General features: G+C 33.1%; 69 protein-coding genes, 2 tRNA genes and 2 pseudogenes (2 of these 73 only partly in view). 58 read left to right on the forward strand and 15 right to left on the reverse strand.

Going from position 1 to position 54,412, the window contains the following annotated elements:
• From infC to A0083_RS00295, 5 genes are all read left to right on the forward strand, one after another.
• A protein-coding gene (infC, locus tag A0083_RS00275) for a translation initiation factor IF-3 (protein ID WP_043019265.1) crosses the window boundary here: on the forward strand, positions 1-459 show its 3' portion. Its footprint begins 63 nt before the window's first position; only the last 459 of its 522 coding nucleotides appear in the window; its start codon lies off the left edge, out of view; its stop codon occupies positions 457-459.
• A 34-nt stretch (positions 460-493) separates the two neighbouring features.
• On the forward strand, positions 494-1,588 hold the full coding sequence (locus tag A0083_RS00280; RefSeq protein ID WP_197553305.1) for a DNA adenine methylase: 1,095 nt from the start codon (positions 494-496) through the stop codon (positions 1,586-1,588).
• 76 nt (positions 1,589-1,664) lie between these two features.
• A complete protein-coding gene (rpmI, locus tag A0083_RS00285) occupies positions 1,665-1,856 on the forward strand; it encodes a 50S ribosomal protein L35 (RefSeq protein ID WP_039617094.1) in 192 nt (63 codons plus the stop codon).
• Positions 1,857-1,953: 97 nt separating this feature from the next.
• Positions 1,954-2,307 carry a 50S ribosomal protein L20 gene (gene rplT / locus A0083_RS00290; RefSeq protein WP_039617097.1) on the forward strand — a complete coding sequence of 118 codons (354 nt, stop codon included), beginning with the start codon at positions 1,954-1,956 and terminating at the stop codon, positions 2,305-2,307.
• The gene (locus A0083_RS00295) at positions 2,285-3,193 is read left to right on the forward strand and encodes a DNA ligase (protein WP_197553307.1); all 909 of its coding nucleotides are present in this window, start codon (positions 2,285-2,287) and stop codon (positions 3,191-3,193) included. Before rplT ends, A0083_RS00295 begins: the two co-directional genes overlap by 23 nt.
• Positions 3,194-3,207: 14 nt before the next feature.
• Here A0083_RS00295 and A0083_RS00300 read toward each other — a convergent pair whose 3' ends face one another.
• Genes A0083_RS00300 through A0083_RS00310 form a run of 3 tightly spaced genes read right to left on the reverse strand, consistent with a single transcriptional unit; the run spans position 3,208 to position 5,592 of the window.
• Positions 3,208-4,017, reverse strand: coding sequence for a metal ABC transporter permease (locus tag A0083_RS00300; RefSeq protein ID WP_197553310.1), 810 nt, complete (start codon positions 4,015-4,017; stop codon positions 3,208-3,210).
• A complete protein-coding gene (locus A0083_RS00305) occupies positions 4,010-4,759 on the reverse strand; it encodes a metal ABC transporter ATP-binding protein (RefSeq protein WP_120760634.1) in 750 nt (249 codons plus the stop codon). The genes A0083_RS00300 and A0083_RS00305 overlap by 8 nt, the downstream gene beginning before the upstream one ends.
• Positions 4,756-5,592, reverse strand: coding sequence for a metal ABC transporter solute-binding protein, Zn/Mn family (locus A0083_RS00310; RefSeq protein ID WP_197553313.1), 837 nt, complete (start codon positions 5,590-5,592; stop codon positions 4,756-4,758). The genes A0083_RS00305 and A0083_RS00310 overlap by 4 nt, the downstream gene beginning before the upstream one ends.
• Before the next feature lie 60 nt (positions 5,593-5,652).
• On the opposite strand from A0083_RS00310, the gene A0083_RS00315 reads away from it, so the two are divergent.
• Positions 5,653-6,351 carry a class I SAM-dependent methyltransferase gene (locus tag A0083_RS00315; protein ID WP_197553316.1) on the forward strand — a complete coding sequence of 233 codons (699 nt, stop codon included), beginning with the start codon at positions 5,653-5,655 and terminating at the stop codon, positions 6,349-6,351.
• 9 nt (positions 6,352-6,360) lie between these two features.
• Here A0083_RS00315 and pyrC read toward each other — a convergent pair whose 3' ends face one another.
• Genes pyrC through A0083_RS00335 form a run of 4 tightly spaced genes read right to left on the reverse strand, consistent with a single transcriptional unit; the run spans position 6,361 to position 9,480 of the window.
• A complete protein-coding gene (gene pyrC, locus A0083_RS00320; RefSeq protein ID WP_197553319.1) occupies positions 6,361-7,353 on the reverse strand; it encodes a dihydroorotase in 993 nt (330 codons plus the stop codon).
• Positions 7,354-7,361: 8 nt separating this feature from the next.
• Positions 7,362-7,592 carry a helix-turn-helix domain-containing protein gene (locus A0083_RS00325; protein ID WP_197553322.1) on the reverse strand — a complete coding sequence of 77 codons (231 nt, stop codon included), beginning with the start codon at positions 7,590-7,592 and terminating at the stop codon, positions 7,362-7,364.
• Positions 7,577-7,948 (reverse strand): diacylglycerol kinase, encoded by a 372-nt coding sequence (locus A0083_RS00330; protein WP_120760629.1) that lies wholly within the window; start codon positions 7,946-7,948, stop codon positions 7,577-7,579. Before A0083_RS00330 ends, A0083_RS00325 begins: the two co-directional genes overlap by 16 nt.
• Complete coding sequence (locus tag A0083_RS00335) at positions 7,945-9,480, reverse strand: phosphoethanolamine transferase (protein WP_197553325.1); 1,536 nt, start codon at positions 9,478-9,480, stop codon at positions 7,945-7,947. Before A0083_RS00335 ends, A0083_RS00330 begins: the two co-directional genes overlap by 4 nt.
• A gap of 96 nt (positions 9,481-9,576) precedes the next feature.
• Between A0083_RS00335 and A0083_RS00340 the strand changes: the two genes are divergently transcribed.
• The 7 genes from A0083_RS00340 (at position 9,577) to A0083_RS00370 (ending at position 18,520) form a co-directional block, all read left to right on the forward strand.
• The gene (locus A0083_RS00340) at positions 9,577-10,335 is read left to right on the forward strand and encodes an exodeoxyribonuclease III (RefSeq protein ID WP_120760627.1); all 759 of its coding nucleotides are present in this window, start codon (positions 9,577-9,579) and stop codon (positions 10,333-10,335) included.
• A 92-nt stretch (positions 10,336-10,427) separates the two neighbouring features.
• Positions 10,428-10,502: transfer RNA gene (locus A0083_RS00345), tRNA-Glu, on the forward strand.
• 204 nt (positions 10,503-10,706) lie between these two features.
• On the forward strand, positions 10,707-11,321 hold the full coding sequence (locus tag A0083_RS00350; RefSeq protein WP_120760626.1) for a BspA family leucine-rich repeat surface protein: 615 nt from the start codon (positions 10,707-10,709) through the stop codon (positions 11,319-11,321).
• A gap of 131 nt (positions 11,322-11,452) precedes the next feature.
• Positions 11,453-13,729 (forward strand): anaerobic ribonucleoside triphosphate reductase, encoded by a 2,277-nt coding sequence (locus A0083_RS00355; RefSeq protein ID WP_197553328.1) that lies wholly within the window; start codon positions 11,453-11,455, stop codon positions 13,727-13,729.
• Positions 13,701-14,204, forward strand: a complete 504-nt coding sequence (nrdG, locus tag A0083_RS00360; RefSeq protein WP_232087561.1) for an anaerobic ribonucleoside-triphosphate reductase activating protein — start codon at positions 13,701-13,703, stop codon at positions 14,202-14,204. Before A0083_RS00355 ends, nrdG begins: the two co-directional genes overlap by 29 nt.
• A gap of 72 nt (positions 14,205-14,276) precedes the next feature.
• Positions 14,277-14,930 (forward strand): superoxide dismutase [Fe], encoded by a 654-nt coding sequence (gene sodB / locus A0083_RS00365; RefSeq protein WP_120760623.1) that lies wholly within the window; start codon positions 14,277-14,279, stop codon positions 14,928-14,930.
• A gap of 473 nt (positions 14,931-15,403) precedes the next feature.
• A complete protein-coding gene (locus A0083_RS00370; RefSeq protein ID WP_197553334.1) occupies positions 15,404-18,520 on the forward strand; it encodes an autotransporter outer membrane beta-barrel domain-containing protein in 3,117 nt (1,038 codons plus the stop codon).
• Between the two features lie 225 nt (positions 18,521-18,745).
• Here A0083_RS00370 and purM read toward each other — a convergent pair whose 3' ends face one another.
• On the reverse strand, positions 18,746-19,735 hold the full coding sequence (gene purM, locus A0083_RS00375; RefSeq protein ID WP_120760682.1) for a phosphoribosylformylglycinamidine cyclo-ligase: 990 nt from the start codon (positions 19,733-19,735) through the stop codon (positions 18,746-18,748).
• Between the two features lie 58 nt (positions 19,736-19,793).
• Between purM and coaE the strand changes: the two genes are divergently transcribed.
• From coaE to A0083_RS00390, 3 genes are read left to right on the forward strand one after another with little or no spacing between them, the layout of a single operon-like run.
• Positions 19,794-20,396, forward strand: coding sequence for a dephospho-CoA kinase (coaE, locus tag A0083_RS00380; protein WP_197553337.1), 603 nt, complete (start codon positions 19,794-19,796; stop codon positions 20,394-20,396).
• On the forward strand, positions 20,383-21,132 hold the full coding sequence (dapF, locus tag A0083_RS00385) for a diaminopimelate epimerase (protein WP_120760684.1): 750 nt from the start codon (positions 20,383-20,385) through the stop codon (positions 21,130-21,132). Before coaE ends, dapF begins: the two co-directional genes overlap by 14 nt.
• The gene (locus A0083_RS00390; protein ID WP_197553340.1) at positions 21,107-21,814 is read left to right on the forward strand and encodes a glucosaminidase domain-containing protein; all 708 of its coding nucleotides are present in this window, start codon (positions 21,107-21,109) and stop codon (positions 21,812-21,814) included. Before dapF ends, A0083_RS00390 begins: the two co-directional genes overlap by 26 nt.
• Here the strand turns inward: A0083_RS00390 and A0083_RS00395 are convergent.
• A complete protein-coding gene (locus A0083_RS00395; RefSeq protein ID WP_197553343.1) occupies positions 21,811-22,872 on the reverse strand; it encodes an ATP-binding protein in 1,062 nt (353 codons plus the stop codon). The genes A0083_RS00390 and A0083_RS00395 overlap by 4 nt on opposite strands.
• A gap of 18 nt (positions 22,873-22,890) precedes the next feature.
• Positions 22,891-22,966, reverse strand: a tRNA-Ala gene (locus A0083_RS00400).
• A gap of 225 nt (positions 22,967-23,191) precedes the next feature.
• Here A0083_RS00400 and rpsJ point away from each other — a divergent pair.
• From rpsJ to A0083_RS00530, 26 genes are all read left to right on the forward strand, one after another.
• Positions 23,192-23,503 (forward strand): 30S ribosomal protein S10, encoded by a 312-nt coding sequence (gene rpsJ / locus A0083_RS00405; RefSeq protein ID WP_012660810.1) that lies wholly within the window; start codon positions 23,192-23,194, stop codon positions 23,501-23,503.
• 9 nt (positions 23,504-23,512) lie between these two features.
• Positions 23,513-24,088 (forward strand): 50S ribosomal protein L3, encoded by a 576-nt coding sequence (gene rplC, locus A0083_RS00410; protein ID WP_039662361.1) that lies wholly within the window; start codon positions 23,513-23,515, stop codon positions 24,086-24,088.
• Positions 24,085-24,699 carry a 50S ribosomal protein L4 gene (rplD, locus tag A0083_RS00415; protein ID WP_039617137.1) on the forward strand — a complete coding sequence of 205 codons (615 nt, stop codon included), beginning with the start codon at positions 24,085-24,087 and terminating at the stop codon, positions 24,697-24,699. The genes rplC and rplD overlap by 4 nt, the downstream gene beginning before the upstream one ends.
• A gap of 1 nt (position 24,700) precedes the next feature.
• On the forward strand, positions 24,701-24,982 hold the full coding sequence (locus A0083_RS00420; protein WP_039617139.1) for a 50S ribosomal protein L23: 282 nt from the start codon (positions 24,701-24,703) through the stop codon (positions 24,980-24,982).
• 1 nt (position 24,983) lies between these two features.
• Entirely contained in the window at positions 24,984-25,814 is an 831-nt protein-coding gene (rplB, locus tag A0083_RS00425) for a 50S ribosomal protein L2 (RefSeq protein ID WP_039662363.1), read from the forward strand.
• A gap of 1 nt (position 25,815) precedes the next feature.
• A complete protein-coding gene (gene rpsS, locus A0083_RS00430; protein WP_039617142.1) occupies positions 25,816-26,097 on the forward strand; it encodes a 30S ribosomal protein S19 in 282 nt (93 codons plus the stop codon).
• A 9-nt stretch (positions 26,098-26,106) separates the two neighbouring features.
• Positions 26,107-26,481 (forward strand): 50S ribosomal protein L22, encoded by a 375-nt coding sequence (rplV, locus tag A0083_RS00435; protein WP_039617143.1) that lies wholly within the window; start codon positions 26,107-26,109, stop codon positions 26,479-26,481.
• A 1-nt stretch (position 26,482) separates the two neighbouring features.
• On the forward strand, positions 26,483-27,184 hold the full coding sequence (rpsC, locus tag A0083_RS00440) for a 30S ribosomal protein S3 (protein ID WP_039617145.1): 702 nt from the start codon (positions 26,483-26,485) through the stop codon (positions 27,182-27,184).
• Positions 27,185-27,186: 2 nt separating this feature from the next.
• The gene (rplP, locus tag A0083_RS00445; RefSeq protein ID WP_039648881.1) at positions 27,187-27,612 is read left to right on the forward strand and encodes a 50S ribosomal protein L16; all 426 of its coding nucleotides are present in this window, start codon (positions 27,187-27,189) and stop codon (positions 27,610-27,612) included.
• Complete coding sequence (gene rpmC / locus A0083_RS00450; protein ID WP_012660819.1) at positions 27,599-27,784, forward strand: 50S ribosomal protein L29; 186 nt, start codon at positions 27,599-27,601, stop codon at positions 27,782-27,784. Before rplP ends, rpmC begins: the two co-directional genes overlap by 14 nt.
• A 9-nt stretch (positions 27,785-27,793) precedes the next feature.
• Positions 27,794-28,045 carry a 30S ribosomal protein S17 gene (rpsQ, locus tag A0083_RS00455; protein ID WP_039617148.1) on the forward strand — a complete coding sequence of 84 codons (252 nt, stop codon included), beginning with the start codon at positions 27,794-27,796 and terminating at the stop codon, positions 28,043-28,045.
• On the forward strand, positions 28,045-28,413 hold the full coding sequence (rplN, locus tag A0083_RS00460) for a 50S ribosomal protein L14 (protein WP_012660821.1): 369 nt from the start codon (positions 28,045-28,047) through the stop codon (positions 28,411-28,413). The genes rpsQ and rplN overlap by 1 nt, the downstream gene beginning before the upstream one ends.
• Positions 28,413-28,640, forward strand: a complete 228-nt coding sequence (rplX, locus tag A0083_RS00465; RefSeq protein WP_012660822.1) for a 50S ribosomal protein L24 — start codon at positions 28,413-28,415, stop codon at positions 28,638-28,640. The genes rplN and rplX overlap by 1 nt, the downstream gene beginning before the upstream one ends.
• A gap of 1 nt (position 28,641) precedes the next feature.
• Positions 28,642-29,187 (forward strand): 50S ribosomal protein L5, encoded by a 546-nt coding sequence (rplE, locus tag A0083_RS00470; RefSeq protein ID WP_120760687.1) that lies wholly within the window; start codon positions 28,642-28,644, stop codon positions 29,185-29,187.
• A 1-nt stretch (position 29,188) separates the two neighbouring features.
• Positions 29,189-29,374 carry a type Z 30S ribosomal protein S14 gene (locus A0083_RS00475; protein ID WP_012660824.1) on the forward strand — a complete coding sequence of 62 codons (186 nt, stop codon included), beginning with the start codon at positions 29,189-29,191 and terminating at the stop codon, positions 29,372-29,374.
• Positions 29,375-29,386: 12 nt separating this feature from the next.
• Positions 29,387-29,782 carry a 30S ribosomal protein S8 gene (gene rpsH, locus A0083_RS00480; RefSeq protein WP_120760688.1) on the forward strand — a complete coding sequence of 132 codons (396 nt, stop codon included), beginning with the start codon at positions 29,387-29,389 and terminating at the stop codon, positions 29,780-29,782.
• 78 nt (positions 29,783-29,860) lie between these two features.
• Positions 29,861-30,397, forward strand: coding sequence for a 50S ribosomal protein L6 (rplF, locus tag A0083_RS00485; protein WP_039617154.1), 537 nt, complete (start codon positions 29,861-29,863; stop codon positions 30,395-30,397).
• A 9-nt stretch (positions 30,398-30,406) separates the two neighbouring features.
• Positions 30,407-30,763, forward strand: coding sequence for a 50S ribosomal protein L18 (gene rplR / locus A0083_RS00490; RefSeq protein WP_039640503.1), 357 nt, complete (start codon positions 30,407-30,409; stop codon positions 30,761-30,763).
• Between the two features lie 16 nt (positions 30,764-30,779).
• On the forward strand, positions 30,780-31,223 hold the full coding sequence (rpsE, locus tag A0083_RS00495) for a 30S ribosomal protein S5 (RefSeq protein ID WP_039617161.1): 444 nt from the start codon (positions 30,780-30,782) through the stop codon (positions 31,221-31,223).
• Between the two features lie 3 nt (positions 31,224-31,226).
• A complete protein-coding gene (gene rplO, locus A0083_RS00500) occupies positions 31,227-31,619 on the forward strand; it encodes a 50S ribosomal protein L15 (RefSeq protein WP_039662373.1) in 393 nt (130 codons plus the stop codon).
• A complete protein-coding gene (gene secY / locus A0083_RS00505) occupies positions 31,619-32,881 on the forward strand; it encodes a preprotein translocase subunit SecY (protein WP_039662375.1) in 1,263 nt (420 codons plus the stop codon). Before rplO ends, secY begins: the two co-directional genes overlap by 1 nt.
• 45 nt (positions 32,882-32,926) lie before the next feature.
• On the forward strand, positions 32,927-33,667 hold the full coding sequence (gene murI, locus A0083_RS00510) for a glutamate racemase (RefSeq protein WP_197553346.1): 741 nt from the start codon (positions 32,927-32,929) through the stop codon (positions 33,665-33,667).
• A 143-nt stretch (positions 33,668-33,810) separates the two neighbouring features.
• Positions 33,811-34,830, forward strand: a complete 1,020-nt coding sequence (locus A0083_RS00515) for a type II asparaginase (RefSeq protein WP_120760737.1) — start codon at positions 33,811-33,813, stop codon at positions 34,828-34,830.
• Positions 34,831-34,909: 79 nt separating this feature from the next.
• A complete protein-coding gene (locus A0083_RS00520; RefSeq protein ID WP_120760690.1) occupies positions 34,910-35,557 on the forward strand; it encodes a ferritin family protein in 648 nt (215 codons plus the stop codon).
• Between the two features lie 57 nt (positions 35,558-35,614).
• Entirely contained in the window at positions 35,615-36,088 is a 474-nt protein-coding gene (locus A0083_RS00525; protein ID WP_197553349.1) for a DNA-deoxyinosine glycosylase, read from the forward strand.
• A complete protein-coding gene (locus A0083_RS00530) occupies positions 36,088-36,639 on the forward strand; it encodes a ribonuclease HII (protein WP_120760692.1) in 552 nt (183 codons plus the stop codon). Before A0083_RS00525 ends, A0083_RS00530 begins: the two co-directional genes overlap by 1 nt.
• Here A0083_RS00530 and A0083_RS00535 read toward each other — a convergent pair.
• Positions 36,636-37,817, reverse strand: coding sequence for an MFS transporter (locus tag A0083_RS00535; protein ID WP_197553352.1), 1,182 nt, complete (start codon positions 37,815-37,817; stop codon positions 36,636-36,638). The two genes, A0083_RS00530 and A0083_RS00535, sit on opposite strands and share 4 nt — an antisense overlap.
• Positions 37,818-38,168: 351 nt before the next feature.
• Between A0083_RS00535 and A0083_RS00540 the strand changes: the two genes are divergently transcribed.
• The 3 genes from A0083_RS00540 to map all read left to right on the forward strand — a co-directional run bounded on the left by A0083_RS00540 (position 38,169) and on the right by map (position 41,678).
• Positions 38,169-39,452 (forward strand): aromatic amino acid transport family protein, encoded by a 1,284-nt coding sequence (locus A0083_RS00540; protein ID WP_442861598.1) that lies wholly within the window; start codon positions 38,169-38,171, stop codon positions 39,450-39,452.
• A gap of 11 nt (positions 39,453-39,463) precedes the next feature.
• The gene (locus A0083_RS00545; RefSeq protein WP_120760694.1) at positions 39,464-40,831 is read left to right on the forward strand and encodes an L-serine ammonia-lyase; all 1,368 of its coding nucleotides are present in this window, start codon (positions 39,464-39,466) and stop codon (positions 40,829-40,831) included.
• A gap of 91 nt (positions 40,832-40,922) precedes the next feature.
• Positions 40,923-41,678 carry a type I methionyl aminopeptidase gene (gene map, locus A0083_RS00550; RefSeq protein WP_120760695.1) on the forward strand — a complete coding sequence of 252 codons (756 nt, stop codon included), beginning with the start codon at positions 40,923-40,925 and terminating at the stop codon, positions 41,676-41,678.
• Between the two features lie 15 nt (positions 41,679-41,693).
• Here map and A0083_RS08260 read toward each other — a convergent pair.
• From A0083_RS08260 to A0083_RS00565, 4 genes and pseudogenes are all read right to left on the reverse strand, one after another.
• Positions 41,694-42,221: pseudogene (locus A0083_RS08260) on the reverse strand (methyl-accepting chemotaxis protein); the annotation flags it as partial.
• A 636-nt stretch (positions 42,222-42,857) separates the two neighbouring features.
• A pseudogene (locus tag A0083_RS08265) lies at positions 42,858-43,496 on the reverse strand (DAHL domain-containing protein); the annotation flags it as partial.
• Positions 43,480-44,400: a cytochrome-c peroxidase gene (locus A0083_RS00560; RefSeq protein ID WP_197553361.1), complete on the reverse strand. Its 921-nt coding sequence runs from the start codon at positions 44,398-44,400 to the stop codon at positions 43,480-43,482. The gene A0083_RS00560 and the pseudogene A0083_RS08265, both read right to left, overlap by 17 nt.
• Before the next feature lie 53 nt (positions 44,401-44,453).
• Positions 44,454-45,740 (reverse strand): MFS transporter, encoded by a 1,287-nt coding sequence (locus A0083_RS00565; protein ID WP_197553363.1) that lies wholly within the window; start codon positions 45,738-45,740, stop codon positions 44,454-44,456.
• A gap of 133 nt (positions 45,741-45,873) precedes the next feature.
• Between A0083_RS00565 and infA the strand changes: the two genes are divergently transcribed.
• From infA to hisF, 13 genes are all read left to right on the forward strand, one after another.
• Positions 45,874-46,092 carry a translation initiation factor IF-1 gene (gene infA, locus A0083_RS00570; protein ID WP_012660842.1) on the forward strand — a complete coding sequence of 73 codons (219 nt, stop codon included), beginning with the start codon at positions 45,874-45,876 and terminating at the stop codon, positions 46,090-46,092.
• 173 nt (positions 46,093-46,265) lie between these two features.
• Positions 46,266-46,379, forward strand: a complete 114-nt coding sequence (gene rpmJ, locus A0083_RS00575) for a 50S ribosomal protein L36 (protein WP_002781429.1) — start codon at positions 46,266-46,268, stop codon at positions 46,377-46,379.
• 3 nt (positions 46,380-46,382) lie between these two features.
• The gene (gene rpsM / locus A0083_RS00580; protein ID WP_012660843.1) at positions 46,383-46,748 is read left to right on the forward strand and encodes a 30S ribosomal protein S13; all 366 of its coding nucleotides are present in this window, start codon (positions 46,383-46,385) and stop codon (positions 46,746-46,748) included.
• 9 nt (positions 46,749-46,757) lie between these two features.
• The gene (rpsK, locus tag A0083_RS00585) at positions 46,758-47,150 is read left to right on the forward strand and encodes a 30S ribosomal protein S11 (RefSeq protein WP_039662396.1); all 393 of its coding nucleotides are present in this window, start codon (positions 46,758-46,760) and stop codon (positions 47,148-47,150) included.
• 30 nt (positions 47,151-47,180) lie between these two features.
• Positions 47,181-47,807, forward strand: coding sequence for a 30S ribosomal protein S4 (gene rpsD, locus A0083_RS00590; protein ID WP_039617184.1), 627 nt, complete (start codon positions 47,181-47,183; stop codon positions 47,805-47,807).
• A gap of 14 nt (positions 47,808-47,821) precedes the next feature.
• Positions 47,822-48,835, forward strand: coding sequence for a DNA-directed RNA polymerase subunit alpha (locus tag A0083_RS00595; RefSeq protein WP_197553365.1), 1,014 nt, complete (start codon positions 47,822-47,824; stop codon positions 48,833-48,835).
• A 3-nt stretch (positions 48,836-48,838) separates the two neighbouring features.
• On the forward strand, positions 48,839-49,192 hold the full coding sequence (gene rplQ, locus A0083_RS00600; protein ID WP_012660847.1) for a 50S ribosomal protein L17: 354 nt from the start codon (positions 48,839-48,841) through the stop codon (positions 49,190-49,192).
• 114 nt (positions 49,193-49,306) lie between these two features.
• Entirely contained in the window at positions 49,307-50,206 is a 900-nt protein-coding gene (hisG, locus tag A0083_RS00605) for an ATP phosphoribosyltransferase (protein WP_197553367.1), read from the forward strand.
• 9 nt (positions 50,207-50,215) lie between these two features.
• Positions 50,216-51,496 (forward strand): histidinol dehydrogenase, encoded by a 1,281-nt coding sequence (gene hisD, locus A0083_RS00610; RefSeq protein ID WP_120760701.1) that lies wholly within the window; start codon positions 50,216-50,218, stop codon positions 51,494-51,496.
• Positions 51,493-52,560, forward strand: coding sequence for a bifunctional histidinol-phosphatase/imidazoleglycerol-phosphate dehydratase HisB (gene hisB / locus A0083_RS00615; protein WP_197553369.1), 1,068 nt, complete (start codon positions 51,493-51,495; stop codon positions 52,558-52,560). The genes hisD and hisB overlap by 4 nt, the downstream gene beginning before the upstream one ends.
• Positions 52,557-53,138: an imidazole glycerol phosphate synthase subunit HisH gene (hisH, locus tag A0083_RS00620; protein WP_120760703.1), complete on the forward strand. Its 582-nt coding sequence runs from the start codon at positions 52,557-52,559 to the stop codon at positions 53,136-53,138. The genes hisB and hisH overlap by 4 nt, the downstream gene beginning before the upstream one ends.
• Before the next feature lie 6 nt (positions 53,139-53,144).
• Positions 53,145-53,879 carry a 1-(5-phosphoribosyl)-5-[(5-phosphoribosylamino)methylideneamino]imidazole-4-carboxamide isomerase gene (gene hisA / locus A0083_RS00625; protein WP_197553371.1) on the forward strand — a complete coding sequence of 245 codons (735 nt, stop codon included), beginning with the start codon at positions 53,145-53,147 and terminating at the stop codon, positions 53,877-53,879.
• On the forward strand, positions 53,861-54,412 hold the 5' portion of the coding sequence (hisF, locus tag A0083_RS00630; RefSeq protein ID WP_197553373.1) for an imidazole glycerol phosphate synthase subunit HisF. 216 nt of this gene lie beyond the right edge of the window; the window shows 552 of its 768 coding nt (coding positions 1-552); it begins with the start codon at positions 53,861-53,863; its stop codon lies beyond the right edge, outside the window. Before hisA ends, hisF begins: the two co-directional genes overlap by 19 nt.

Genomic DNA, 54,412 nt, shown 5'->3' on the forward strand with positions numbered 1-54,412 from the left:
GGTGATGATGGCAAGGTTTATGGCATTATTAGTAGTGATGAAGCGCTAGATATCGCAAATAGACTAGGGCTTGATTTGGTGATGATAGCTGCTGAAGCCAAGCCACCTGTATGTAAGATAATGGATTATGGAAAATTCCGTTATCAACAAGAAAAAAAGCAAAAAGAAGCAAAGAAAAAACAAAAAGTGATTGATATAAAAGAAATCAAGCTTTCTGTGAAAATCGCTCAAAACGATATCAACTATAAAGTGAAGCATGCAAGCGAGTTTTTAGAGCAAGGCAAGCATGTGAAATTTAGAGTGTTTTTAAAAGGTCGTGAGATGGGCTCTCCTGAAGCAGGGGTGGCCTTGCTTGAAAAAATTTGGCAAATGGTTGAAGATATAGCAGATAGAGACAAAGAACCTTTACTCGAAGGACGCTATGTAAATATGCTAGTAACTCCTAAAAAGAAAAAATAATCACAAGCCTAAAAAGGCTTGTGTCTTTAAACTTATGCTACAAGAAAATCCGCAATTTTTAAAAGAACAAATCATAACTTATCTTGGCAATAAAAGATCCTTGCTTGATTTTTTAAATCAAGGCTTTAAATTTGCACAAAATGAGCTAAAAAAAGACAAATTTAGCTTTTGTGATGTATTTAGTGGCTCTGGGGTAGTTTCGCGTTTTGTGAGGCCTTATGCGAGTTTTATCATGGCAAATGATCTGGAGGATTATTCTAAAATCATTAATGAGTGTTACTTAAGCAATCAAAACGCACAGTTTTTACAAGAATTACAAAAACATTATGCTTTTTTAACCTCTGATTTAAAGCTTGAAAAAGGCTTTATAAGCAAGCTTTATGCACCAAATGATGATGAGTATATTCAAAAAGATGAAAGAGTTTTTTATACGCTTAAAAATGCGATGTATTTAGATTCTATGCGACAAAAAATTTCAAAATTACCAAATAATATACAAAAATACTTCATTGCACCGCTTATCTATGAAGCCAGCGTACATGCAAATACAAGTGGGGTTTTTAAAGGTTTTTATAAAGATAAAAATGGAGTGGGAAAATTTGGAGGAAATGGAGCAAATGCGCTTAGTCGTATAAAAGGCGATATAGTTTTAAAAATGCCTATTTTTTCAAATTTTACTTGTGAGTATGAGGTTTTTCAAAAAGATGCAAATGTTTTAGCTAAGGAGCTTGATAGTTTTGATGTGGCGTATTTAGACCCGCCTTATAATCAACATCCTTATGGATCAAATTATTTTATGTTAAATTTAATCGCTAATTATAAAAAGCCAAAGGAAATTTCAAAGGTTTCTGGCATACCAAAAGACTGGAACCGCAGTGCTTTCAACAAAGAAAAAAAAGCCGAAGATGCTTTGTTTGATTTGATAGATGATTTGAAAGCTAAGATTGTATTGCTTTCTTATAATTGTGAAGGTTTTGTAAAAAAAGAAAATTTTACAAAAAGACTTCAAAGCATTGGAGAATGTTTTGTGCTTGAGCAAAAGTATAATGCCTTTAGAGCGAGCAGAAACCTCTCTAAGCGTTCTATGCATATACAAGAACAACTTTATGTGTTAAAAAAGAAGAACTAGAATTTAATTTTTCTAAAGCATAGTTGTAGTAAAATGATAGCTTTCTTTTATGAAAAAATTGATCCAAAGGATACACATGCCAAAAATGAAAAGCGTTAAAAGTGCTGTTAAACGCTTCAAAGTAGGTAAAAACAAAATCAAAAGAGGTGCTGCTTATAGAAGCCACATTTTGACTAAAAAACCTGCTAAAAGAATGCGTGATCTTCGCACTTCTAAGTATGTTCACTCAACCAATGTTAAAGCGGTTGAAAAAATGTTAGGAATTTAAGCTCACTTAAATTTAGTTTTTGACGAAAGTCATTCAAACTCCCCTTATTTAAAGGGCAAGATTCGTTTAACGAACGCCAATTTGTGAAAGGATAAATATGGCAAGAGTAAAAACAGGTGTTGTAAGACGCCGCAGACATAAAAAGGTTTTAAAACTTGCGCGTGGTTTTTATAGTGGTCGCCGCAAACACTTTAGAAAAGCTAAAGAACAATTAGAAAGAAGTTTGGTTTATGCGTATCGTGATAGACGCCGCAAAAAACGTGATTTCCGTCGTCTTTGGATAGTACGTATCAATGCAGCTTGCAGACTAAATGATATTAGTTATTCAAGATTTATAAATGGTCTTAAAAAAGCAGGCATTGAGCTTGATAGAAAAATCTTAGCTGATTTAGCGATGAATGATGCAGCTGCTTTTGCTAAAATAGCAGATGCTGCTAAAAAAGCACTTTAATCTTACTGCAAGGCTTTTTATAAGCCTTGTTTTTCTTTTTATTCCTTTTTTTAATTCTCTTTTTGCAAAAGATATTTTACTTTTTAAAGTCTATGATGAAAAAGCATTGAAAGATATAAATTTAAGTCATTATCTTATGAGTGAAAAACTCGATGGTGTAAGAGGGCTTTGGAGTGGTAAGTCTATGCAAACAAGGGCAGGAAATGCCATAAAACTCCCTTTGTTTTTCACAAAAAATTTTCCTAAATTCGAATTAGATGGAGAACTTTGGGTAAAAAGAGCTTCTTTTGAAGAAATTTCATCTTTAATACGCCAGGAAAATCCTGATGAAAAACTTTGGCAAAAAGTAAGTTATAATGTCTTTGATGTGCCAAATGCTTGTAAAGAATTTAAACTTGATCCTTGTACTTTAGAAGCAAGATTGGAAGTTTTAAACCAGTATTTGGTTAAAAATCCAAGCGATTTTATTAAGATTATTCCTCAAATTCCTATTAAAGACAAAAATCATTTAGAGCAATTTTATCAAGATGTTATTTTGCATAAAGGAGAAGGTATTATCATAAGAAAAAACGACATAAGCTATGAAAAGAAAAGATCAAACAATGCTTTTAAATTAAAGCCATTTGATGATTTAGAGTGTGTAGTAAAAGAGCATTTTAAAGCAAAGGCTAAATGGGAAGGTAAAATGGGTTCTTTGCTTTGTGAAGCCACTATCGAGGGTAAAAAAGTAGATTTTAAAATAGGTTCAGGTTTTAAAGAAAGCGATCGCTTAAATCCCCCGCCAATTGGCGCTATTATTACTTTTAAGTATAGCGGCTTAACCAAAAATGGTAAGCCAAAATTTGCAAGCTTTTTAAGAGTACATGAAAGTAGTACTTTGCGATAAGCCCGCAAAGTATGTTAAATTTTCTTTATAAAAACTCTAAAACAAAGGTAAAGCACAAAACCCACGCAAGCACTAGCTATAATACAAGCTCCACTTGCAAGATTATAATAAAAACTTACAAAAAGCCCTACCACGCAAAAACTTATGCTTAAAAACGTGGAGATGATCATCATTTGCCCAAGTTTTTTAGAAAAACTTTCAGCGATAAAAGCAGGTATACTAAGCAAGGCTATCACTAGTACAAGTCCTACTATCTTGATGCTGATTACGATGCAAAAAGCCATCATTGCGATCAAAAGATAATGAAAAACATCAGTTTTAACCCCTCTTAAGCTTGCAAATTCCTTATCAAAACTTAGAATTTCAAACTGACGATAAAAAAGCAAAACCAAAAACACAAAAATCACATCAATCGCAGCAAATAAAATAATATCTTGTGTAGGTACAGATAAAATACTACCAAACAAGTATCCCATCAAGTCGCCATTATACCCTGGGGTTAAGTCTATAAGTATGATCCCAACAGCCATACCAAAAGCCCATACAACACCGACTATATTGTCGCTTCTAAAAGGGTATTTTTGCACCAAAAACGCCACAAGCAAAGCTAAAAAAAGCGTAAACAAACTCGTGCTAACTAGCACAGGTAATCCAAAATAAAATGCTATGCCTATGCCACCAAAAGCCCCATGGGTAATACCACCTGCCATAGAACTTAGACGGTTGATCATGATCAAAGTCCCCATGATACCACAGGCAATGCTAGTTAAAAACGCTGCTAGAAAGGCATTTTGAATAAAAGAGCTAGACAAAAGCTCAAGCATGATTTTCTCCTTTACAACAACACTGCTCCAAGCTAAGCTCCACATCGCAAAAATGCGAATGATTTTGGCTTAGATGTGTTAGCAAGTGTGCTTTTTTTTCAGGAGTATTTTCGTGCAAAAATAATTCTTTGTTTAAATATGCGATTTTGTTTGCATAAGCTAAACTGACGTTTAAATCATGGCATATTACTATCACACCAACCCCGCTTTCGTGTAATTTTTTCAAAAGCTCAAAAATCTGCACCGAACCTTTAGTATCTATACTTGCAGTAGGTTCATCAAGGATTAAAAGCTTGCATTCACTTGCTAGTGCTCTTGCGATGTAAACTCTCTGTCTTTGGCCTCCGCTTAGTTCATTGATTTTTTTATCCCAAAAATTTCTCATACCTACTTTTTCTAGGGCTATTAAAGCTTGATCTTGGTCTTTTTTGGTATAAAAACCAAAGAATTTTTTATCCACCCTGCCCATCATAACTACTTCTAGTACGCGTACTGGAAAGTTTGGGTTGGCTAAAGTATTTTGCGGGACATAGCCTATATCTTTGAGGTTAAATCCATTAAATTTAATCTTTTTATGGCTATCAAGCAAGCCAAGTATCAGCTTTAAAAGTGTAGATTTGCCCCCGCCATTTGGTCCCACTATGGCCAAAAAATCCTTACTGTTATAGTTTAGGTTGATATTTTTTAAAACTATATCTTGATGATAAGTAAAATCAAGATTTTCAATTTGAATTTGTATCATTGTAACATGCTTGCTATATTTTTTGCATCGCTTAAAAGCGCATTGTTGTAATCGCTTGGCAAATGATCAAGCTCTATGATTTGTAGTCCATAGTTATTTGCCATGGCTTTAATGGTGTTATTATTAGCTCCTTTTGGCACGAAAATAGCTTTAATATGTTCTTTTTGTATGAGTTTTGCGAGTTTGGCTAAATCTTTTGGCTTAGGTTCTTTGCCTTCTATTTCGACAGGAATTTGATTTAAATGGTATCTTTTAGCAAAATACCCCCAAGATGGGTGGTATACTAAAAAATACTTGCCCTTACTGTGTTCAAAAAGTGCTTGAATTTGTAAATTTAACGTATCAAGTTCTTTTAAAAAGTCTTTTAAATTTTGCTCGTAAAATGCTTTATTTTCTGGGTATTGTTCTATAAGTGCTAAGGCAATGTTTTTAGCATGAGTTTTAACTAAAACCGGATCAAGCCAAGTGTGAGGGTCATCTCCATGGTGGTGGTGTCCATCGTGTGCATGCTCTTGTAAAGGCATAAGCTTAATGCTATTTTGTGTGGAGATGATTTGGGTGTTTTTGAGATTATCCTTAAGCTTTAAAATCCAAATTTTTTCAAATTCCAAATTTGCTGTGAAGTAAATATCGCTTTTTTCAAGTTTTAAAATACCACTTGGTTTAAATTCGAAAGTATGCTCATTTGCATTAGGAGGTATAACGATGTTTATATCCAAAGTATCTTTGGCAATTTGCTTTACAAAATAAGCCTGCGGAGCGATACTAACACTAACTAAATTTTTAGCATATAAGCTAAAAAATGAAATCAAACACAAAAACAATACACGCATAATTTTCCTTTCTAAAAACAAAAAAATATTATACTATATTAGAAAAAATAAGGAGTGAAGATGAATTTATGGAATAAAAAAGCAAAAAGTTACGCAAGATATAGTTCTAACTTAAACGAAATCCAAAAAACTACTTTGGCAAAACTTGGATCCTTGCAAGGTAAAAGTGTAGTAGATATAGGCTGTGGGAGCGGTGTTTGGACTTTGCATTTAGCACAAAAAGCAAAAGATGTTTTGGGTATAGATAGTTCTAGCGCTATGCTTGAAATTTTGCAAGAAGATGCAACAACTCATGCTATATCAAATGTAAAAACTTTAAATTTGGACTTTGAAAGCTTTTATAACAACCATAATATGAAATTTGACTTAGCTTTTTTGAGTATGTCACCTGCTTTGCAAAATGAAAAAGACTATCAAGCTTTTTTAAACTTAGCGCCTAAAAAAGTGTATTTAGGTTGGGCAAGTAGGCGTAAAAGTAGCTTTTTAGATCCTATATTTGAACATTTTAATACGCATTTTAAAGGTTTTTATGAAGAGGATTTGCAAGGTTTTTTAAATGCACAAAATATCCCTTATGAGGTTGAAATTTTTAATGAAACTAGAGTGGTAAAAAGAGATAAAGAAAGTGCGATAGAAAATGCTTTATGGCATTTGAGTATGAATGGTGTTAATGCAAACAAACAAGAACTAGAAAGCTTTGCAAAAGATGAGGTAGAAGAGATCATAGAAGCTAAGATAAAACTTTTGATTGTTGGTTAAATTTCAAGGTTATTGCACCTTGAAATTTAAAATTTTTCCTGCCATAAATGGCACCACATCACCGTATTTTTGTGGTACTTGCCATTCTTGTTTTTCTAGAGTGATAATTTTATCATTTTCAAATTTAAGATCATGGATTTTGCAGGCATTATCTGAAATAAATTTTTGCAAATTTACTTCATTTGAATGTTTTTCAAAAAGTTCAGCCAGCACAGGTAAAATCACCGGTGCGCTAAATACACCAGCCGCACAACCACAGCATTCTTTAGCGTGTAGTGGATGAGGCGCGCTATCGCTTCCAAACATAGCCTTTTCATAGCCACTAAAAGCAAGCTCGCATAAAGCGTCTTTATCCTCATAGCGTTTTGCAATAGGCTTGCAAAACAAGTGCGGATCCATCTTGCCACCCACTACATCATCTAAGGTTATCATCAAGTGGTGTAAAGTGATAGTTGCGTATAAGTTTTCATGATCTTTTAGTAAATCACACAAAGTTTTGGTGGTGATGTGCTCCATGATGATTTTTAGTTTCGGAAAGTTTTTTGCTAGTTTTTCATAAATTTTAGCAAAATTCGCTTCTCTATCCATTACAAAATCATTTGTTTCACCATGCACAAGCAAAGGTATGTTTAATTCGCTCATGGCGTTTAATGTGGGCTTTAGCTTTTTTATATCAAAGCTTGAAATTCCATTATCTGAGTTGGTGGTTATGCCCGCAGGGTAAAGCTTGATGGCAAAAAGTTCATCTTTGGCTTTTTCTAAAAATTTCTCATCATAGTCTTTAAAAAACAAAGTCATTAAAGGCGTAAAGTCTTCTTTGTTGCATGCTTTTAAAATGCGTTCTTTGTAGGCTTTGAGTGCAGTTGTTTCAGTAAGTGGGGTGATTAAATTTGGCATGATAACCCCTGCCTTAAAGTCTTTTGCGCTAAATGGAGCTACAAGTTCAAGCATGCTTTCATCACGTAAATGCAAATGCATATCCAAAGGGTTTTTAACTATCATTTTATCTCCTATTTGAGTTTATATAATCCATTTTTGAGTTTTTCAAGCAAAGCTTTTTCTTCTAAAAATTTAAAAGTAGAAATAATGGTAGGTTTGCTGATGTTTAATTGTTTGGAAAGTTCTTCGATATTTGCAAAGACAAAGCCATCATCATCAGCATGAAGCGCTAAAAATTCTAAAATTTCAAAACGTTTTTTACCAAAAATTTTAACACATAGTGTTTTTACTTTATCATCCATTCTCTAGCCATATCAAAAAGAATAAAACTCCAAGTAATTATAGCTAAAACTACGCTAAAAAGCACCCCTGCGCTTGCGCAATCTTTTGCTTTTTTGGCTAAGATGTGAAATTCGCTCGTGCAAAGATCCACGCAAGCTTCTATGGCAGAATTTAGCGCTTCTACGATCAAAATCAACACTAGAACAAATACAAGCACAAAATGCTCTAAAAAGCTTATAGGAAAAAACAAACTCAAGCATATTAAAGGCAGGATAATGGCAAATTCTATTCGAAAAGCCATTTCATCTTTGAGTAAAAATTTAACTCCACTCAAGGCATAGCTTGCATTTTTAAACAAAGAATACTTAGGTTTCATCGTTTATTTTCCTTTAAATTTTCGCTAAATATATCATAATTTGCCTCATACTCTTTACTATTTACTCCAAAATACCCTAGCAAACTTGAAAAAAGATTATCATGCGAGAGCTTGTAGTCTTTTTTTGCTTGTAAGGCTTGAGTTAAGTTGCCATCTTTACTCCAAAAGATCATTGGTATATGTTTTTGGTCTTTTGGTGCTATTAAATAAGGCATGCCATGTAGATAAATTCCATTCTCACCTAAACTCTCCCCATGATCTGATAGGTACAGTAAAGAAGCCTCTTGAATAGGGCTTTTTTGAAGTAAATCTATAAGATTTTTAAGAATAAAATCTGTGTAAAGTAAAGTATTATCATAGGTGTTGATGATTTGTTCTTGTGAGCAGGTGTTAAGCTTGTTTGTATCACAAGTAGGAGTAAATTTTTTAAATTCTTTTGGGTAGCGTTTGTAGTAAGTTGGCCCATGAGAACCTTGTAAATGCACAACGATGATTTGGTTGGTATGGGTGTTTTGGAGTTCTTTTTCTACAAGTTCGAGTAAACTCTCATCATAATCTTTTGCAATCAATTGGTGTTTTATGCGATCGCAATTGCCTTTGCAGCCTCCTGAATTGTTGCCAAACCAAACACTTTTGACCCCGACTTTTTGTAAGATATCTAAAACATTTTCTTCATACAAACCATCTTTAAAATCTTCTCTTTTATGTCTTGAAAACATACAAGGCAAACTTCTTGCCGTGGCAGTTCCACAAGAGCTTACATCGCTAAAATAAACCAAATTTGCTTCATTTTTGGTGTAAAAATTTGTATCATTATAAGTGTAACCCCCTAAAGAATAATGACTTGCTCGAGCTGTTTCTCCTACAACTAAAATCATCAATCTAGAAGCATTGTTATCTTTTAAACTCGCATCATCTGAAATGATAGTAAGTTCTTTTTTGCTTGCTAGTTTTTTCTTGGTAAATTCTATACTAGAGTAAATTGGGTAAAATGGTAGATTATACATTCTAACGATATTGTGTGATCGTAAAAAAGGCAAAAAAGACTTTGAACTAAGGGCGATTAAGCCAAAGCATATAGCTAAAGATCCTAAAAATAATACACTTTTTTTGAAAAAATATCTCTCATACTCGATCTTAGTTAAAATCACAAGCACGCTAGGTAAAACAACAAAAGCTAAAATATACAAAACAAAAGAAAAATTAAAATACGAAAAAAATTCTCTATTATCTGTTTCAACAACATTTTGTATCATATGATCATCGATTAAAACTCCATAGTTGCTAACAAAATAACTACAAATAGCACAAGTACTAAGCAAAAATATGCTTAAAATTTTACTCAAGTAAGGAAGGAAGACTAAAGATAGTATGCTTAAAACTAAGAAAAAATAAATTCCAAAAAATACCCCAAAAAGCATGAGATCTTGCTCGATTTTATCATATACAAATTCAAACAATGGAAAATTAAACGCCATAATAAAAACGGTATTAAGTAAAGTAAATTGCACCCACGAGAGCTTTAAACGCATTTTTTTTCCTTTAGAATAAAATAAAAACTTAGTCTATTTGAATAAAATTAATAAATCGCATATAAAATAGCAATAACTAAAGAATAAAGGCTTTTAATGAAATTATTATCATGGAATGTAAATGGCCTAAGGGCAATTTGCGATAAAAACGCACTAGATTGGATCGAACAAGAAGAAATTGATTTTATAGGCTTTCAAGAAATCAAAGCACACGAAGACAAATTCCCAAAAAGAATTTACGAATACCCTTTCAAACATATGTATTCAAATAGTGCCAAAAGAGCGGGCTACTCGGGAGTGATGAGCTTGTGCAATTTTGACTGCGAAGTGAAAAAATGTGAATTTTTTGATGATGATGAGGGTAGGGTTTTAGAACATAGATTTAAAAATATAGTTTTGTTTAACATCTACTTTCCAAATGGTCAAAAAGATGAAGAGCGTTTGAATTTTAAAATGAAATTTTACAATGATTTTTTGGTGTATCTAGATAAGCTTTTAAAAGAAGGTAAAGAGATTATCATTTGTGGTGATGTTAACACTGCTCACCGTGAGATAGACTTAACTCACCCAAAGGCCAATGAAAAAACTTCAGGCTTTTTACCTATAGAACGTGCTTGGATTGATGATTTGCTAAAATTAGGTTTTGTAGATACGTTTAGGCATGTTAATGGCGACATCAAAGAAAAATACTCGTGGTGGAGCTATAGAATGAAAGCAAGAGAAAGAAATGTAGGCTGGAGGATTGACTACTTTTTTATCTCTAATGGTTTAAAAGATAAGCTCAAAAATGCCTTTATAAGAGATGATATTTTTGGTTCAGATCATGCTCCTGTTGGCATAGAAATCGACATTTAATCTACCTTTTTTAGGTGGATTTTGTGTTAAACTTGCAAATTAATCATATATTAAGTAAAATATATATATAATTTCATTTTTAACTGCAAAGTGGCCCATTCGTCTAGCGGTTAGGACATCGCCCTTTCACGGCGGTAACACGAGTTCGAGTCTCGTATGGGTCACCACCTCTATTTTTATTCCCATATTTTTGATATTTATTTTCATTTTACAAAAAGTTACATTCTAATTTGTTATTTTGCATGCTCTTTTAATTTTATTTAAATTCAGTTTCTTTTAAATTAATTATCATTAACATTTTTAAAATAATCATTAACATTTAAACACCTAAAACTTCGCAACGGTTTTTAAAGTATACAAAGGAGGCTAGTATGTATAAACCTAAAAACAAAAACGAGTTGATGGCACTAGTGCATAATGATAGAATTTCTTTAAAAGATATCGATGTGTCTTTGATAGATGATTTTTCATATGTGTTTTATTACTCTAAAAGATCGGACTTTTTGGGTATTGAAAATTGGGACGTTTCAAATGCTAAAGATATGTCTTATATGTTTTATTGTTGTGAAAGTTTTAATGCTAATTTATCACGCTGGGATGTGTCAAAAGTTGAAAATATGGAGAGTATGTTTTTTAACTGTAAAAATTTCAACCAAGACTTGTCAAAATGGAACACTCAAAGTTTAAAAGATATGTCTTACATGTTTTTTAACTGTGTTAAATTTAACCATTCTTTATTGCACTGGAAAACCTCCAATACAATCAGAATGGCACATTGTTTTGAAAACTGTCAAGCCTATGAACATAGTGTAGCAAATTGGGATGTGCAAAATGTCATCACCATGGCTTACCTTTTTCATAACTGTAAAAATTTTCATCATGAGCTAGAAGAGTGGAATATCCAAAGTCATTGTAATACACATAAAATGTTTGGAAATCGCGGAATTGATAAAATTTATACTATCAAAGGCGTAGAGCTTGATTGATCTAATTCACACATTTTTTGTGTGAATTTTTCTTTTTATTTTTTAAGTTTTTCATCAACTTTTTGTACTAAACTTATCTTGTCAAAGTGCTGTTTTTCAGTATCTAGAGATTATTTTTTAGGAAAATTTCTATGAAGATAAAATTTATTATAAAAAGAGATAAAAGCCAAGTTGTGTTTGATACTACAAAGATCAAAAATTCCATTTTTAAAGCCAATCTTAACTCAAGCGATGAAAAATTAGACGAGCAAAAACTAGATCGGCTCTGCGATGAGGTTGTATCTTTGCTTGATGAGGGTATCCAAGTAGAAAAAATCCAAGATCTAATCGAAGAAGTTTTGATTAAAAATTCCCTAGTAAATACCGCCAAATCATATATGCTCCACCACCAACAAAAGCTACTAACCCACAAGAACGACCGAGGTTTATTGAGTTTATACGATAGCTTGACTTTTCAAGACTCTAAGGAAGCAGATCTTAAAAGAGAAAATGCAAACATCAATTCAGACAGTGCTATGGGTATGATGTTAAAGTATGGCTCAGAAGGAGCAAAGTACTATGTTGATCAATGTGTCTTGCCAAAACATATAGCAAAAGCACACCAAAACGGCGATATACACATACACGACAAAGACTTTTATATGCTAACTCAAACGTGCTGTCAAATTGACTTGCTAAAGCTTTTTGAAAATGGTTTTAGCACAGGGCATGGAAGCTTGCGAGAGCCAAATGATATCAGATCTTATGCATCGCTAGCATGTATCGCCCTACAAGCTAACCAAAACGAAATGCACGGAGGTCAATCTATACCTAATTTTGACTTTGCCATGGCAAAAGGCGTGGCAAAAACTTTTCAAAAAGAGTATAAAAAAGCCATAAAAGCATTTTTTGAAATAAAATTAGAGCAAAACATAGATGATCAATGCTTTGAAAATGCTAACTTTCAAGCTTCATGTGAAAAAGCATGCTTAAAAACACTTTTGAAATCTTTACCAAGCTACCAACAAGACTTCCTAGAAAAAGCTAATGCTTACGCGTATAAAAAAGCACTCGTTGAAACGCAAAATGCTACTTATCAAGCCATGGAAGCTTTGGTGCATAATCTTAACACTATGAACTCAAGAGCAGGAGCACAAGTTCCTTTTAGTACGCTAAATTATGGCACTGATACATCTTTTGAAGGACAAATGGTGGTAGAAAATTTACTCAAAGCCACGATTAAAGGACTAGGAGAGGGTGAAACGCCCATTTTCCCTGTGCAAATTTTTAAAGTAAAAGAAGGTGTTAATTACCATGAAAAAGACCCTAACTATAAGCTTTTTCAGCTTGCTATAGAATGTGCGTCTAAAAGACTTTTTCCAAATTTTAGCTTTTTAGATGCGAGTTTTAACATAAAATACTATAAAAAGGGCGATTATAACAGCGAAGTGGCTTATATGGGGTGTAGAACTAGGGTTATGGCAAATGTTTATGATAAGAGTAAAGAAATCACAAGCGGTAGAGGAAATTTAAGTTTTACAAGTATCAACCTTGTGCGTTTAGCTATAGAAGCCAAAGGAAATTTGGAGCTTTTTTACTCATTTTTAAAAGAAAAATTAGAGCTTGTGTATGAGCAGTTACTGCATAGATATCAAATTCAAAGCCTAAAAAAGGCTAAAAATTTCCCATTTTTAATGGGCGAGGGAATTTGGATAAATTCAGATACTTTAAAAGAAAACGATAGCGTAGAAAAAGTGATCGCGCATGGGACTTTAGCTATAGGTTATATAGGGCTTTGTGAAAGCTTAGTAGCTTTGGTGGGTTCTCATCATGGGCAAAGCCAAGAAGCAAGAGAGCTTGGCTTGCAAATCGTGCGTTTTATGCGTGAATTTGTCGATAAAAAAGCATTCAAAGACAAACTGAATTTTTCACTCATAGCCACTCCAGCTGAAGGATTAAGTGGAAGATTTTTAAAGCTAGATCAAAAAAAATATGGCATTTTAAAAGGCATAACCGATAAAGAATTTTATACCAATTCTTTTCATATTCCTGTGGATTTTCCTATCAGTATCTATGAAAAAATTCAAATAGAAGCTCCATATCATGAGCTAAATAACGGCGGGCATATTACTTATGTAGAGTTAAATGGCGATGTGAGTAAAAACCTAGAAAGCTTTAAGCGTATCATACAATGCATGAAAGAAAGTAACATCGGATATGGCTCGATCAACTTCCCGCTAGATAGAGACCCAGTGTGTGGTTATAGCGGTGTGATAGATGAGTTTTGCCCAAAATGTCATAGAAAAGAAGATGATGTTAAATTCGAACGCATTAGAAGGATCACAGGTTATCTAGTGGGAACGCTTGATCGTTTTAACAATGCGAAAAAAGCAGAAGTGCATGCAAGAATTAAGCACAACTTTCATTAGACTAGCAGGCGTTGAAAAAGAATCCATTGTCGATGGTTATGGTTTGCGTTATGTGATTTTTACTCAAGGTTGCCCTCATCGCTGCAAAGGTTGCCATAACCCACAAACACATGATTTTAACAAGGGATATTTGCAAGATTTAGCAAGTTTATATGATGAGATTTGTAAAAATCCTTTGCTTCAAGGTGTTACTTTTAGTGGTGGAGAGCCTTTTATGCAAGCAAAAAATTTAAGCATGCTAGCAAAGCATATTAAAGCTTTGGGGCTTGATCTTACTATATACACAGGCTTTACTTATGAAGAGTTGTTGCAAGAACAAGCCATGAAAGAATTACTCATTTATGCTGATGTTTTGATTGATGGGAAGTTTATCTTAGAGCAAAAGGACTTGTCATTAAAATTCAAGGGTAGTAAAAACCAACGTATAATTGATGTGGCAAAAACTTTAGCACAAGATAAAATCATACTTTTGTAAAATCAAGAGATGTTTAGTCTTTTTTAATATAACTATGTTAGAATATCCATAAATTTAAAAAAGGAGAACGATATGTTTGAATTAAGAAAACTACCTTATGAAGCAGATGCTTTTGGGGATTTTTTAAGTGCAGAAACTTTTGCTTATCATCATGGTAAACATCACCAAACTTATGTAAATAACCTAAACAATCTTATCAAAGATACTGAATTTGCAGGAAAAGACTTAGTATACATCGTGCAAAATTCAAGCGGTGGAATTTTCAACAACGCTGCTCAAGTGTATAATCATGACTTTTATTTTGACTGCATTAAGCCAAAAACATGCTGTGGTTGTGGCTGTTCTTTAAGCGATGAATTTAAAGCAGCAGTGGAAAAAGACTTTGGTTCTATGGAAAATTTAAAAGAAGAATTTATCAAAGGTGCTACAGGGGTATTTGGCTCTGGTTGGTTTTGGCTAGTTTACAACACTCAAAATCAAAAACTAGAATTAGTAGCTACAAGCAATGCTGCTACACCTATTACTGAAGGTAAAGTTCCACTTTTAGTAGTAGATGTATGGGAGCATGCTTACTATGTAGATCATCGCAATGCACGTCCTGCGTACTTAGAAAAATTCTATGCACACATTAACTGGGAATTTGTAGCAAAAGCTTATGAATGGGCTATCAAAGAAGGTATGAACTCAGTAAGCTTTTATGCAAACGAACTTCACCCACTAAACTAAAAACAAAACCTCTTAGAATTTCTAAGAGGTTTACTTACCACTGCTTGTATTAAAAATTTATTTAAAATAACCATTTATAATTCCGCGAAAATCAACATAAAATTAAATCAAAAGGAAAAATAATGTCTATTCGTTACTCCACGGGGGGGGGGAATCGATAATTCCCAAATCAAACATTCTTTAAATTCATTAAACCAACTCTCATTTTTTACAAAAAAACCTTTCTTTCTTTAGCAACTATTTCATTTTTAGCTAGCTATGCTAATGCAAACATCATAAGCGATCATAATTATTCAAGTGGTGCTATCCAAATAACTAGCAAAAACCAAAGAGATATCAGCGGTGGTGATTGCAGTGGCACAAGCTGTACAATAAGTGGTAATCAAAGTAGCACAGTTACCATTAACAATGGTGGTGGTACTTTAACCATAGATAAAAATGGTAAGATTGAAGTTAACAATGGGCAAGGTGTTGTGGTAAGTAGTAAAACCGGTAATACTACCATTGATAATCATGGCTCTATCATCGCAAATGGAAATAGTCAGCCTTTTGGTATCTACAACAATGGTGGCACGATCGATAGTATTACTAACTCGGGTTTAATTGCAGGTAAAATTGCAATTCGTGTGGAAGGTAGTAACGCAACTATTAACACCATTAACAATAGCGGCACTATTAAGACAACGGAGGATACTGATGGTTATGGGGCTATTGTTGTGTGGAGTGCTACTACTATTAACAATATTAATAATTCAGGTTTGATATACAATAAAAATAAAGCAGAAACTACTGGTGCTGCTATGTATTTTGCAAATGGTAAATTTGGCACGATTGAAAATAGTGGAACTATTTTAGATGATACCGGAATAGGAGGGATGTATTTAACCGCATTGGGTGGTGGAACAATAGGAGAAACTATAATCAACAGTGGAACTATATTATCTAAAAAAGCGGTTGGTATTAGTCTAGTATATAGCTCTAAACTAGGTTCAATAATACAAAAAGGAGGACTTATTGCCGGAGGCACCGCAGGTATTATGATCGATCACACAAGTACCATCGGCTCAAACGATAAATCCCCTAACACCAACGCTATTGATCTAGACAAGGGCGCAGTAATTGCCTCAGCTACTATGGCTAAAAATGGCGATTTGACACTTAACCCAAATGGTACAGCCTTACAAAATGATGGTGCTATTAAGGGCAATATCAATCTTAACAATGAATCTAAAATCATTGGTTCTGTTTTAAACAGAGGATCTATCACAGGTAATATCACTCTTAATGGTAAGTCTTATATCACTTCCATTAACAATGAAAAAACCATCCAAGGTTCTATAGACTTAAAAGGTAATTCTCAAATAGATACTATTTTAAATAAAGGCACCATTGAAAAAGGTATCACACTAGCAAATAAAAGCCAAATAGGTTCTATAAACAACGAAGGCACCATTGAAAAAGGTATCCACCTAAATCAAAGCTTTATATCTTCTATAGAAAATAAAGGCACTATTAGTGGTGATGGTATTACACTAGCAAATGAAAGTCAAGTAGGTTCTATCATTAACCATGAGGGTGCTAAAGCTGACTTAGACTTAAAAGGAGGCTCTTTTGTAGGTTCTATCACTAACAATGGTGATATGACAATCACTAGAGATGATACAAGCAAGATAGGTGCTTTTAATAATGAAGGTAGTATTAAAAACAAATTTGAAAACAAAGACTTTATGCAAACCTTTGAAAACAAACAAGGTGCTACCTTAGAACAAGGCTTAGAAAACACAGGTGCTATAGGAGCTATTGATAATAAAGGTCATATAGCAGGTATTAGCAATTTAGCAAATATAAAAACTAAAGACAATAAAGATAAAGCTCATATTGGAACTATCATCAACTCAGGAACCATTAGCCATGTTAAAATGCCTTTAGCAACACTAGATGATACAGCTAATATGGATCATGCTTATGCTATTTATAATAATGGCACAATAGACTTTTTATATAATCAAGCTAATGCTGTCATTAATGGAGGCATTAACAATGAAGGCTCTATGAATATCATCAATCATGGTAGCATACACAATGGTATTACAAATACAGGTACTATTACACTTAGTTCTAATTTTACTCCAAGCTTTAACAAAGCAAGTGAACATAATAATGGCTTTATTGGTAAAAATAACAATGGCCACCAATTAGAAAACAATGATAAGGGTAAAATTAGCATAGATGGTTGGTATTTTAATGCTTTAGAATATACTAAAGATAACAACCAAAGATTAGAAAATTCTATCATCATAGGTGGAGATAATCTAGGTGGTATTTATGCAGATAATATTTATGTTAATACTAAAGATTTAGTATTAAATCAAATCTATGATAGTAATACTTTCTTTGCAGATAAAAATGGAAATAGCCAAGGAAATGAAACTAACAATGGTGCAGGTGTAGATGCAAGCAATATCCATAGCATTAGTGGAATTTATAACTTTGTGAATGTAGGTAAGGGTCAATATGCAGCCGTAGTAGATACTAAAGAACTTAGTGGTAAAACCTTAGCAAAGTCTATGGTATATGCTTCAAGATTAAGAGCGATTAATATCTCTAATATGTTAAGAGACATCACCTCTCAAAACTTCCAAACAGAATTCTCTCAAGCATTAAATATGCAATTATCTAAACAAGGTGAAGCTTATGGTAATGATGCAGACTTATTAGCAGAATTAGAAGACATCTTCATTCCTAATAAAAACCCACATGCAAAAAACCATACTTTCTTATTGCCTTATTATAATCACTCTAATATCAAGATAGGAAAAACAACAGGTCATTTAAAGGTTAATACTAGTGGTTTAATAGGAGGTTCTCAAAGAGAACTACCTAAAGACTATGGTGTGATAGGTTTTTATCTAGGATATGAAGATAGTAAAAAAGAACAAGCTAGACAAAGACTAAGATTTGATGATAAAACATACTATGGTGGTTTAACTTATTATGGAGTATTAGCAAGAGATGGGATTAATCAATACTATCTTAGTGCTAGAACAATCTTAGATTATACTCAAAGTGATATAGAAAAAAGCTATCAAAGCTTACCTGTTAGTGTAGAAAGTGATACTAAGGTATATGGTTATGGAGCAGAAATTAAACTAGGTGCAAATTATTATAATACTTTAGATATTGCAAGAATTTCTCCTGAGCTTGGTCTTAGTTATTATGGTATGAGTAATAAAAACTTTTCTCTTTATCACTTAGGTGGAACAAAAGAACACTACCTAGCAGAACAGTTTAATTTTATTGATGCAAGTGCTGCTTTAAAATGGTATAAACCATGGAGTGATAAATTAAGAACCAATCTTACTATGGGAGCTATTGTAAACTTATACAATGATGCAAAAGGAAATTTAAAACTAGGCACTAATCATCTTAGTGCAAAAGTAGAAACTTCAAAGTATTATGGGTTTGGACAATTAGGTCTTTCTTATGCTATAGCACATAATGCTGACTTATCACTCAATTATGCAGGTGCATTTACCTTTGATGATACTAGTTCACATACGATGTTTTTAAAACTAGGTTTATGGTGGTAAGTTTTTTCACACTAACTATGATAGTTAGTGTGAAACTAAACTCAATTGCCCAGAGTTTGCTTGAAATAATTATAGACAACAAACAAACAACAACAAACAAAAGCACGTTAATCAAGAATACAAGTGTGTAATGGTATATAAATACCAAACTCCTTATTAGGCAAACTCTCTAATAACATTAAGCTAAAAAGCTTAATGCTTATTAGCAAACTCTGGGGAGTTGGGTTATTCTAAAATCACTCCCTCGTTTAATACAACTTCGCCTATAACATAAGCATCTGAATTTTCTAAAACTTTACTCACATTTGCAGGATCTACTACCATAACTAAGCCCACGCCCATATTAAAGCTTCTATACATTTCAGCTTCTTCTACGCTTTGTCCTATTTGGTAGAAAATTTCAGGGGTTTTTAAATGATGTTTTCTAATGATCGCGCCTATTCCTTTTGGAAAAACTCTTGGTAAATTTTCCACCAATCCACCACCTGTGATATGAGCTAGTGCATTGATAAATGGTTTTAATTTTAAAAAGTCTTTTACATAAATTCTTGTAGGTTCAAGTAAAACATCGATTAAATTTTTACCATCTATTTTATCATCAAATTTTAGTTTTTGGGCTTCAAATAGTACTTTTCTAGCCAAAGAATATCCATTAGAATGAAGTCCGCTACTAGGTAGGGCTAGTAAAATATCTCCGTTTTTGACAAAACTTCTTCTATCGATCTCATCTTTTTCGGCCATACCTACTGAAAAACCTGCTAGGTCAAAATCGTTACTATGGTACATTCCTGGCATTTCAGCAGTTTCTCCGCCTATTAGAGCGCAATTTGCCTTTTTACAACCATTAGCAATTCCTGCTACAACTTTTTTAGCTACTTCTACATCAAGTTTTGCAGTTGCATAGTAATCTAAAAAGAACAAAGGTGTAGCAAAATTACAAATCAAGTCATTTACACACATTGCCACTAAGTCTTCACCTATGGTGTCAAATTTTTGACTATCAATAGCAAGACGCAACTTTGTGCCTACTCCATCAGTTGCTGCCAACATAACAGGGTTTTTAAACCCACTTGGCATAGCAAAAGCACCCGAAAAAGAGCCTATACCACCCAAAACATTTTCATTGAAAGTTTCTTTTACTAAAGGCTTGATCGCTTCTACAAAAGCATTGCCATTATCTATACTTACACCCGCATCTTCATAGCTTATATTCATTTATCTTCCTTTAAGAATTTAAAAGGTATTTTAACTAAAAATATTTTAAGGTTAAATTATGCAAAATGCTTATTTTGTAACTTCAAGCATAGCAGGTGGAAAGTCAAGTTTTATCAAAATAGTCCAAAATTTAGGCTTTGAAACCTTAAGTGCTGATACAATAGCACATGAACTTTTAAACACACATGCTAACTCTATCGCTAAAATGTTTCATAATAATGATTTAATCACAACAGGAAAGATAGATAGAAAAAAGCTAGGTGCTATCGTTTTTAATGACTTAAATGCTAAAAAAAAGCTAGAAGATTTTTTGCACCCTAAAATCAAAGAAGTGATTTTGCAAAAAGCCAAAATTTCAGATCAAAAAAATAAAGCTTTTTTTATAGAACTGCCTTTGTTTTTCGAAAACAAACACTATCATGGTTTAGGAAAAAGTATATTAATTTACACTCCAAAGGAACTTTTGCTTCAAAGACTTATGCAAAGAGATAATTTAGACAAAAACCAAGCCTTAAAAAGAATTCAATTGCAACTTGATATAGAAGAAAAGTTAAAAAAAGCAGATTTTGTGATAAAAAATAACTCAAGTTATATGATTTTTGAAGAAAATGTGCTAAATTTTTTAAAACACACTTTAAAGGTAATGGATGAAATTTTATAAGTATTGTGCAAGTGGAAATGATTTTGTAGTTTTTGCAGATAGTGAAAAAAAAGACCGTAGCGAGTTAGCTAGAATTCTTTGTAATCGCTATGAGGGTATAGGTGCTGATGGGCTTATTGTGATAGTGCCACACGATAGATATGACTTTGAATGGGAATTTTATAACTGTGATGGTAGCCAAGCAAGCATGTGTGGTAATGGTTCTCGTGCGGCAGCGCATTTTGCACATCGCTATCTTAAAAAATCACAGTATTTAAATTTCTTAACTGGTGCAGGGCTTATAAAATCTTTTATCGATGATGATATGGTAGAGATCAAATTAAGCGGAATTAAAGATGTTAAAGAAGCTTTTGAGTATAAAGGTAGAATTTGGCAAGGCTGTAATACCGGAGTTCCGCATATAGTAACTTTTGTCGATGATTTGAATGAATTTGATGTTAATTTATGTAAAGAAGTACGTAAAAAATACAATGCAAATGTGAATTTTGCTAAGATAGAAAATGAAGAATTTATAAGAGTTAGAACATATGAAAGAGGCGTTGAGAACGAAACCTTAGCTTGTGGCACAGGCATGGGGGCTTGTTTTTATTTGGCATATTTAAACCAAAAAGTAGGAGATGATGTTTTGGTAAAGCCAAAAAGCAATGAGAATTTATATTTTAGATTAGAAGAGGATCAAATATTTTTTAGAGGAAAGGTGAAGTGCTGTTTTGAAGCTGATTATAATTTTACTTAGTAGCATTTTGTTTTTAAATGCTGAGTTTGTAGCAGGGTTTGATGCGCATTATTATGCTTTAAGTCCAAAAGAAAAACGTGAAGTCTTTATCAAAAAGATCAATGCTTTATTAGATGTTTCATTTGAAGATGTGAAAAAAGAAAAAGAATTTGTAGAATCATTTTTCAAAGAAGCATTAAAAAATAATTTTAGATCTTTAAATCCTAATGCTATAAAAAAATTATGGTTATTAAAAGAAAAATACCGTGTGAAAAATTTATATGATTTGCATGAATATCGCGTGCGTATTCAAGTAGTACCAAGATCTTTAGCCATAGCTCAAGCTATCATCGAAAGTGCAACTGGTACTAGTCGATTTGCCAAAGAAGCAAATAATTTATTTGGCGAGTGGACTTGGGGTGAAAAAGGTTTGATCCCAAAAGAAAGAAGCGAAGGAAAAACCCATAAAATTCGCATTTTTGATACTTTGCAAGAAAGTGTAGATTCGTATTTGTTAAATTTAAATCGCCACGATGCTTATAAAGAACTAAGAGCATGGAGATGGAATGCCATCAGTCAAAATAAAAAACTAGATGGTAAAGAAGCAGCAAGTCATTTAGAAAAATATTCAGAAATTAAAAGCAACTATACTAAGCTTATTTTGTCTATCATTGAACAACATAAACTTGATGAGTTAGATTAATTTCCTAAAGCCCACTCATCAAAAGGTAAAATCATCACACGCACGCCTTCTATAAAAAACTCATCTCTTTGTGAAAGTGTGATGATGTAAATGGTTGAAAGTGCAAGTTGATTTTTGCTAAGTATTTTTTTTACTTTTAAAGTAAGCAAATCTTTATCTTTAAAAGGTGAGCATAAAAAGGCATTTTTTAAACTTGGTATATAAAAATCAAAATATCTAGTATAAAAAATTTCTTGTTTAAATTTAAATAATTCACTTAAAACTAAATTTTCAAATAAAGCACTAAAATCTTTTTGCACACTAAGGGAGTTTTTGAGTGAAAAATCCCAAAAATATACTTTTTTTAAATTTTTTTCGAGGTTTTTAACAAAGTATAAAGTGAAATTTGACTCTAATTTTTCTATGCTTTTATATAAAGTATCTTTGGAAATTTTGATAGTTGTTTTTAAAGTTTTTAGCAATTCATTAACACTAAGTTCACTTCCTAGTTCTAGAGCGATTTGTTTGAGTATAGTCAGTTCTAGTGGAGTGTAGAAACTTTTGAGATAAGATGAGCTTGTGTAAGCATTGTGACTTAAGATCACATTGCGGCCTGTGTGTAAAAAGTAACTTACCATGGTTTTGGTATCGGCGTATTTTTTGTTTAGGCTTAAAAACTCTTCAAAATCTAAGTAATCTAAATAAAGTTCTTCAAAATGATCTAAGTGAAAATGTAAATCACACACGCTAAGTATGATTTGCAAATTAAGATGTTTTAAACTAGTAAAATCAAAATCATGAGCAAAATTACATAAAGCTAAAAATTTAATTTGCGGGTTGTAGGTTAAAAAAGAATTGAGATTTGCTAAAGCACTTACTTGAAATTTTAAGTCTTCACAGTCAATAAAAAGTATATTCTCGCTTTTATATAAGGATAAAAAATTTAAAATCAAATTTTTCTTACCGCTAGCAAAACCACCTTTTATGATGATGTTTTTATGGGTTTGAATTTGAATTTTTCTTTCATCAAATTTTGAAATTTTTGGGTAGTTATCGTAAAAAAATTGTAGTGATTTCATAGATTTCTTTATACTAAATGGTGGAGCATAGCGGGTTCGAACCGCTGACCCCAACGCTGCCAGCGTTGTGCTCTCCCAGCTGAGCTAATGCCCCTTTAGATTTTGAAATCATACTATATTTTTTCTTAGATTTTCTTAATGAGTAAAAAATATTATAAAATTTATAAAATTTAATTTTTATCCTTTTAAAAAGGAAAAAAATCAAAAAAAATATACAAATTTCTTGACATAGCAAAGTATGTTTTTATATAATCTCAACATCATTTTATATGGTGGTTAGATTCTATGGATCTAACGAGTTCTTTACAAAGGAAAAAATATGGAAAGAATCAGGCTTAAGCTAAAAGCTTATGACCACAGAGTTCTAGATCGCACAGTTGCAGCAATTGTAGAAGCTGTTAAAAGAACAGGTGCTGACATCAGAGGTCCAGTGCCAATGCCTACAAAAATCAAAAGATACACAGTTTTGAAATCTCCACACATCAATAAAGATTCACGTGAACAATTTGAGATGAGAATTCATGCTCGTATGCTTGATATTGTAGCAGCTACTCCAGATACAGTAGATTCACTCACTAAGCTTGACTTGGCTCCTGAAGTCAATGTTGAAGTAAGAGCTATGGGTAAATAAGGATAGAATATGGAATACATTGTAGAAAAAATTGGTATGAGTAGAACAATCAGCACACCAAGCATTCCTGTAACCTTACTTAAACTTGTTCAAACTAAAGTATGTGAAGTAGAAAATGGAAAAGCTTTGGTTGCTTATGTAAAAGGCAAAGCAAACAATAAATGCATTGCAGGTCAGCAAAAAAAATACAATCTTTCAGCTGAATATAATAGATTTGCTTCTTTAGAAGTAGCAAATACAGAAGCAGGCGATATCGATCTTAACCCTTTAAAAGAAGCTACAGTTTTAAAGGTAAGCTTTAATTCTAAAGGTAGAGGTTATAGTGGGGTTGTTAAAAGACACGGATTTGCCGGAGGTCCTGCAAGTCACGGTTCAAGATTCCACAGACGCCACGGTTCAATCGGTAACCGCGAGTGGCCAGGTCGTGTTCAACCAGGTATGAAAATGGCAGGTCATTATGGTAATGCAAAAGTTACTGTAAAAAATGAAGTGGTTTCGTTTGACGAAGAAAATGGCATCTTAGTAGTAAAAGGTGCGGTACCAGGATTTAATGGTGCTATGGGTAAAATAAGGATTGCAAAATGAGTAAAGTAACTGTTTTAAATGATAAATTTGAAAAAGCTAGTGAACTCGATCTTCCAGCAAAATATGCAGAAGTTAATCCTCACAACCTTTATTTATATGTAAAATCTTATCTTGCTAGCCTTAGAGCAAATACAGCTCACACTAAAGGTAGAAGCGATGTAAGCGGTGGTGGTAAAAAACCATGGAGACAAAAAGGTCGTGGTGGTGCAAGAGCAGGTTCAACAAGAACGAATGTTTGGGTTGGCGGTGCTGTGGCATTTGGTCCTACAAACAATCGTAATTATTTCCAAAAAGTTAATAAAAAACAAAAACGCTTAGCGCTTGAAAGAGCATTGGCTGATAAAGCACAAAACAATGCATTATTCTCAGTAGATAGTTTAAGCATTGAAAGCGGTAAAACAAAAGATGCAAATGCAGTTATTAAAAAGCTTGGTTTAAAAGATGCTTTAATTGTAAAAGATTTACTAGATGAAAAAACACTTCTTGCTTTTAGAAACTTAGCAAATTGCTATGTAGTAGATATTAGCGAAGTAAATGCTTATTTAGTATCTGTATTTAATGCTGTTATCATTGAAAAAGCAGCGCTTGAATCTATCGTAAAAGAGGGTTAAAATGGCAGATATTACTGATATAAAAACAATACTTTACACTGAAAAAAGCTTAAACCTTCAAGAGCAAGGTGTTGTAGTTATTCAAACTTCTCCAAAAATGACTAAAAATGGTCTAAAAGAGGTTTTAAGAGAATATTTTGGTGTAACTCCAGTAAGAATTAATTCTTTAAAAATGGATGGAAAAGTAAAGCGTTTTAGAGGTCGTGAAGGTCAAAGAAATAGCTTTAAAAAATTCTATGTTAAGCTACCAGAAGGTGTGAGCTTAGAAAGTTCGGAGGCGTAAGATGGCAATTAAAACTTATAAACCATATACTCCAAGTAGAAGATACATCACAGGTATAAGTTCTGATGATATCACAGCAAAAGCTAGTGTGCGTTCATTACTTGTAAAACTTCCAGCTCATGCAGGACGTAACAATAATGGTAGAATCACAAGTCGTCATAAAGAAGCAGGTGCTAAAAAACTTTACAGAATTATAGATTTTAAAAGAAGAAAATTTGGTATTGAAGGTAAAGTTGAAGCAATCGAGTATGATCCATACAGAAATTGTCGTATTGCATTGATCTCTTATAGAGATGGTGAAAAAAGATACATCTTACAACCAAAAGGTTTAAGTGTAGGTGATGTGGTATGTGCTGCTGAAAGCGGACTTGACATCAAACCAGGTAATGCAATGAAATTAAGAAACATCCCAGTGGGTACTATCGTACACAATATCGAGTTAAAGCCAGGTAAAGGCGGTCAAATGATCCGTTCAGCAGGTGCTTATGCTCAATTAATGGGTAAAGAAGAAAAATACGTTATCTTAAGACTTGCTAGTGGTGAAATGAGACAAGTTTTAGCTGAATGTATGGCAAGTATCGGTGAAGTTGGTAACGAAGAATGGTCAAACGTGACTATCGGTAAAGCTGGTAGAAATCGCCATAGAGGTATTCGTCCTCAAACAAGAGGTTCTGCGATGAACCCAGTTGATCACCCGCACGGTGGGGGTGAAGGTAAGAAAAATTCAGGCCGTCATCCAGTTACTCCATGGGGTAAACCAACTAAAGGTGCTAAAACTCGCCGTAAAAAAGCTAGCGATAAGCTAATAATTTCAAGAAGAAAAGGAAAGTAAGATGGCTAGGTCACTAAAAAAAGGTCCTTTTGTTGATGACCATGTAATGAAAAAAGTCATCGCTGCTAAAAAAGCTAACGATGGTAAGCCAATTAAAACTTGGTCAAGACGCAGCACTATTATACCTGATATGATAGGTTTAACTTTTAATGTTCACAATGGAAAAAGCTTTATCCCAGTGTATGTTACTGAAAATCATATCGGTTACAAACTAGGTGAATTTGCACCTACTAGAACATTTAAGGGTCACAAAGGCTCTGTTCAAAAGAAAATAGGTAAGTAAGGGAGATTTATGAGTAGAGCATTAATTAAATTCATAAGATTATCTCCAACTAAAGCGAGATTGATTGCTAGAGAAGTTCAAGGTATGAATGCAGAGCTTGCATTAGCTAGTTTGAAATTTATGCCAAATAAAGGTGCTAAATTTATAGCAAATGCTATTTCAAGTGCTGTAGCAAATGGCGGATTTGAAGCAAATGAAGTTGTTGTTTCAAGTTGTCGTGTTGATGCTGGTGCGGTTTTAAAAAGATTTAGACCAAGAGCTAGAGGAAGTGCTAGTCGTATTAGAAAGCCAACTTCACACATTTTGGTAGAAGTTAGTAAAGTAGAAGCAAGTGCTGAAAAAACTACAAAAGCTAAAAAAGCATCAGTGAAAAAGGAAAGCTAATATGGGACAAAAAGTAAATCCGATTGGTTTAAGACTAGGAATTAACAGAAACTGGGAATCAAGATGGTTTCCTACAAAAGCTAATTTAGCAGAAAATATTGGTGAAGATTATAAAATCAGAACTTTCTTAAAAAGAAAACTTTATTATGCAGGAATTAGCCAAATTCTTGTAGAAAGAACAGCGAAAAAATTAAGAGTAACTGTTGTAGCTGCAAGACCAGGGATTATTATTGGTAAAAAAGGTAGCGATGTTGATATCTTAAGAAAAGAACTTCAAGATCTAATTAAAAAAGAAGTTAATATCAATATCAAAGAAGAAAGAAAAGCAGGTGCTTCAGCTCAACTTGCAGCTGAAAGTGTTGCTACTCAACTTGAAAAAAGAATTGCTTTTAGAAGAGCAATGAAAAAAGTAATTCAAGGAGCGCAAAAAGCAGGTGCTAAAGGGATTAAAGTTTCAGTTTCAGGCCGTTTAGGTGGTGCTGAAATGGCAAGAACTGAATGGTACCTAGAAGGTCGTGTTCCACTTCACACTTTAAGAGCAAAAATCGATTACGGTTTTGCAGAAGCACACACTACTTATGGAAACATAGGTATTAAAGTATGGATCTTCAAAGGTGAAGTTTTACAAAAGGGTGTTCAACCTGAAAAAACCGAAGAAAACGCTCCAGCTAAAAAAACTAGAAGAGCAAGAAGAGGTAAATAATCATGTTAATGCCAAAAAGAACAAAATATCGTAAAATGATGAAAGGGCGTAACAGAGGTTATGCCAATAGAGGGACTGAATTTACTTTTGGTGATTATGCCCTAAAAGCAACTGAAGCTGGCCGTATCAATTCACGTCAAATCGAAGCAGCTCGTATTGCTTTAACTCGTTTTGTAAAAAGACAAGGTAAAACTTGGATTAGAGTTTTCCCAGATAAACCTCTAACTAAAAAACCTTTAGAAACTCGTATGGGTAAAGGTAAAGGTGCAGTTGAGGAATGGGTAATGAACATTAAACCAGGTCGTATCATTTACGAAATGGCAGGGGTTAATGAAGAAATGGCAAGACAAGCTTTAACTTTAGCGATGCATAAGTTGCCATTTAAAACTAAGTTTGTTACAAGAGAGAGCCAAAATGAAATATACTGAGATTAAAGATAAAACAGCAGGTGAGCTTGCAACAATGCTAAAAGAAAAAAAGGTGCTTTTATTTACTTTAAGACAAAAGCTAAAAACAATGCAGCTAACTAATCCTAAAGAGATTAGCGAAGTTAAAAAAGACATCGCTAGAATCAATACTGCAATTAGCGCTTTAAAATAAGGATAGAAAATGGCATTTAAAAGAGAAATTCAAGGCGTTGTTGTTCAAATTGCTGGAGATAAAACAGCAACAATTTTGGTTGAAAGAAAAGTGGTTCACCCAAAATACAGAAAAATCGTAAAACGCTTTAAAAAATATTTAATTCATGATGAAAGAAATGAACTTAAAGTGGGAAATACTGTAGTTGCTATTGAATGTAGACCACTTTCTAAGAGAAAATCATTTCGCTTAAAAACTATAGTATCAGCAGGAGTTGAGTAATGATTCAAAGTTTTACTAGGCTTGCAGTTGCTGATAATAGCGGTGCAAAAGAATTAATGTGTATTAAGGTTTTAGGTGGTAGTAAAAGAAGATACGCTACTGTTGGTGATGTGATCGTTGCATCTGTAAAAAAAGCTCTACCAAATGGTAAAGTAAAAAAAGGTCAAGTGGTAAAAGCGGTTATCGTTAGAACTAAAAAAGAAATTCATAGAGATAATGGTTCTTTAATTCGTTTTGATGAAAACGCAGCGGTTATTCTTGATGCTAAAAGAGAGCCTATCGGAACGCGTATTTTTGGACCAGTAGGTCGTGAAGTAAGATATGGTGGCTTTATGAAAATTGTTTCACTAGCACCGGAGGTGTTGTAATGAAATTAAAAATTAAAAAGAATGATATGGTTAAAGTTATCGCAGGTGATGACAAAGGCAAAACAGGTAAAGTTTTAGCAGTATTTCCTAAAACAAATAAAGTTATTGTTGAGGGTTGTAAAATTGCTAAAAAAGCTGTTAAGCCAAGTGATAAAAATCCAAATGGCGGTTTTATCAACAAAGAAATGCCAATGGATATTTCAAATGTAGCAAAGGCAGGAGAATAAGATGATGAGATTGAAAGAAAAATACGATCAAAGCATCAAAGCTGCTTTAGTAAAAGAATTTGATATCAAAAACCCTATGCTTATTCCTTTTATTGAAAAAGTTGTAATCAGCGTAGGTGCTGGGGAATTAGCAAAAGATCAAAAAGTATTACAAAATGTTGCAGATACTATTTCATTGATCGCTGGACAAAAAGCAGTTATCACAAAAGCTAAAAAATCAGTTGCTGGTTTTAAAGTAAGAGAAGGCTTTCCAGTAGGTGTAATGGTAACATTAAGAAAAGACAATATGTATGCTTTCTTAGACAAGCTTATTACTATTGCTCTTCCTCGTGTTAAAGACTTTAGAGGTCTTCCAAGAGATGGTTTTGATGGAAGAGGAAACTATAACTTTGGTTTAGATGAGCAGTTAATGTTCCCAGAAGTTGAATATGATAAAATCTTAAGAACTCATGGTATGAACATTTCTATCGTTACAACAGCAAAATCAGATAAAGAGGCACAAAAATTATTAGAATTATTTGGCGTGCCATTTGCAAAAGGAAAGTAATATGGCTAAAAAATCAATGATTGCAAAAGCTGCCCGCAAACCTAAATTTAGCGTTAGAGGGTATACTAGATGCCAAATTTGTGGAAGACCACATTCAGTTTATAGAGATTTTGGAATTTGTAGAGTTTGCTTAAGAAAAATGGCAAATGAAGGTTTAATTCCTGGTCTTAAAAAAGCAAGTTGGTAAGAGGAAAGAACCATGATAAATGATTTAATTTCAGATTCACTAACAAGAATTAGAAATGCAGGGATGAGAAGGCTAGAAACTACTCAACTTTTGCATTCTAAAGTTATCGAAGCTTTACTTGGAATTTTCCAAGCTAAAGGCTATATCGAAAGCTTTAATGTTGTTGAAGAAGATAAAAAGAAATTCATCAACGTAGTTTTAAAATACGATGAAAAAGGTAGAAGCGTAATTAACGAAGTTAAACGTGTTTCTAAACCAGGTCGTCGTGTTTATAAAGGCAAAGATGAGATCAAAAGATTTAAAAACGGTTATGGTACTATCGTAGTAAGCACTTCAAAAGGTGTTTTGGCTAACGATGAAGCTTATAAAGCAGGCGTTGGCGGCGAAGTTTTATGTACCATTTGGTAAGAGTTTCTACTTTTTATGGTATTCGGTATCCATTCTTATAAAGTAGTCATATCGTAGACAAGTAAAAAGGAAAAATGAATGTCTCGTATAGGTAAACAACCAGTTGCTATTCCAAGTGGAGTAGAAGTAAAATTAGAAGGTAACTTGCTAAAATTCAAAAAAGGAAATTTAGCAAAAGAGCTTGATACAAAAGCAAATGTTAATGTTGAGATTAAAGAAGGACAAATTCTTTTCTCTCCTAAAGGTGAAGATAGACAAAGTAGAGCTTATTGGGGAACTTATAGAGCTTTAGCACAAAACATCATCATCGGTTTAACTGATGGTTTTAGCAAAACTTTAGAAATCAACGGTGTTGGTTATAAAGCTGCGTTAAAAGGTAAAGTTCTTGAACTTGCTTTAGGTTTTTCTCATCCTATCAACTATGCTATTCCAGAAGGTATAGAAATTACCGTTGATAAAAACAATGTGATTATCAAAGGTAGTGATAAACAAGTGGTAGGTCAAGTTGCTGCTCAAATTCGTGAATTTAGACCACCTGAGCCTTACAAAGGAAAAGGTGTTAAATATTCAGATGAGCGTATTATCCGCAAAGCTGGTAAGACATCTAAGAAGTAAGGATAGAATATGAGAGCAAATGTATTAAAAAGAAAAATATCTTTAAGAATTAAAAGAAAAAAAAGAATTAGAGCAAAAATTTCAGGAACACAAGCTCTTCCAAGAGTTTCTGTTTTTAAATCAAACAGAACTTTATATATCCAAGCTATCGATGATGTTAAAGCAGTAACTTTAGCAGCAGTTGATGGAAGAAAACTTGGCGTTAAAGCAAATAAAGAAGGCGCTAAAAAAATAGCAGCTGAATTTGCAAAAGTTTTAAAAGCTAAAAACATAGAAGAAGCAGTGTTTGATAGAAATGGTTATTTATACCATGGTGTGATTGCAGCATTAGCTGAAGCACTAAGAGAAAACGGAATCAAACTATAACCCAAAAGGAAGATCGATGGAAAAATATAATAGAGAAGAATTTGAAGAAGTAATCGTCGATATCGGCAGGGTTACTAAGGTTGTTAAAGGTGGTAGAAGATTTAGATTTACTGCTTTAGTTATCGTTGGAAATAGAAAAGGTTTAGTTGGTGTAGGCTATGGAAAAGCTAAAGAAGTTCCAGATGCTATTAGAAAAGCAGTTGATGATGCTTTTAAAAACATTGTTGAAGTAAAAACAAAAGGCTCAACTATCCCTCATGATGTAGAAGTAAAATACAACGCAAGTAGAATTTTACTTAAACCAGCAAGCGAAGGTACAGGAGTTATTGCAGGTGGTTCAACACGTCCTATCGTGGAACTTGCAGGTATTAAAGACATTCTAACAAAGTCTTTAGGTTCAAACAATTCAGCAAATGTTGTGCGTGCTACTATCAAAGCACTTACAATGCTTAAAGGATAATCAATGAATTTAACAAAAGCACCAGGTTCAACACATAAAACCAAAAGAATAGGCCGTGGTCAAGGTAGTGGTATGGGTAAAACTTCTACTAAAGGTGGAAAAGGCCAAACTGCTAGAAAAGGTTATAACGAAAAAAGAGGTTTTGAAGGGGGTCAACAGCCACTTCAAAGACGTTTGCCAAAAGTAGGTTTTACTTCTAAATTCGAAAAACCTTATGTGATTAATGTTGAAAAAATCACAGCGATCAAAGAGCTTAGCGAAATTACATTTGAAACAATCAATAGCATTCATAAGCTTTCAAAAAATGTAAACAAAGTTAAGCTTATTGGGGCAAGCGCTAAAGATCTTGCTAACAAAATCAAAGATGAGAAGATCACTTTTAGCGGACAAAAATAATGAATAAAACATTGACAAATAAAATTCTCATAACATTAGCTTTTTTATTCGCTTATAGAATACTAGCTTATGTTCCAGTTCCGGGGGTTAATGTCAGTGTTATCAAGGAATTTTTTGATTCTAATGCATCTAATGCATTAGGCTTGTTTAATATGTTTAGTGGGGGTGCTGCTGAAAGACTTAGCATCATCTCTCTAGGCATTATGCCTTATATTACTGCTTCGATTATTATGGAGCTTTTAGCGGCAACTTTTCCTAATATAGGAAAAATGAAAAAAGAACGCGATGGTATGCAAAAATACATGCAAATCATTCGTTATGCTACTATAGCTATCACTTTAGTGCAAAGTATAGGTGTTTCTATCGGCTTGCAAAGTCTTCACGGAAAAGCAGGTCAATCAGCCATTATGATTGATATGAACACTTTCATTGCGCTTTCTGCTATTTCTATGCTTGCAGGTACTATGCTCTTAATGTGGATAGGTGAGCAAATCACTCAACGTGGTATAGGAAATGGTATTTCTTTAATTATCTTTGGTGGTATTGTTTCTACAATTCCAGGTGCAATTAGTGGAACAGTAAATTTGGTAAATACAGGCGAGATGAATTTCTTGACTATCATTGCCATTTTAGTTGTAATTTTACTTACTATTTGGGCTATTATAGTAGTAGAGCTTGGAGAGAGAAGAATTCCTATTTCTTACTCAAGAAAAGTAATCATGCAAAATCAAAACAAGCGTATTATGAATTATATACCTATTAAGATCAACTTAAGTGGTGTTATTCCTCCTATTTTTGCGAGCGCGATTTTGATGTTTCCAAGTACTATTTTACAAACAAGTACAAACGAATATGTGTTAAAAATTTATGACTTTTTAAATCCAAATGGATTTTTCTTTCACTTTTTAACGTTTTTGCTTGTTATTTTCTTTGCGTATTTTTATGCATCTATTGTATTTAATGCAAAAGATATAGCTGAAAATCTTAAAAGACAAGGTGGTTTTATACCAGGTATTAGACCAGGTGAAGGAACCGCAAATTATCTTAATGAGGTAGCATCAAGATTAACACTTTCAGGTTCTATTTACTTAGGACTTGTAGCTACATTGCCGTGGCTGATTGTAAAGCTATTTGGTGTGCCTTTTTATTTTGGTGGAACTTCTGTTTTGATCGTAGTGCAAGTTGCGCTAGATACAATGAGAAAAATTGAAGCTCAAATTTATATGAATAAATACCAAACTTTAAGTGCAGTAGGCTTATAAGAAAGTAGATTTTTCTACTTTCTTCTCTTTTTAAAGGTTTTAAAAATGAGATTAGGCGTTTTTGATAGCGGTGTAGGTGGTCTTAGCGTTTTAAAATCTTTACTTCATGCAAAACTTTTTAAAGAATACATCTACTATGGCGATACAGCAAGAGTACCTTATGGGGTAAAAGATAAAGATACTATCATCAAATTTTCTCTAGAAGCTTTAGAGTTTTTCAAAGAAAAAAAAGTTGATATGCTTATTATCGCTTGTAACACAGTCAGCGCGTATGCTTTAGAAATTTTAAGAGCTAATGCTCCTTTCCCAGTTCTTGGTGTGATAGATGCAGGAGTTTTAGCGGTAAAAAATTCTTTAAAAGATAAAAACTCTAATATATTAGTCATTGCAACACAAGCTACGGTAAATTCTCATGCATATAAACAAGCCTTATTACAAGAAGGTTTTTTGAAGGTAGAAGAAAAAGCAACAGGACTTTTTGTGCCAATGGTTGAAGAAGGAATTTTTCATGGTAACTTTTTAAACGCAGCCTTTGAACACTATTTTAAAGGGCTTGAGTTTAAACCTAGTGCTTTAATTTTGGCATGTACTCATTTTCCTTTGATTGCACAAGCATTGGGAGAATACTTTGGAGCTAATGTAAAGTTAATCCACTCAGGTGAAGCTATAGCCTTGCAATTGCAACAAGAATTTGATCTAAAGACTATTCAAGAGGAAGCAGCTGTTAAATTTTATGCTTCTAGTGATGTAAAAAAATTAGAAAGAATTGCAAAGTTATGGCTTTAAGTTGTTTTGTAGTTAATAAAAGCTAATTTTTATTAAGAATTTATTTTTTATTTATAATTTATTTTTATTTAAACATAGTTGCATTATAATCTTTCCATTTTTAAGAAAGGACTAACATGAAAAAAATGTTAATGTGTGCAGCTATGGCACTAAGTTTAGGAGCGGGAATTTTGGAAGCAAAACCAAAAGTTGCGATCTTAGCTACAGGTGGGACTATCGCAGGATCGATTGATAGTTCAGTAGCTACTACAGGTTATACAGCGGGGGTTTTAGGCGTAGATGCTTTGATTAAGGCAGTGCCTCAAATTCAGGATTTAGCTGTAATTAGCGGAGAACAAGTTGCGAATATTGATAGTAAAGATATGACAAATGAAATTTGGCTTAAACTTGCTAAAGAGGTTAATCGCCTTTTAAATTCTGATGTAGATGGAGTGGTGATCACACATGGAACTGACACCATGGAAGAAACCGCATACTTTTTAAATTTAACCGTTAAAAGCAATAAGCCAGTTGTATTAGTTGGAGCAATGCGCCCATCGACCGCAATTAGTGCAGATGGTCCTAAAAATCTTTACAATGCTGTGGCTTTAGCAGCCAATCCTGAAGCAAAAAACAAAGGTGTAATGGTAGCTATGAATGATAGAATTCAAAGCGCTAGAGGTGTGATGAAAACTCATAGCTTAAATGTAGATGCTTTTAGTTCACCTGATATGGGAGATATGGGTTATATCGTAGATGGTAAAGTATTTTTTTACAACACAAACACAAAATTACACACTAAAAAATCTCCATTTGATGTTAGCAAGTTAAAAGAATTACCAAAAGTTGATATTCTTTATAGTTATGCAAATGATGGTAGTGGTGTTGCTGCAAAGGCATTGTTTGAAAATGGAACCAAAGGTATTGTGGTAGCAGGAACAGGCGCAGGTAGTATACATGATTATCAAAAAAATGTATTAAAAGAATTGCTTAAAAAAGGACTTAATGTAGCAGTTAGTTCACGTGTAGCATCTGGTAGAGTGGCAGTAAGTTCAGCGGATGCAAAACTTGGCTTTATTGATACAGGCGATATGAGTCCTCAAAAAGCAAGAGTATTGTTAATGCTTGCATTAACCAAAACAACCAATCCTAAAAAAATCCAAGAATATTTCTTAAAATACTAATATCTTAACACCCAAATGTTAAAATACCATTTGGGTGAATTTCTTTTAATCCACTTATTTAACTGATCAAGGATATACAATGAGACAATATGAAAGTTACAAATGTCAAAAATGTGGCAATGAGGTAGAAGTGCAAAATGTAGGTGGTGGAACACTAAGTTGCTGTGGACAAGAAATGGAGTGCATTACTCAGGATTTGACTGCGGTTAATTTAATGAAAGCTTTTGCGGGTGAATCTATGGCTAGAAATAAGTATGATTTGTTTGCTGATATTGCTCAAGAAGAAGGTTGGCATGCTATTGCTAGACACTTTAAAGAAGCAGCGGAAAATGAAAAATGGCACGCAAGAGCTGAATTTAAAGCGTATCATGAATTAGTAGATGGTAAAGCTTTAGAGGAAACTGCAAAAAATTTAATCTGCGCAGCAGATGGAGAAAATTACGAACATACCACAATGTATCCTAATTTTGCAAAAATCGCAGAAGATGAGGGTAAAAGAAATATCGCAAGATTATTCACTGCTATAGGCAAGGTAGAGATAGAACACGAAAGAGAGTATTTGGCGCTTAAAAAAATGCTTGAAGAGGAAGACTTTTTTAATTCAGATGTAGAAGAATTATGGGTATGTGAAGTTTGTGGGCATATTCATCGTGGTAAAAAAGCACCAAATGCCTGTCCTTTGTGTAGAGCTCCAAAAGAGTATTTTAAACGTGAATTTTTAGGATAATTTTTAAAAACCTTGATAAAAATGATAAAATAATTTTATTTTTATCAAGGCTAAAACATGCAGATTTTAACTCATCCTTTTGAACCTTTTTTTGATGAAAACGCAAAAATTTTAATCTTAGGTTCTTTTCCTTCTATAAAATCAAGACAAGAAAATTTTTACTATCAGCACAATAAAAACCGATTTTGGAGAATTTTTGAAATTTTATATGATTGTGAGTTGAAAACTATAGCTGATCAAAAAGCATTTTTAAAAACTCATCATATTGCTTTATGGGATGTGATAGCAAGTTGTAAGATTAAAAATTCAGATGATAAAACCATTTCTTACGCAAAGGCAAATGATATTAATATCATTTTGAAAAAAGCAAAGATAGAAAAAATCTGTGTATTGGGAAAAATCGCAAGTAAGTATTTTGCTAAGTTTTATCCAGATAAAGACTTTTTAGAACTCCCTTCAAGTTCTCCAGCAAATATGAGTTATACTTTAGAAAAATTAGTAGAACGATATCGCATTATAAAGGAAAGATAATGGCTTTAGTTGGAGTAGATGAAGCTGGACGTGGTGCATTAGCTGGAGATATGCATTTGAGTGCTTGTAAGCTTTTTGGAGATATTGATGGTTTGACTGATTCTAAGAAGTTGAGTGCAAAAAAAAGAGAGGAATTATATGGACAAATCCTTGCACATTCAAATTTTTTAATTCTTGCTTTTTCACCTTTGCAAATTGACACCTTAGGACTTAGTCAATGCTTGCAACTAGGTTTAAAAATCATCAAAAAGCATTTTAGTGAAGATGATATTTTATATGATGGCAATTTAAACTATGGTGTAGTAGGTGTAAAAACTATGATCAAAGCTGATATGAAAGTGCAAGAAGTATCAGCTGCAAGCATACTAGCCAAAGTAAGCCGTGATCAAAAAATGTGTTATTTTTCTAAAATATATAAAAACTATGATTTTGAAAAACATAAAGGTTATGGTACAAAAGCTCATATAGAAAAAATCCAAGCATTTGGAAATTCGCCTTTGCACCGAAAAAGCTTTATGCTAAAGTGTATTGAAAAAAGTTTATTTGATTAAATCTTCCTTTGGATACGATGTATTTTGTCTTTAGCAAATATAAAAACAATAAGTAAAGCAGGCAAGACAAATATCGCCGAAAATAACGCATTAAACTCTATACCAAAATAGGTCAAAACCAAACCCCCGATAAAAGATGCAAGTGCAATGCCCACATTAAACGAGGCTTCGTTGACACTTACTGTACTTTCTTGGGCTTTGTGAGTGTATCGCTTGGCTTTTGCTATGCTTAAAACTTTAAAAGCTGAAATAGTAGAAAAAGAAAAAAACCCTATGAGTGATAAAGATACTATCACTAAGATCTGAGAATGCATTGTTAGTAAAAAGCTAAGATAAATCAACACTTGAATACTTAGTATAATTCTTAAAGAATAAACCGCGCCGTATCTATCAACCATTTTTCCACCCCAAAGATTGCCAAATATGGCACATATTCCATAAAATAGTAAAATATAACCAATCATCGCAACATCAAAACCACTTTTTTCAACTAATAGTTTTTGTAAATATGTATAAAGTATAAAATGCGCCCCACATCCACATATAGAAATGGTATAAGTCATCAAAAGATTGGTGTTAGAAAATGCAGGAATGAAATCTTTAAAACGGATAGGATTAGAATGAATATTTTTTGGCATCATGAATACAATTCCCAAAAGTGCAATTACACTTAAAATAAAAATAAGTAAGAATATATATTTAAAACCAAAATAATGCCCGATGAAAGTTCCTATTGGAACCCCGCTAATTAATGCCACTGTAAGTCCTGTTATCATGATCGCAATGGCTTGGCTTTTTTTATTTTCTGGAGCAATGGATACAATAGCCAAGGTAGCAATGATGTAAAACACTCCATGTTGCGTACCTGCGATAAATCTTGCAAATGCACTCAGGTAAAAACTATCGCTAAAATAAATCGCTAAATTAGCAAGTGCAAAAATCGAGATATTAACAATCAATTGAACATGTCTTTGATAAGGACTTAGAAAAATAGTAAAAGATAAAGCCCCAATAACTACTCCTATTGCATATAAAGTAGTAAGCCAACCTGCAGTCTTTGCGTCAATGTTGAAGTAATTTTGTATATCAATTAACACTCCAGCCATTACAAATTCAGTTACACCCATACAAAATGAGCTTAATGCCAAAGCAATGACAGCTTTTTTATAATGATGCAATTTTACTCCTTTTAAAAATTTGAAATTATATTACAAAATGATAAAAATCAGTATTGAGTTATATATTAAATAAATGCAAAAAAATACTTATTATTGCTATTTTTAACAAAATATTATCATATAGAGAAATATTTTTTTTATTGTTGCACGGTTTTAAGAAAAATTAATTTTTTTTTATTATAGTAACGCCATGTGTTTTAAAAAGTGTTGTTTTTTTATTATTAAAATGCTTTGAAACGCAAAAAACATAACAAGAAAATAATAAAAAAGTTTTTTATTAAAGACTTTTTATTGTTTTTACAAGGAGAAAATGTGGATAATCTTAAGTGGAATTCTTTTGATACGCGTTGGATGCTTTCTCTTTTTGGGACAGCAGTTGGTGCGGGAATTTTATTTTTGCCTATTAAAGCAGGTGTTGGTGGCTTTTGGCCGGTTGTTGTAATGACTTTGATCATTTTTCCAATGGTATATTTAAGTCATAGAGCTTTAAGTCGTTTTGTGTGTCAAGCAAATGGTAATGATAAAGACATTACTCATGCGGCTGAGGAGTATTTTGGTAGAAAAGTAAGTATTTTTATTTCTATACTTTATTTCTTTGCAATCTTCCCAATTTGTTTAGCATATTGCGTAGGTATAACAAATACTTTTGAGAGTTTTATTTATCATCAGTTTTTACCACTTTTAGATCCAAATGGTTCTCTTGCAAGTGCAATTAGTGCAATGTATGAAACAAGTGTAAATGAACAAGGAAAAACAATAGCTAATTTACTTCCATTTTTTAGAGCAGTTTTTGCGTTTGTTTTGGTAAGTATTTTTATGCTTATTATGCTTTTTAGTGAAGAGCTTATCACCAAGGTATGTGAATGGTTGGTTTATCCTTTATGTGCTATTTTATTCTTGTTTTCGTTGTATCTTATTCCACAATGGTCATTTGAAAGTTTTAGTGCTATTCCTGGTACAAAAGAATTTATCACTATAGTATGGTTAACCTTACCGGTTTTAGTATTTTCTTTTAACCACTCACCAGCAATTTCTACTTTTTCTTTAAGTATGAAAAGACAATACACTGATAATTCAGTGCAAAAAGCAAATCAAGTATTATTTAGAACTTCTGTAATGTTGCTTGCTTTTGTTATGTTTTTTGTTGTATCTTGTGTGCTTTCTTTAACTCCTGCAGAGCTTAATGAAGCTAGAGCACAAAATATCCCTGTTCTTTCTTATTTTGCAAATAAACTTGATAATCCTTTTATTTCTTATGGCGGTCCATTGATTGCATTTTTAGCAATTTCTAGTTCTTTCTTTGGGCACTATTTTGGTGCAAGAGAAGGTGCTTATGGTATAGTGAGAAAATGTTGCAAATTAGCAGGTAATGAAAATCCTGATTTGAAAAAAATCGCAGTTTATTCAACTTTGGTAATGTATATTGTAATGTTAGTCACTGCTTATATTAATCCAAGTATTTTAGGTTTCATTGAAAGTTTAGGTGGGCCAATTATCGCAGCGATTTTATTCTTAATGCCAATGATTGCAATTTATACTGTTTCTAAAATGAAAAAATTCCAAAACAAAGCATTAGATGCTTTTGTGTTTATTACAGGAATTTTGACAATCATAACTGTAATCTATACTTTTTAAGGTGCAAATGAATGAGTAGTAATTTAAGTATATTTAAAGTTGGTGTTGGTCCTTCATCTTCTCATACTTTAGGACCAATGTTAGCGGGTAATATGTTTTGTGAAAAGATTAAAGATAAAATCACGCAAATTACAAAAATTCAAATCAGACTTTATGGTTCTTTGTCATTAACTGGCAAAGGCCATTTAAGTGATAAAGCTATTATATGGGGTTTAAGTGGTTTAAAAGCAAAAGAGTTAAATGCTGCTTTGCAAGATCGTGTTTTTAATAAAATTTTGCAAGATAAAATTTTGGTTTTAAATGCCCAAAAAGAATTAAGTTTTGATTATGATCAAGACTTGATTTTTGAAAAAGATTTTTTACCTTTACATGAAAATGGCTTAAAGGTAAGTGCTTATGGTCAAGATAATGAAATCATCGCAGAAGAAATTTATTATTCGGTGGGCGGTGGTTTTGTGATGAGTGAAGCTGAGCTTCAAAAACATAAAGATGGTTCTAGTGAGCAAAAACATGCTAAATTAGAACTTGATATTAATCATGCTAGCGATGCTTTAAGAATTTGTGAAGAAAAGTCATGGGACTTAGCAAAACTTTCTTATGAATATGAGCTTCAATTTCATACCAAGGAAGAAATTAGGGCTTATTGTTTAGAAATTTGGGAAGTTATGCAAGAAGTTTATTATAATGGAATTCATCCAAGTTCAGATTATCTTCCAGGAAATTTACGCTTAAAACGCCGCGCTAAAGGGTTAAATGAGCGTTTAGCGATGACAAGCGATCCTTTGGGGATTATTGACTTTATTTCTTTGTATGCTATTGCAGTAGCAGAAGAGAATGCAAGCGGAGCAAGAGTGGTAACTGCACCAACTAATGGTGCGTGTGCGGTTGTACCAGCTGTTATGCTTTATCTTAAAAATCACACGGTTGGGTTTAATGATGAAAAAGCTATTAACTTTTTGCTTGCTGCGATGTTAATAGGTTCTTTTTATAAGAAAAATGCAAGTATCAGTGGTGCTGAAGCTGGTTGCCAAGCAGAAATTGGAAGTGCAAGTTCTATGGCAGCAGGTGCTATGGCTACTGTAATGGGTTTTGATGCAAAAATAGCATGTAATGCAGCAGAAATTGCAATGGAGCACCATTTAGGATTAACTTGTGATCCAGTGAGTGGTCTAGTGCAAATTCCTTGTATAGAAAGAAATGCTTTTGGGGCGATTAAGGCCATTTCGGCTGCTAGAATGGCAATGAGTAGAAAATCTACACCAAAAGTAAGTCTTGATGAGGTTATAAAAACTATGTATGAAACCGGCAAGGATATGAACTCAAAATACAAAGAAACCTCCTTAGGCGGTTTAGCTACTAATCTTACAAGTGTATGTTAAAACCTTAAGTTGTAAAACTTAAGGTTTTAACCTTAAAGCTTTTAAAAGCCCATAAATGCTAAATTTTTAAAAACTTTAAGGAAAATACTAAATGATAGAAATCAAAAAACCAGCAGAAATAGAAAAATTACGCAAGGCAAATGAGCTTGTAGCTAGAACGCTTGATTATCTAGAAAGCATTATTGTGCCAGGCATGAGTTTAAAAGAAATTGACATCAAAGCAGAAGAATTTATACTAAAACATGGGGCAAAGCCATCATTTAAAGGGTTGTATGGTTTTCCAGGTAGTATTTGTATTTCGCTTAATCAAGCTTGCATCCATGGTATAGGCGATGAGCGTATTTTAAAGGAAGGCGATATTTTAGGACTTGACGTGGGTACATGCATAGATGGATATTATGGAGATGCGGCAAGAACTATTCCTATAGGCAAAATTTCAGCCACCGATGAGGCATTGATTGCTTGTGCTAAAGATGCTTTGTATTATGCTATAGATATTATAAAAGAAGGTATGCGTTTTAAAGAGCTTTCTTATGAACTTGGAGAGTTTATTACTCAAAGAGGTTTTGTGCCTTTAAAGGGCTATTGTGGACACGGTATAGGCAAAAAACCACACGGAGAGCCTGAAATTCCAAACTATCTAGAGCCAGGTGCTAGTGCAAAAAGTGGTCCAAAGATCAAAAATGGTATGGTATTTTGTATAGAGCCTATGGTGTGTCAAAAAGATGGCACTCCAGTGCATTTAAAAGGCAACTGGGAGGCAGGAAGTAAAGATGGTTTAAATGCAGCCCATTATGAGCATTGTGTTGCGATTATCAATGGAAAAGCAGATATTTTATCTAAGTAAGAAAGTTTTACTTTCTTACTCAAATGTTTTTAGCTTTTCTGAAAGCTTTGAAGCATCTTCTAAAACACCTTGTGAAATTTGGGTTAATTCAAGAGAGTAGTTTTTCACACAGTTTGCAAGTTCGGTTACTTTTTCTATATTTTGTTCTAATTCATTCATTTTAGCTTTTGACTCATCGCTTTTTTCTTCCATAATTTGTGTAGAATGAATACTTGTTTTTAGTTTCTCTATGGAAGTGCTCACTTCGCCTTGTAAAATATTTGCTTTGCTTGAGGTGTCACTCATAGATTGGTGAATACCATCCATTAAGCTTTTATTGTCACTGATTTGTTGCACGATGGTTTTTACGGTAGTTTCTATAGCAACTAGTGATTTTGTAGTTTTTTCAGCTAAATTTCTAACTTCATCTGCAACAACAGCAAATCCTCTACCATGTTCACCAGCACGTGCAGCTTCAATAGCAGCATTTAATGCAAGCAAATTGGTTTGATCGGCGATATCTTTAATGGTTGTTGTAACCTCTACGATACTATCAGCACTTTGTACTAGCATATCCATAGCACTTAATACACTTTGTTCTTTTTCTCCACTTAGTAAAATCAACTCTACTAGTTCTTTGAGTGTGCTTTCTACTTTTGCCATTACTTCTTGCATATCATACATATCTTTGATGGTATCTTTTGCAAGATTTTGGGTTAAATCAATATGACTTTCTAAAACTGATCCAATTTTATAAACATTAGAAATTTGCTCGTGTTGTAAAAGAGAACTTTGTTGTAATACTTCAGCGTTTTTAGAAAGCTTTTGAGAGCTAGCATGGCTTGAGTTAGCAGTTTGTATCGCTTCTAATACAGAATTTTGCACAGTTTGTATAAAAGAATTAATATAACCCGCACTCGTAGCTAATTCACTTTTTTTATCAATATCTAATCTTGCATTTAAATTAGCATGTTCGCCCGCTAAATTAGAGCTAAGTTTTTCTAACAATGAAATAGGTATGATTACTTTTTTTAAGGTAAGTGATATAAAAAACACCAATACAATCAAGGTAAATATAAAAATTCCTATTGCAATGTATAAATTGTATTTATTGTTGAGGTTGATTGTTTCAGCAACGGTATTTTTATAAGCAATGATTTCTTTTTGAAGTTCTTGATCAAAATGACTTTGAGAATTTTCTTTTAAGACTTTAACTTGACTGAGTATCATTTTACAATGTGTACTAAAAAGTTCAAATAATTCTTGTGGGAGTTGAGAATTTTCTACATTTAGGCTTGATATTAAGCCTTGTAGTCTATTTTGAACCAATGGTTCTAAAATATCCATAGTTCCTATGATACTTAAAATACTTCCTACCGCATCAATTTGCTTAGCTTCTTGGGTGCTTAGTGCTATTTTGTTGGTTGCTTTAATGATTTCTTGTTGGATTTCATAAAGATATAGCTTTGAATTGATAGCAATAGAATTAGCTGATTTAAAGTGTTGTAGTTGAGTGTTTTTCTTTTGAAAAATAGCTTCAAGTTTTTTTGTATCTATCTCGTTAGATTTTAAAACCGCTAAGGTATTTTCAAACTCTTGGATCAAAGCCACGCTAATGTCGTAGTTTTGTAAATCTAACCTATTTTTAAAAATTTCATCTATTTTGGTGTCTAAAATTTCTAATTTTTGAAAAGAACCCATGATGAGAGAATTTCTTTTAGTGGTGTTATAAGTGTTGAAAATAAATAAGGTCAAAGTTAAAAGTAGTATTAAAACCACCACGGATAAAGTAATAAACTGCTTTAAAAAAGAAAAAGATTTTTTATTTGAGTGGATCATGGTATTCTCCTGTTAAAGAATTCAAAAAGGCAACTATATCATCAACCACATCTTGTTCTAAAAATTTACCTAGTTGATAATACGCCATAAATTGCACACAAGCATCAAGTGTTGGCATGGAGCCATCATGAAAATAAGGTGCGGTTTTAGCTATATTTCTAAGACTTGGTACTTTGACTACAAATTTATCATGTGGATCTTTAGTGATCTCGTAGCGTCCTTGCCAATTGGTTCCATTGTCATAAGGCACAAAAACCCCCATTTTTTGGTACATATTTCCACCTATATTTTGTCCTTGATGACAAGCGATACAACCATTTGATAAAAAGGCATTATATCCTCTTTTAGCTTGTTCGCTAATGGCATTTTTATCACCCTTTAAAAAGCGATCAAAAGGTGAGTTAGGGGTTAGTAGAGTTTTTTGGAATTCAGCTAAGGCATCAGCAATGTTATCAAAGCTTACTTCTCCATAAAGTCTTTTAAATTCTTTTTCATAGTAAGTGTTGCTTTTTACGATTTTTTCAACTTCTGCACCATCTTTTAAACCCATTTCTTTGGGATTAAGCAAAGGGTGTTTTGCTTGTTCTTGTAAATCTTTAGCATTACCTCTCCAAAATTGGGCTAAATTAAAAACGGCATTGAAATTTGTAGGCGTATGAAAAGGTTCATCTACTATTCCATTAATGCCTGTAGAGAAAGTTTTGTTATCTACCCCAAAATTTGCAACATCATGACAGCTATTGCAAGATACTTTTTTGTCTTTTGATAGACTTGTATCCATATAAAGTTTTTTTCCTAAAATAGCTTTTTCTTTATCATAAGGTATACTTTCTGGTATGGGCGTGATCATTTCAACTGCAAAAAGCGGCAATAAAGTCAATATCAATAAACTAAAAATTTTCATATATCCATTCCTTTATATAAATTTTTAATTAATAATTTTTATTAATTATAACACTACAATCTTAATTTCTTATAAGTAAATATCGCAATCAAAAGGCTCATAAGAGATAAGATCAAAGTGTAAGTAAAAATCCCGTATATAAAAGGTTCATCAGGTTTTACTGCTAAAGAATGTAATATGAAAACAAGTTGTGGTGTAAAAAAACCTGCTATTGCATAAGCAATATTATATGAAAATGTAATTTTAGTGAGATCTTTATCAGGATTAAAAATTTTACAAATCAAGATAGGCGCTAAAGCATTGATCCCGCCAAAAAAACATGCAATAAAATAACAATATATACTTAAATGTAAAATTTGTGCATAAAAAAAATAAAAATATAAAAAACACGAAAAGCTAAAACCTATAGCAAAAATAAAAGCTGTAATCAAAAAGCCAAACTTATCAACCCAAATTCCAGCTAGTAAAGTTCCACAAGACAATATCACAAGTGCGATAATTTGAATCAAAAGAGCATCTATTTTTTCTAAAATTAAAACTTCAGGTATAAAATTAGGCATAAGTAGAGTGAGTATAATAACGCAAGCTGTAAGCATCCACGATAAAAGCATGGTAGCTACAATTTTTGAAAAGTCTTTTTTGCTTTTAAAAAGATCTTTAAAAGTAAAATTTTCTTGGTGATTGTGTTGTATTTTTTGAATTATGAAGTTTTGTTTTAAAGTTTTTCCAAAATATAGAAGCAACATACTTAAAAAACCACCAACAATAAAAGGAGAACGCCAAGCATATGCATAAATTTCTTCCAAAACAAAGTATTGATGGATAGCCAAAGTAACTAAACATGCAAAAATAACACCCGCCATCATAGAAACATTGACACTGCTTACACAAAAACCATCTTTACCATCAGGTGAGTGTCTTTTTACAAAAGACCAAGCATGAGTAAATTCTTTGCTAATTGCAAGACCTTGCAGTATTCTAATAAAAAGTAAAATCACAAGAGAAAAATATCCAATGCTTTCAAAAGTAGGTATAAATGCCAGAGAGAAAGTAGAAAGCATGATTAATATAATATTTAAATTTTGTGCTTTGATGTAATAAAATTGTGTTTTAAAATAATTTTTAATGCTTTTAGCAAAAGGCTTAGCTAGATACCCCGTTGCAAAGATAGTGTAAGTACCTAAAAGCTTCCAAAAATCATCTAATTCGCTAGGAAAAAAACTTGTAGAAATATAATTAGCAAAAAAGATAAATATAATAAAATTATAAAATTCTAAAGCCCCTCCTAAAGAATATAAAGAAAGGGATTTTAAATCACTTTTTGTTAAAGTTTTTGGCATTTAAATACTTTCTTCTTGTAGTAATTTTGTAATTATAGTAAAAAATATCGGCGTTTGTAGAAAAATATTAAAAATTTAAAAGAAAAATTGTGATAAAATATTAGCTTTGTATTTTATAGAAAGGAGAAAAGCATTGGCAAAAGATGATATTATCGAAATTGATGGTAATGTAATCGAAGCTTTACCTAATGCAACTTTTAAAGTTGAATTAGACAATAAACACGTAATACTTTGTCACATTGCGGGTAAAATGCGTATGCATTATATCAGGATTATGCCTGGTGATAGAGTTAAAGTAGAGCTAACACCTTATAGTCTTGATAAGGGACGTATTACATTTAGATACAAATAAGTCTAAGTTGTTTGAAAGCAAAAGTAAGATATAATTAGCACTTTTGCAGAAATTGCAATAAAACTGTATGAAGAAGTATTTTCAAAATCACCACTTATTTTGAAAATAGTTGGTTGCTCTAAAAACCTGGTGCAGTTGTAAAAAAGTGGAATTTACAATAACAGGAGAAAAGCATGAAAGTTAGACCATCTGTTAAAAAGATGTGTGACAAGTGCAAAGTAGTTCGTCGTAAAGGCGTAGTTCGCATTATTTGCGAAAATCCAAAACACAAACAAAGACAAGGATAATTTATGGCTCGTATTGCAGGTGTGGATTTACCAAAGAAAAAAAGAATTGAATATGGTTTGACTTATATTTATGGTATAGGCTTACATACTTCAAGAAAAATCTTAGATAAAACCGGAATTTCTTATGATAAAAGAGTTCACGAGTTAAGTGAAGATGAAGCAGCAGCTATCCGTAAAGAAATTCAAGAAAACTATATGGTTGAGGGTGATCTTAGAAAACAAGTTGCTATGGATATCAAAGCATTGATGGATCTAGGAAGCTTTAGAGGCTTAAGACATAGAAAAGGCTTACCGGTTCGTGGTCAAAAAACAAAAACAAATGCCAGAACTAGAAAAGGTAAGAGAAAAACCGTTGGTGCAAAATCATAAGGATAGAAAATGGCAAAAAGAAAAGTAGTAAAGAAAAAAGTAGTTAAAAAAAATATAGCTAAAGGTATAGTTTATATCAGTGCAACATTTAATAATACTATGGTTACTGTAACTGATGAAATGGGAAATGCTATCGCTTGGAGTAGTGCAGGTGGTTTAGGCTTTAAAGGTTCTAAAAAATCAACTCCTTATGCAGCACAACAAGCAGTTGAAGATGCTTTAAGTAAAGCAAAAGAACATGGTATCAAAGAAGTTGGTATCAAAGTACAAGGACCAGGAAGTGGTCGTGAGACAGCGGTTAAGAGTGTAGGTGCTATGGAAGGTATTAAAGTAACTTTCTTAAAAGATATTACTCCATTAGCTCACAATGGTTGTAGACCACCAAAACGTCGTCGTGTCTAAGAATAAGATATAAGATTTAGGAGAATTATAATGGCAAGATATAGAGGACCAGTAGAGAAATTAGAAAGACGACTTGGCGTAAGCTTGGCAATGAAAGGCGAAAGAAGATTAGCAGGTAAAAGTGCTTTAGATAAACGCCCTTACGCACCAGGTCAACATGGACAAAGAAAAGCAAAAATCAGCGAATACGGACTCCAACTAAGAGAAAAACAAAAAGCTAAATTTATGTATGGAGTAAGCGAAAAACAATTTAGAAGATTATTTAGCGAAGCTGCTAGAAAAGACGGTAATACCGGTGCACTTTTAATTCAGCTTTTAGAACAAAGACTAGATAATGTTGTTTATAGAATGGGCTTTGCTACAACTCGCCGTTTTGCAAGACAACTTGTAACTCATGGACACATTTTAGTAAATGGTAAAAGAGTTGATATTCCTAGTTATAGAGTAGAAGCAGGTCAAAAAATTGAAGTGATTGAAAAAAGCAAAAACAATCCTCAAATTTCAAGAGCGATCGAACTTACTGCTCAAACTGGTATAGTTGCTTGGGTTGATGTAGAAAAAGATAAAAGATTTGGAATTTTTACAAGAAAACCTGAAAGAGAAGAGGTTATCATTCCAGTTGAGGAAAGATATATCGTTGAGTTGTACTCTAAATAATAAAGGTTTTTGATATGAGACATATTACAACTTCTGCTTATACACCAACAGAGTTTAGTATTGAAAATATCAGTGATACAGTAGCAAAAGTAAGTGCATGGCCTTTTGAAATCGGCTATGCTATTACTTTGGCGCATCCTTTGCGTCGTTTGCTTTATTCAAGCACAGTAGGTTTTGCTCCAACAGGAGTTAAAATCAAAGGCGTAGCGCATGAATTTGATAGCATGCGTGGTATGCTTGAAGATGTAGCATTGTTTATTATCAATCTAAAAAAATTGAGATTTAAACTAAAAACAGAATCTGAAAAAGAAATCATAACTTTTAGTTTTAAAGGACCAAAAGAAATTTGTGGAAAAGACTTAAACAATGAAGTTGTTGAAGTTGTGAATGCAGATAGCTACCTTGCTACTATCAATGAAGATGCGGATTTAGAATTCACTTTAATCATTGAAAAAGGTATAGGTTATGTGCCTTCTGAAGAAATTCAAAATTTCTTAGATCCTGAATTTATAGCACTTGATGCGTTCTTTACTCCGGTAAAACATGCAGTTTATGATATAGAAAAAGTGCTTTTTGAAGACAACCCAGATTATGAAAAAGTTGTTTTTACAATCACAACTGATGGTCAAATTTCACCAAGTGATGCTTTTAAAAATGCTTTAGAGGCAATGTATAAACAATTATCAGTGTTTGATAAAATTACTAATGCGCAAAGTGTTGTAAGAAGTCAAGCACCAAGTAATGAAGTAGAGCATGTGAAATTACTTCAAAATATAACTGAGTTAAACTTAAGCGCAAGAAGCTTTAACTGCCTAGAAAAAGCAAATGTAGTTTACATCGGTGAACTTGCTTTGATGAGTGTAAGTGAACTTGCAGATTTGAAAAATCTAGGTAAAAAATCTCTAGATGAGATCAAAAGCGTAATGGAATCTATAGGCTTCCCTATAGGAAATTCAAAACTCAGTGATAGTGCAAAAGAAACGCTAAAGAAAAAAATTACAGAATTAAAAGCACAAAATGAAGGATAATCAATGAGACATAGACATGGATATAGAAAGTTAGGTCGCACTTCTACTCACCGTGCAGCCTTATTAAAAAACCTTACCATTGCTATTATTAAAGCAGGTAAAATAGAAACAACATTACCTAAAGCAAAAGAATTAAGAGGTTATGTTGAAAGATTAATCACTCGTGCAAGAAAAGGTGACTTTAATGCCCATAGAGCAGTGTTTGCTAGCTTACAAGATAAAGAAGCTACCAATAAACTTGTAACAGAAATCGCACCTAAATTTGCAGATAGAAACGGTGGTTACACAAGAATTATCAAAACAAGAATTCGCCGTGGCGATGCTGCAGAGATGGCTTTCATCGAATTTGTAGCTTAATTTTTTAGCCTTTTTTTAAAGGCTAAAAACTTCTTTTTCTACTCAAATCATATTTTTTGTATTTTTATCCATTTTTTGCTACTATTAATCTTTTAACTACAAAAAAGGAAAGAAATGCAAGAAAATTCGAGATTACGCATTGCTATACAAAAATCAGGTCGCTTAAGTAAAGATTCCATTGCTTTGCTTGAATCTATAGGCGTAAAACTTCGTATACATGATCAAAGTTTAATAGCTTTTTCCACTAATTTACCCATTGACTTGCTTCGAGTAAGAGATGATGATATACCAGGATTAATTTTTGATGGTGTGGTAGATCTTGGGATAGTTGGAGAAAATGTTTTAGAAGAAAATGAACTAGAAAGAAAATCAAAAAACGAAAACGCAGAATTTATCATGCTTAAAAAACTTGATTTTGGAGGGTGTCGTTTGTCTTTGGCACTTCCTGAAAAGAGTGAGTATAAAGGTATTGAAAGTTTTAGAAATTTACGCATAGCCACTTCTTATCCACAGCTTTTAAAACGCTTTATGGAAGAAAACAATATCGCATATAAAACATGTATGCTAACAGGTTCGGTAGAAGTAGCACCTAGTGCAAATTTGGCCGATGGAATTTGTGATTTGGTTTCAAGTGGAGCTACTTTAAAAGCTAATGGACTTAAAGAAGTGATGGTGATTTATAAATCCAAAGCATGCATTATCCAAAGAAAAGAAAGCCTAGCTTCACACAAACAAGAACTAATCGATAAATTACTCATTAGAATTAGCGGTGTTATGCAAGCAAGGGAGTCAAAATACATTATGCTGCATGCGCCTATTGAAAAGCTTGAAAAAATCACAGCTTTATTACCAGGTGTTGAAAAGCCTACGATTTTACCTTTGGAAAATGATAAAGCCAAAGTTGCACTACATATGGTTAGTCAGGAAAATTTATTTTGGGAAACTATGGAAGCTTTGAAAAAAGAAGGTGCAAGTGCTATTTTGGTTTTACCTATTGAAAAAATGCTCTCTTAAAGGATAAAAATGCAAATACTTGATTTTGAAAAACTTAGCAAAAGTGAACAAGAAATAGCGTTAAGTCGCCCTGCTATCAATGCAAACTCACAAGTAAAAGTTATAGTAGAAGAAATCATCGAAGATGTTAAAGCAAACAAAGATGAGGCTTTAAAGCAAATGGCGATAAAATTTGACAAAGTTGAGTTAAACTCTATCAAGCTAAGCGATGAAGAGCTTAGTGATTTAGCAGAACAAATTGATGATGAGTTAAAGCATGCTATTAAAATAGCTTATGAAAATATCTACAAATTTCACAAAGCACAAGAGAGTCAAACTATAACGGTGCAAACCTTTGAAGGTGTAACATGCAAGGTGCTAACAAGAGCTATTGAAAAAGTGGGGCTTTATATTCCAGGAGGTTTGGCACCACTTTTTTCAACTGCACTTATGCTAGCTATCCCTGCTAAGATCGCACAATGCAAATTTATCGCTTTAGCTTCTCCTGCACCTTTGCACCCCGCTATTGCTTTTGTAGCAAGACTTTGTGAGGTAGATGCGGTATATCAAATTGGTGGTGCAGGAGCCATAGCAGCATTTGCCTACGGAACGCAAAGTGTGAAAAAAGTCGATAAAATTTTTGGACCAGGAAATGCCTTTGTCACTGAAGCTAAAAAACAAGTAAACAACCATGGAGTTGCCATTGATATGCAAGCAGGGCCTTCAGAAGTGTTAGTTTTAGCAGATGAGTTTGCTAATGCTCAATTTATAGCATCAGATTTGCTTTCACAGGCTGAACACGGAGCAGATTCTCAAGCGATTTTAGTTTGTACTAGTGAAAAATTAGCTAAAGAAGTGGATAAAGAAGTTGCTTTGCAACTAGAAAAACTCTCGCGCAAAGAAATCGCTTTAAAGTCTTTAGCACATTCTAAAATCATTCTTGCTAAAGATATAAAACACGCTATAAGTATTTCAAATGACTATGCACCAGAGCATTTGATCATTCATACGCAAAATCCATCTAGTTTGATCGAAAAGATCACGCACGCAGGTTCGGTATTTTTAGGTGAGTATTCTCCAGAATCTATGGGAGATTATGCAAGTGGGACAAATCATGTTTTACCAACTTATGGTTTTGCAAGATCGTATTCTTCTTTAGGGCTTGCGGATTTTATGAAAAGAATGACTGTGCAAGAACTAAGTAAAGAAGGCTTTAAAAAGCTTGGACCTGTAGTGGAGGTTTTGGCAGCAGCTGAAGGACTTGATGGGCACAAAAATGCTGTAAGTATAAGATTAGAAAGCTTAAAATGAGTGCGAAAATATTATTTATCGATAGAGATGGCACGCTTATAGATGAGCCAAAGGAAGATTTTCAGGTTGATTCTTTAGAAAAGCTTGAATTTAAAAAAGGTGCGATCAATGCATTATTAAAATTAAAAAATTTTGGCTTCAAATTTGTCATGGTGAGTAATCAAGATGGCCTAGGTACAAATTCTTTTCCTAGAGAAAATTTTGACAAACCTCATGAAAAAATGCTAAGTGTTTTTCGAAGTTGCGGGATAGAATTTGAGGATATTTTTATTTGCCCGCATTTTGAACACGAAAATTGCACTTGTAGAAAACCAAAAACTGCTATGCTTGAAAACTATATAAAAAACAATCTCTATGATCAAAACAAAAGCTTTGTCATAGGCGATAGAGATAGCGATATGATCCTAGCACAAAACCTTAAAATTCAAGGTTTAAAATACAACGATGACACATTTAGTTGGGAGCAAATTGCAGATTTTATTTTGCAAAATTATCGTAATGCTTTTGTCAAACGCAATACCAAAGAAACTCAAATTCAAGTCAAAATAGCTTTTAATGAAAAAGCAAAAGCTGATATTCAAACTAATATCGCTTTTTTTGATCACATGTTAGAGCAAATCGCCACTCATGCAAATATATCTTTAGAGATCAAATGTCAAGGAGATTTAGAAGTCGATGAACATCATAGTGTTGAAGATGTAGCACTTGCTTTGGGCGAAGCCATTAAAATAGCACTAGATCAAAAAATAGGTATTGCAAGATATGGTTTTGTTTTGCCTATGGATGAGTGTTTGGCAAGTTGTGCGATTGATTTTTGCAATAGACCGCATTTAGTTTATAAGGCTAAATTTAAAAAAGAAAAGCTTGGAAAACTAAGCACAGAAATGATAGAGCATTTTTTCTACTCGCTAAGCTATGCTATGGGTGCAAGTTTGCATTTAAAGGTTAAAGGTAAAAACGACCACCATAAAGCCGAAGGGCTTTTTAAAGCTTTTGCTAGAGCTTTAAAAATGGCCATTAAAATAGAAAATGACAATCTAGCAAGCTCAAAAGGAGTGATATGAAACTAGCTATTATAGATACAGGTTGTGCGAATTTGGCTTCACTTGCTTTTGCACTTGAACGTGTAGGGCAAAAATGCATTATCAGTAATGATGTAAAAGAACTCTCATGTGTAGATAAACTTTTGCTTCCCGGAGTTGGGACAGCAGCTAAAGCTATCAGTAATCTTAAAGCGCTTAATTTAGAAAATTTTATCCAAACCACTACTAAACCGCTTTTGGGAATTTGTCTTGGTATGCAAATTTTAGGTGAGTTTTCAGAAGAGTTACACCAAAAAACACTTGGCATTATGCCTTTTAAAACACAAAAATTTCAAGAAAAAGCTGATTTTACTTTCCCGCACATGGGGTGGAACCAAGTTTTTAGCTCACATGAACTTTTTCAAGGTTTAGATGGGGCTTATTTTTATTTCGTGCATAGTTATTGTGTGGGTTTAAACGAATACACCATCGCAGAGTGCGAATACTCTACTAAATTTAGTGCAAGTTTAAACAAAGACAATTTTTATGGTGTGCAGTTTCACCCTGAAAGAAGTGGCGAAGCGGGTGAGGTATTGTTAAAAAATTTCATAAATATGTAGGTAAAAATGCAAACTCAAATCATTCCAGCATTGGATTTAATAGATGGCAAAGTAGTAAGGCTTTATAAAGGTGATTATGCTAAAAAACAAGAATACAGCTTTGATCCTTTAACTAAATTTCAAGAGTATGAAGCTCAAGGTATTGAGTGGCTTCATTTAGTAGACTTAAGTGGTGCAAAAGATCCTAGTCAAAGACAGCTTAAGCTTATAGAAAATTTAGCTTCAAAAATCAAAGTAAATCTTCAAGTAGGTGGGGGAATTCGCACCAAAGAAGAGATAAAAGCTTTGTTTGAAAGTGGTGTTAAGCGTGTAGTTATAGGATCTTTAGCGGTTAAAAATAAAGCCTTCACACAAGAGCTTTTAGATGAATTTGGCGTAGAAAATGTAGTCTTAGCGCTTGATAGTGTTTGCGTTGAAGATGAGTTTTTTGTCGCTATAGATGCATGGAGTAAAACAAGCGATGAAAAATTATTTGAACTTTTAAATTTTTATAAAAATATCAAGCATATTTTATGCACAGATATTTCTAAAGATGGCACAATGAGTGGGGCAAACATCGCTTTATATAAGGCTTTATATGAGAAATTTCCACACTTGCAAACTCAAGCAAGCGGAGGTGTGGCAAGTTTAGAGGATTTTAAAAAGTTAAATGGCATAGTAAGTGGTATCATTGTAGGCAAAGCCTTACTTGATAAAGAATTTGGCATAAAGGAGGCTAAAGAATGCTTACAAAACGCATAATCGCATGTTTAGATGTAAAAGATGGCAGAGTAGTAAAAGGCGTGCAGTTTAAAAACCACGAAGACATGGGCGATGTGATAGAACTTGCTCGGTTTTATTCGCAAAATGGCATTGATGAACTAGTGTTTTATGATATCTCTGCTTCAACTAAAAATGAACGCATTAGCAGAGCTTGGGTAAGCAAAATAGCACAAAATATCTCCATACCATTTTGTGTGGCAGGGGGTATAAAAAGCGAAGATGATGCAAAAGAGTTGCTAGCTAATGGTGCAGATAAAATTTCTATCAATTCTCCTGCTTTAAATGACCCTGATTTGATTTCACGCCTTGCAAAAAGTTTTGGAGTGCAATGCGTGGTTGTGGGTGTAGATACCTTTAAAGATGAAAATGGCGAACTTTTGGTATATCAATACACCGGAGATGAGAGTAAATCTCGCCACAGTGGTAAAAAGACACTAGAGTGGATCAAACAAGCATGCGAACTAGGTGCAGGAGAGATCGTGTTAAACATGATGAATCAAGATGGCATGAGA

Source organism: Campylobacter sp. 2014D-0216 (assembly GCF_014931215.1).
Lineage (GTDB): Bacteria > Campylobacterota > Campylobacteria > Campylobacterales > Campylobacteraceae > Campylobacter_D.

Excerpts from the sequence above, each read along its gene's own strand:
- A0083_RS00280 (WP_197553305.1), top strand. The coding sequence starts at position 494 with ATGCTACAAGAAAATCCGCAATTTTTAAAAGAACAAATCATAACTTAT.
- rpmI (WP_039617094.1), top strand. The coding sequence starts at position 1,665 with ATGCCAAAAATGAAAAGCGTTAAAAGTGCTGTTAAACGCTTCAAAGTA.
- rplT (WP_039617097.1), top strand. The coding sequence starts at position 1,954 with ATGGCAAGAGTAAAAACAGGTGTTGTAAGACGCCGCAGACATAAAAAG.
- A0083_RS00295 (WP_197553307.1), top strand. The coding sequence starts at position 2,285 with ATGCTGCTAAAAAAGCACTTTAATCTTACTGCAAGGCTTTTTATAAGC.
- A0083_RS00300 (WP_197553310.1), bottom strand. The coding sequence starts at position 4,017 with ATGCTTGAGCTTTTGTCTAGCTCTTTTATTCAAAATGCCTTTCTAGCA.
- A0083_RS00305 (WP_120760634.1), bottom strand. The coding sequence starts at position 4,759 with ATGATACAAATTCAAATTGAAAATCTTGATTTTACTTATCATCAAGAT.
- A0083_RS00310 (WP_197553313.1), bottom strand. The coding sequence starts at position 5,592 with ATGCGTGTATTGTTTTTGTGTTTGATTTCATTTTTTAGCTTATATGCT.
- A0083_RS00315 (WP_197553316.1), top strand. The coding sequence starts at position 5,653 with ATGAATTTATGGAATAAAAAAGCAAAAAGTTACGCAAGATATAGTTCT.
- pyrC (WP_197553319.1), bottom strand. The coding sequence starts at position 7,353 with ATGATAGTTAAAAACCCTTTGGATATGCATTTGCATTTACGTGATGAA.
- A0083_RS00325 (WP_197553322.1), bottom strand. The coding sequence starts at position 7,592 with ATGGATGATAAAGTAAAAACACTATGTGTTAAAATTTTTGGTAAAAAA.
- A0083_RS00330 (WP_120760629.1), bottom strand. The coding sequence starts at position 7,948 with ATGAAACCTAAGTATTCTTTGTTTAAAAATGCAAGCTATGCCTTGAGT.
- A0083_RS00335 (WP_197553325.1), bottom strand. The coding sequence starts at position 9,480 with ATGCGTTTAAAGCTCTCGTGGGTGCAATTTACTTTACTTAATACCGTT.
- A0083_RS00340 (WP_120760627.1), top strand. The coding sequence starts at position 9,577 with ATGAAATTATTATCATGGAATGTAAATGGCCTAAGGGCAATTTGCGAT.
- A0083_RS00350 (WP_120760626.1), top strand. The coding sequence starts at position 10,707 with ATGTATAAACCTAAAAACAAAAACGAGTTGATGGCACTAGTGCATAAT.
- A0083_RS00355 (WP_197553328.1), top strand. The coding sequence starts at position 11,453 with ATGAAGATAAAATTTATTATAAAAAGAGATAAAAGCCAAGTTGTGTTT.
- nrdG (WP_232087561.1), top strand. The coding sequence starts at position 13,701 with ATGCAAGAATTAAGCACAACTTTCATTAGACTAGCAGGCGTTGAAAAA.
- sodB (WP_120760623.1), top strand. The coding sequence starts at position 14,277 with ATGTTTGAATTAAGAAAACTACCTTATGAAGCAGATGCTTTTGGGGAT.
- purM (WP_120760682.1), bottom strand. The coding sequence starts at position 19,735 with ATGAATATAAGCTATGAAGATGCGGGTGTAAGTATAGATAATGGCAAT.
- coaE (WP_197553337.1), top strand. The coding sequence starts at position 19,794 with ATGCAAAATGCTTATTTTGTAACTTCAAGCATAGCAGGTGGAAAGTCA.
- dapF (WP_120760684.1), top strand. The coding sequence starts at position 20,383 with ATGAAATTTTATAAGTATTGTGCAAGTGGAAATGATTTTGTAGTTTTT.
- A0083_RS00395 (WP_197553343.1), bottom strand. The coding sequence starts at position 22,872 with ATGAAATCACTACAATTTTTTTACGATAACTACCCAAAAATTTCAAAA.
- rpsJ (WP_012660810.1), top strand. The coding sequence starts at position 23,192 with ATGGAAAGAATCAGGCTTAAGCTAAAAGCTTATGACCACAGAGTTCTA.
- rplC (WP_039662361.1), top strand. The coding sequence starts at position 23,513 with ATGGAATACATTGTAGAAAAAATTGGTATGAGTAGAACAATCAGCACA.
- rplD (WP_039617137.1), top strand. The coding sequence starts at position 24,085 with ATGAGTAAAGTAACTGTTTTAAATGATAAATTTGAAAAAGCTAGTGAA.
- A0083_RS00420 (WP_039617139.1), top strand. The coding sequence starts at position 24,701 with ATGGCAGATATTACTGATATAAAAACAATACTTTACACTGAAAAAAGC.
- rplB (WP_039662363.1), top strand. The coding sequence starts at position 24,984 with ATGGCAATTAAAACTTATAAACCATATACTCCAAGTAGAAGATACATC.
- rpsS (WP_039617142.1), top strand. The coding sequence starts at position 25,816 with ATGGCTAGGTCACTAAAAAAAGGTCCTTTTGTTGATGACCATGTAATG.
- rplV (WP_039617143.1), top strand. The coding sequence starts at position 26,107 with ATGAGTAGAGCATTAATTAAATTCATAAGATTATCTCCAACTAAAGCG.
- rpsC (WP_039617145.1), top strand. The coding sequence starts at position 26,483 with ATGGGACAAAAAGTAAATCCGATTGGTTTAAGACTAGGAATTAACAGA.
- rplP (WP_039648881.1), top strand. The coding sequence starts at position 27,187 with ATGTTAATGCCAAAAAGAACAAAATATCGTAAAATGATGAAAGGGCGT.
- rpmC (WP_012660819.1), top strand. The coding sequence starts at position 27,599 with ATGAAATATACTGAGATTAAAGATAAAACAGCAGGTGAGCTTGCAACA.
- rpsQ (WP_039617148.1), top strand. The coding sequence starts at position 27,794 with ATGGCATTTAAAAGAGAAATTCAAGGCGTTGTTGTTCAAATTGCTGGA.
- rplN (WP_012660821.1), top strand. The coding sequence starts at position 28,045 with ATGATTCAAAGTTTTACTAGGCTTGCAGTTGCTGATAATAGCGGTGCA.
- rplX (WP_012660822.1), top strand. The coding sequence starts at position 28,413 with ATGAAATTAAAAATTAAAAAGAATGATATGGTTAAAGTTATCGCAGGT.
- rplE (WP_120760687.1), top strand. The coding sequence starts at position 28,642 with ATGATGAGATTGAAAGAAAAATACGATCAAAGCATCAAAGCTGCTTTA.
- A0083_RS00475 (WP_012660824.1), top strand. The coding sequence starts at position 29,189 with ATGGCTAAAAAATCAATGATTGCAAAAGCTGCCCGCAAACCTAAATTT.
- rpsH (WP_120760688.1), top strand. The coding sequence starts at position 29,387 with ATGATAAATGATTTAATTTCAGATTCACTAACAAGAATTAGAAATGCA.
- rplF (WP_039617154.1), top strand. The coding sequence starts at position 29,861 with ATGTCTCGTATAGGTAAACAACCAGTTGCTATTCCAAGTGGAGTAGAA.
- rplR (WP_039640503.1), top strand. The coding sequence starts at position 30,407 with ATGAGAGCAAATGTATTAAAAAGAAAAATATCTTTAAGAATTAAAAGA.
- rpsE (WP_039617161.1), top strand. The coding sequence starts at position 30,780 with ATGGAAAAATATAATAGAGAAGAATTTGAAGAAGTAATCGTCGATATC.
- rplO (WP_039662373.1), top strand. The coding sequence starts at position 31,227 with ATGAATTTAACAAAAGCACCAGGTTCAACACATAAAACCAAAAGAATA.
- secY (WP_039662375.1), top strand. The coding sequence starts at position 31,619 with ATGAATAAAACATTGACAAATAAAATTCTCATAACATTAGCTTTTTTA.
- murI (WP_197553346.1), top strand. The coding sequence starts at position 32,927 with ATGAGATTAGGCGTTTTTGATAGCGGTGTAGGTGGTCTTAGCGTTTTA.
- A0083_RS00515 (WP_120760737.1), top strand. The coding sequence starts at position 33,811 with ATGGCACTAAGTTTAGGAGCGGGAATTTTGGAAGCAAAACCAAAAGTT.
- A0083_RS00520 (WP_120760690.1), top strand. The coding sequence starts at position 34,910 with ATGAGACAATATGAAAGTTACAAATGTCAAAAATGTGGCAATGAGGTA.
- A0083_RS00525 (WP_197553349.1), top strand. The coding sequence starts at position 35,615 with ATGCAGATTTTAACTCATCCTTTTGAACCTTTTTTTGATGAAAACGCA.
- A0083_RS00530 (WP_120760692.1), top strand. The coding sequence starts at position 36,088 with ATGGCTTTAGTTGGAGTAGATGAAGCTGGACGTGGTGCATTAGCTGGA.
- A0083_RS00540 (WP_442861598.1), top strand. The coding sequence starts at position 38,169 with ATGCTTTCTCTTTTTGGGACAGCAGTTGGTGCGGGAATTTTATTTTTG.
- A0083_RS00545 (WP_120760694.1), top strand. The coding sequence starts at position 39,464 with ATGAGTAGTAATTTAAGTATATTTAAAGTTGGTGTTGGTCCTTCATCT.
- map (WP_120760695.1), top strand. The coding sequence starts at position 40,923 with ATGATAGAAATCAAAAAACCAGCAGAAATAGAAAAATTACGCAAGGCA.
- A0083_RS00560 (WP_197553361.1), bottom strand. The coding sequence starts at position 44,400 with ATGAAAATTTTTAGTTTATTGATATTGACTTTATTGCCGCTTTTTGCA.
- A0083_RS00565 (WP_197553363.1), bottom strand. The coding sequence starts at position 45,740 with ATGCCAAAAACTTTAACAAAAAGTGATTTAAAATCCCTTTCTTTATAT.
- rpmJ (WP_002781429.1), top strand. The coding sequence starts at position 46,266 with ATGAAAGTTAGACCATCTGTTAAAAAGATGTGTGACAAGTGCAAAGTA.
- rpsM (WP_012660843.1), top strand. The coding sequence starts at position 46,383 with ATGGCTCGTATTGCAGGTGTGGATTTACCAAAGAAAAAAAGAATTGAA.
- rpsK (WP_039662396.1), top strand. The coding sequence starts at position 46,758 with ATGGCAAAAAGAAAAGTAGTAAAGAAAAAAGTAGTTAAAAAAAATATA.
- rpsD (WP_039617184.1), top strand. The coding sequence starts at position 47,181 with ATGGCAAGATATAGAGGACCAGTAGAGAAATTAGAAAGACGACTTGGC.
- A0083_RS00595 (WP_197553365.1), top strand. The coding sequence starts at position 47,822 with ATGAGACATATTACAACTTCTGCTTATACACCAACAGAGTTTAGTATT.
- rplQ (WP_012660847.1), top strand. The coding sequence starts at position 48,839 with ATGAGACATAGACATGGATATAGAAAGTTAGGTCGCACTTCTACTCAC.
- hisG (WP_197553367.1), top strand. The coding sequence starts at position 49,307 with ATGCAAGAAAATTCGAGATTACGCATTGCTATACAAAAATCAGGTCGC.
- hisD (WP_120760701.1), top strand. The coding sequence starts at position 50,216 with ATGCAAATACTTGATTTTGAAAAACTTAGCAAAAGTGAACAAGAAATA.
- hisB (WP_197553369.1), top strand. The coding sequence starts at position 51,493 with ATGAGTGCGAAAATATTATTTATCGATAGAGATGGCACGCTTATAGAT.
- hisH (WP_120760703.1), top strand. The coding sequence starts at position 52,557 with ATGAAACTAGCTATTATAGATACAGGTTGTGCGAATTTGGCTTCACTT.
- hisA (WP_197553371.1), top strand. The coding sequence starts at position 53,145 with ATGCAAACTCAAATCATTCCAGCATTGGATTTAATAGATGGCAAAGTA.